We start from the raw sequence: 56,547 nt of genomic DNA, 5'->3' as shown, positions 1-56,547 counted from the left end.
GTACCGGCCGACCTGCGGCTGCTCACGGCCAAGGACCTCATGGTCGGCCAGGCCGCACTGTCCGGCGAGTCCCTCCCGGTCGCCAAGGCCGACACTCGCTCCCGCGACTACGGCCAGCACGCCACCACCGACCCCGTCGAGGCCGACAACCTGTGCCTGATGGGCACGTCGGTCACCTCCGGCACCGCCACCGGCGTCGTCGTCGCCACCGGCGCGGACACGTACTTCGGCTCGATGGCCGGCTCGCTCGCCGGCGAGCGTCCGCAGACCAGCTTCGACACGGGAGTGAAGAAGGTCAGCTTCCTGCTGATCCGCTTCATGCTCGTCATGGTCCCCGTCGTCCTCGCCATCAACGGCTTCACCAAGGGCGACTGGGCCGAGGCCTTCACCTTCGCGGTCGCCGTCGCGGTCGGGCTCACGCCCGAGATGCTGCCGATGGTCGTCACCACCAACCTCGCGCGCGGCGCCGTCGCCATGGCCCGGCGCAAGGTCGTCGTCAAGCGCCTCAACGCCATCCAGAACCTCGGTGCCATGGACGTGCTCTGCACGGACAAGACCGGCACGCTCACCGAGGACCGCATCGTCCTCGACCGCTACCTGGACGTCCACGGCCGGGAGGACACGGAGGTCCTGGAGTACGCCTACCTCAACAGCCACTTCCAGACCGGGCTGCGCAACCTGATGGACCAGGCGGTCATCGACCGCGTGCTCGAAGCCGAGGAGGTTGTCGTCGACGCACGGTTCACGATGGTCGACGAGATCCCCTTCGACTTCGCCCGCCGGCGGATGTCCGTGGTCCTCAGCCGCAACGACCTCACCGGGCCCGCCGCCGAGCACGTGATCATCACCAAGGGCGCCGTCGAGGAAGTCCTCGCGCTGTGCACCCACATGACCGACGACGGCAAGCAGATCGCACTCACCGACGAGCTGCGCCGCACGGTCACCCGCACCGCCGAGGACCACAACCGGCAGGGCCTGCGCGTGCTGGCCGTCGCCACCCGCACGCTCCCCGCCGAGTGCGAGACGTACACCGTCGCGGACGAGGCCGGGCTGACGCTCATCGGCTTCCTCGCCTTCCTCGACCCGCCGAAGCAGGACGCCGCCGAGGCGCTGCGCGCGCTGGCCGACAACGGCGTGGCCGTCAAGGTCGTCACCGGCGACAACGAGCTCGTCGCCGCCCGCGTCTGCGCGGACGTCGGCATCGACGTCGGCGAGGTCGTGACCGGATCGGTGATCGACACCCTGGACGACGCCGCCCTGCGCCGACTGGTCCGCGGTACCACGGTGTTCGCCAAGACGAACCCCGTGCAGAAGGCCCGCATCGTGCGCGCCCTGCAGGCCGAGGGCCACACGGTCGGCTTCCTCGGCGACGGCATCAACGACGCGGCGGCGCTGCGCGAGTCCGACGTCGGCATCTCCGTCGACACGGCCGTCGACATCGCCAAGGAGTCCGCGGACATCATCCTGCTGGAGAAGGACCTCACCGTCCTGGAGCAGGGCGTGCTGCAGGGGCGCCAGACCTTCGGCAACACCATCAAGTACATCAAGATGACGGCCTCCTCGAACTTCGGGAACGTCTTCTCGGTGCTGGTGGCCTCCGCCTTCATCCCGTTCCAGCCGATGCTGGCCATGCAGCTGCTCGTGCAGAACCTCGCGTACGACATCTCGCAGCTGGCCACCCCCTGGGACCGGATGGACAAGGAGTACCTGCGCAAGCCCCGCACGTGGGACGCCAAGGGCATCGGCCGCTTCATGCTCGTCATGGGACCGACCAGTTCCGTCTTCGACATCACCACCTTCCTGCTGATGTGGCACGTGTTCGGGGCCGACAGCGAGGCGCACCAGTCGCTCTTCCAGTCCGGCTGGTTCGTGGAAGGCCTGCTGACGCAGACGCTGGTCGTGCATATGCTCCGGACCCGGAAGGTCCCGTTCCTGCAGTCGCGTGCCACCGCGCCCGTGCTGCTGATGACCGCGCTGGTGATGGCCGTCGGCGTGCTGCTGCCGTTCTCGCCGATCGCGACGGCACTCGGCATGCAGGCCCTGCCGATGAGCTACTTCCCCTGGCTGGCCGGGACCCTGCTGGCGTACTGCCTGCTGACACAGGGCGTTAAGACGTGGTACATCCGCCGGTTCAACAGCTGGCTGTGATGAGCCGATAGAGATCAGGGCGAGAACGAGGAAAGAAGAGGGTGGATCATGGTCGTGGTGAACGAATGGCACATGGCGGCCAACATCGGAGCCGGTCTCGGCTTCGGCGCCGTCATCGGCCTGGAGCGCCAGTGGCGGGCCCGCATGGCGGGTCTGCGCACCAACGCGCTCGTCGCGGCCGGGTCCGCCCTGTTCGTCCTGCTCTCGCAGTACGGCTTCGTGGCGGCGACGAGCACGGCGGGATACGACGGCTCGCGCGTCGCCGCACAGATCGTCTCCGGCATCGGTTTCCTCGGCGCGGGCGTCATCATGCGTGACGGGCTGAGCGTGCGAGGCCTGAACACGGCGGCCACGCTGTGGTGTTCGGCCGCGGTCGGCGCCCTCGCCGGGACCGGGCTGTACGTGGTAGCGGGGCTGGGCACGCTGGGCGTGGTCGGCGCCAACACCCTGCTGCGGCCGCTCGCGCGCGGCCTGGACCGCGGGACGCGGGGCGGGGCCGGGGCCGAGGTGGCCACCGACTACCACTTCGAGGTGGTCTGCACCGAGCCGGAGGAGGCACATGTGCGCTCCCTCGTCGTGCAGGCCGTCGCCCGGCCCGGCTTCCTGCTGCGCTCGGTGCGCAGCCAGGACGCGGAGGCGGCGGGCAAGGTGATCGTCTCGGCGGAGCTCACCACCGAGCGCCGCGACGACAGCCTCCTGGAGGAGGCCGTCAGCCGGCTGTCGCTGGAGCCGGCGGTCTCGGCCGTCAGCTGGACGGTGCTGCACGAGCCGGACGACGACACCGACGACTCGGACGACGACGGCTATGCGGCGGGCCGGCGGGCCCGGCGCCGGGTGCGCAACCTGTTCACCGGGCGGTGGTCCTAGGCGGTGCCCGCCGGGGGGACGTGCGCTACCCGTCCCCGCACAGATCGTCGAGATGGGCGCGCAGCACCCCGGCGCAGGTCTGCGCGTCGAGAACGTCCGGGTGCAGGACGGCACCGAGGCCGAGGCCGTCCAGGAGGGCGGTCAGGCGCTCGGTCTCGAATGCCAGGTCGCGGCCGGGCCGCAGGGTGCCGGTTTCGTCGAGCCGGGTCAGGACCCGGCGGGCGAGCCGTCGTGTGTCGGTGGCGGTGCGGTGTGCGAGGGCGGCGAAGGCGGGGTCGGTGCGGGCCGCCGCGTTGAAGTCGAGGAAGACGGTGACTTCGGCGCGGCGGCGCTCGTCGAGGGGGAGCAGTTCGGCCAGGAACCCGGCGGCGAGGCGGAGTTGCTCGTCGCGCGGGTGGTCGCCGAGGTTCCCGATGCGCTCGGTGTGTCCGCGGAGCCGCTCGTCGAGGCGGTCGAGCATCGCCTGCATGGCGAAGTCCATCAACTCCTGCTGGTTGGCGAAGTAGTGCCGCACAGAACCGATGTTGAGGCCGGCCTCGTCGGCGACGGCGCGCAGTGATGCCCGTTGCAGGCCGTCCCGTACGACGACGCGGAAGAGGGCGTCGACGACGTCGCGGCGGCGGGCGTCGGGGTCCACGAGCTTGGGCATGCCTTCTTTTTTATCACGGGCGTGATAATTTATTTGGCATCACGACCGTGATAAATAAATGTCCCGGGAGGCCCCGTGCAGAGGTACCTCGACTTCATGCTGATCAGGTTCGGTCTGGTGGCGGGCGGCATCGTGGTGCTGGCCCTGGTGGTCTTCGCCGTGGCGCTGACCCTGAAGCGCAGGGGCCGGCTCGACCAGGTGCGCCGGCACGCGGACCCGGCGGTGCGGGCCGCGATGCGTTCGGCGGCACGGCGCTTGGGTGACCGGCGATGACTTCCGCTGCTATGGAATCGACCACTCTTGTCCGCGAGTTGATCCTGGACCACATCATCAAGGGCATGATCGTGCTGGTGGCCACGGTCGTCCTCACGCTGGGGATCGCCGTGGTCTGGCGGACAGTAGGCCGTTCGCGACGGCGATGACGGCGATGACGGGGGTGGACGGATGGGGCGGGGGCGCTTTCCCGCAGCGTACTGGTGGGTGTGGACCGGCAGTCTGATCAATCACGCCGGTGCCTTCGTGGTCCCGTTCTTCGCCTACTACCTCACCGGCCGGCAGGGGTTCGGCCCGGCACAGGTCGGCCTGGTCGCCACGCTCTACGGGGCCGGAGGCGTCGCCTCGACCGTGGCGGCCGGGGCGGCCGCGGACCGTTTCGGCCGGCGCCCGACCCTGCTGGTGTCACAACTGGCCGCCGCGGCCACGACATTGGCGGTCGGCCTCGCCGACGGATTCGGCTCGATCGCGGTGCTCGCCTTCATCCTCGGCTTCACGTCCTACGGCGCCGCGCCGGTCCTCTCCGCCCTCGTCGCCGACGTGGTGCCGGAACCGGACCGGAAGCGCGCCTACGCCCTCCACTACTGGGCGGTGAACCTCGGCTTCGCCGCGGCCCCGGTCCTGGCGGGGCTGCTGGCCGGGCACGACTACCGGTGGCTGTTCGCCGGGGACGCGCTGACGACGGCGCTGTGCGCGGTCCTGATCGCCTGGCGCGTCCCGGAGGTGCGGACCGCCAACGCCGGTACGGCGGAGCCGACTTCCGGGGCAGGTCTGCTGCACGCCCTCCGCGACCGCGCCCTGCTCACCCTTCTGCCGGCCGTCTTCGCCATGGTCCTCGTCTACACGCAGTACCAGGTGACCCAGCCGCTCGCCATGCGCGCGGCCGGGCTGTCGCCCGCGGTGTACGGACTGGTCAGCGCCGTCAACGGGGCCGTCATCGTGGTGTTCCAGCCGCTGGTGGCACGCCTGGCCGACCGCTGCGACGACGCCCGGCTGCTGGCGGCGGGCGCGCTGCTGCTCGGCGCGGGCATGGCGTCGACCGCGTTCGATCACAGTGCTGCGGCGTTCGCCGTGTCCGTCGCGGTATGGACGCTGGGCGAGGCCATCGCGATGCCGACGAGCAACGCCGTCGTATCGCGGCTCGCCCCGCCGGGCCTTCAGGGCCGGTACCAAGGCTTGTACGCAATGACCTGGGCCCTGGCCGCAGTTGCCGCACCGCTGGCGGGCGGCTGGACCTTCTCCCGTTTCGGCGCCGCGCCGGTCTGGGCGGGGTGCCTGGTGCTGGGCGCGCTGGCGGCGGGTGGTGCGGTGGTGCTGCGGAACTCCCCGCTCCGGCAGCCCACATCCTCACCGCAGGCGGCCTGAACGGAGGATTTGGGCTGGCGGAAGCGTCCGCAACCTCACTGCCCCCGCCAGATGTTGTCGTAGGCCGCCTGCTCGATGTCCCGTCGCTGCCGGGCGGCCTCCAGTTCCAGCAGGGCGTCGTTGACCGCGGCCAGGACGGTCGCGGTGGTGTCGTCATCCGGGACGGGAATGCCCTCCGGGCCCTCTTCGCGGAGCCCTACGGCCGCGGCCAGGGCGGTGAGGACAGGCTCGTCCGCCGCCCAACGGTCCTCCGCCAGGCGGCGGTCGGGCGAATCCGTCAGCGTGGTGCGGCCGGCGGCGAACGGCTTCCAGTGCGGGCGTTGCCGCGTGAGCTGCCCGTCCGCCTCCAGCGCGGCGAGGTAGGCCACGGCCAGTCCGCGGCCTCTGCGCCACAGCCAGTCGCCCACGGACTCATACGGCGCCTCGCGGATCAGCGCCGCCGCGGCCTCGTCCAGCAGGCGGTCGCCCGTGGCCGGGGTGTGGCCGGGAACGATCCGGTCGTCGTCCAGCGCGGCGGCTTCCGCGGCCAGGAGGTCGAGCAACTCCGCACCGGCGAGCGCGAGCGACAGCCGGCCCCGCTCCACCGGGCGGCTGGGTGTCGTGTCCATGGCGATGATGGTCAGGTCCCGGGGTGTGGTCATGGGGGCTCCACCGTCGGCGGGTACGTCCGTCTACGAGCCTAGGGAGACCCTGCGGAACCCGCTTGTCGCCAAGACATGGCAGTCCCGCAGGGTGAGTGGTTGTGCATGCTCTGTCACTCCCCCACGTCCCGCCCCCGCAGATCCTCCAGCGTCTCCCGGCGGACCAGGAGCCGGGCGCGGCCGTCCGTGACCGCGACGACCGGCGGGCGGCCGACGAGGTTGTAGGACGAGGCCATCGAGACGTGATACGCACCCGACGCCGGGACCGCCAGGACGTCCCCGGGGCGGATGTCGCCCGGGAGCGGGACGTCCTCCGCAAGGACGTCGCCCGCCTCGCAGTGGCGGCCGACCACGGTCATCGTGCGGGCCGGGATCGGTGAGGCGCGGCCCACGAGGCGGACCGTGTAGCGGACGCCGTAGAGGGCGGGGCGGGGGTTGTCGCTCATGCCGCCGTCCACGGCGACGAAGGTGCGGGTCCCGGTGGTCTTGACGGCCAGGACGCGGTAGAGGGCGACGCCCGCCGGGCCCGCGATCCAGCGGCCGGGCTCGACCGTGAGGCGGGGGACCGGGAGGTCGGCGTGGGCGCAGCGGAGGGAGAGTTCGGCCGTCACCCGTTCGGCGTATGCGCGGGGGTCGATGGTGTGGTCGCCGTCGCGGTAGGCGATGGCGAAGCCGCCGCCGAGGTCGAGTTCGGGGAAGGTCACGCCGTGCACGTCGCGCAGGCGTTCCAGCAGGGTCACCAGGCGGCGCACGGCGGTGACGTACGGATTGACCGAGGCGATCTGGGAGCCCAAGTGGCAGTGCAGGCCCATGAGTTCGAGGCGGGGCTGGCCCAGGATGCGGGCCACCGCCTCCTCCGCCTCGCCGCCGGCGACGGGCAGGCCGAACTTCTGGCCCTCCATCCCGGTCTGCACGGCCACGTGCGCACCGGCCGTCACGCCCGGCACGACGCGCACCAGGACGCGCTGGCGTGCGCCCGCGGGCACGAGGGAGGCGATGCGGGCGATCTCGCAGGTGCTGTCGATGACGATGCGTCCCACGCCCAGGCGCAGGGCGGTGCGCAGGTCGTCGGGGCTCTTGGCGTTGCCGTGCAGGATGATGCGCTCGGCGGGGAAGCCCGCGTGGGCGGCGAGTTCGAGTTCGCCGGCCGAGCAGACGTCCAGGTGGAGGCCCTCCTCGGCGATCCAGCGGATCATGGCCCGGGTGAGGAAGGCCTTGCCGGCGTAGGCGACGTCGGCGCCGGGCAGGGCCGCCTTCCAGGCGCGGGCGCGGGCCCGGATCTCGCCCTCGTCGACGATGTAGGCGGGGGTGCCGAAGCGGTCGGCGAGTTCGGCGAGCGGGACGCCTCCGACCGCCGGGGCGCCGCCCGGGAGCGGTTCGGCGAAGGACGCGGGCCAGACGGGGGCGGCGGGGGGAGCGGACTGGTGCGGCAGCCGGGGCGAGGCGGCGGAGGCAAGAGGAAGGGACACGAAGGGCTTCCTTCGGGTGGTGCGGAGGCGGGGGCGGGCTCAGGCGGGGGTGACCGGCAGGAGCTCGGGGCCCTCGGGGAGGGACGTCACGGCGGGGGCCGTCAGCTGCGGGTCCACGGAGACGAGGGCCACGCCGAGCGGCTCGGCCAGGGCCCGTACCGCGGGGAGGGAGAGGCGCACGGAGTCCGCTCCGGGGCCCAGACAGTCGAGAAGCCGCCGCCCGGTGGTGAAGGCGACGGCCGTGCGGGAGCCGAGGGGGGTGCGGAAGACGCGGAGCGCGTAGCCGCCGCGGCAGCGCCGTACGGGCACGTACAGGGGATCGGTGGCGCGCCGGGCGGTCACGGGATGGGAGGGTTCCCCGTCGTCGGCGCGGGAGGCGTCGCCCGTGATGTCGCTGATGACGGCGGCGACTGCGGCCGCTTCGGAGGGGGTACGGCTGAGATGCATGACGGTCCTCGGGAGGTGTGGGAGCTGCGTCGCTCACGCTATGCCCGGACCGGTGCCGGACGAGCGCCTCCTTGACAGCCTGTTGACCCTGCCCGGTGCACCCTTGACGGCTCGTTGACGTGGGCCTGTGAATGGGCCTGTGACAGGCCTGTGCCGAACGCGGGGGCTGTCCGGAACAGCAACACGGCAACACGGCAACGCAGCAACCAGGAGGAAGAGTGACGGCAACGAAACCCGCCGACGAGACCGGCGCCGCGAGCGGATTCCGGGCCGCACGGGATTTCCTGCTCGCCCACCGCGAGGACTACAAGGCGGCGTACGAGGGGTTCGTCTGGCCGCGGCCCGAGACGTTCAACTGGGCGCTCGACTGGTTCGACTGCATCGCCGAGAACAACGACCGCACCGCGCTGTGGATCGTGGAGGAGGACGGCAGCGAGGAGCGCCACTCCTTCGACGCCCTGCGCCGCCGCTCGGACCGGGTGGCCAACTGGCTGCGCGGCCACGGGGTACGGGCCGGCGACCGCATCCTCGTCATGCTCGGCAACCAGGCCGAGTTGTGGGAGACGGCCCTGGCCGCGATGAAGCTGCGCGCCGTCGTCATCCCGGCCACCCCGCTGCTGGGTCCCGCCGACCTCGCCGACCGCATCGGGCGCGGCGGTGCGCGGCACGTGGTCGTACGGGCCGGGGACGCCGCCAAGTTCGCCGAGGTGCCTGGCGGTTACACGCGCATCGCCGTCGGGGGCGCCCCGGCCGGCGGGCAGTGGCTCGCCTACGAGGACTCGTACGCCGCCCCCGACGGTTTCACCCCCGACGGGCCCACCCGGGCCGGCGACCCCCTGCTGCTCTACTTCACCTCCGGCACCACCGCCCGCCCCAAGCTCGTCGAGCACACGCATGTGTCCTACCCCATCGGGCACTTGAGCACCATGTACTGGATCGGCCTGCGGCCCGGCGACGTCCACCTCAACATCTCCTCGCCGGGCTGGGCCAAGCACGCCTGGTCCAACCTCTTCGCCCCCTGGAACGCCGAAGCCACCGTCTTCGTCCACAACTACACCCGTTTCGACGCCGCGCGCCTGATGGCCGAGATGGACCGCTGCGGCGTCACCACCTTCTGCGCACCGCCCACCGTGTGGCGCATGCTGATCCAGGCCGACCTCGGCGCACTGCGCACCCCGCCCCGCGAGGCCGTCTCCGCGGGCGAACCGCTCAACCCCGAGGTCATCGAGGCGGTTCGGCGCTCGTGGGGGCTGACCATCCGCGACGGCTTCGGCCAGACCGAGACCACGGTCCAGGTCGCCAACCCGCCGGGCCAGCTGCTCAAGCCGGGCTCCATGGGCCGGCCCAGCCCCGGATTCCGCATCGCCCTGCTCGACCCGCAGAGCGGTGAGCCCGCCGGCGAGGGCGAGATCGCGGTCGACCTCTCGGCCCTGCCCGTCGGCGTGATGACCGGGTACGCGGGCGACCCGGAGCGCACGGCCGAGGTGATGCAGGGCGGTTACTACCGCACCGGCGACATCGGGGCACGGGATGCGGAGGGATACATCTCCTATATCGGGCGCGCCGACGACGTGTTCAAGTCCAGCGACTACAAGATCTCGCCCTTCGAGCTCGAGAGCGCCCTCCTCGAACACGAGGCCGTGGCCGAGGCCGCGGTCGTCCCCGCACCCGATCCCGTGCGGCTGTCCGTGCCGAAGGCGTACGTCGTCCTCGCCGAGGGGTGGGAGCCCGGCCCGGAGACGGCCGCGGCCCTCTTCGCCCACTCGCGGGCCGTGCTCGCCCCCTACAAGCGCATCCGCCGCCTGGAGTTCGCGGACCTGCCCAAGACCGTCTCCGGCAAGATCCGCCGCATCGAGCTGCGCGAGCGCACCGCGCAGGGCGACGGTACGGCCGAGTACCGGGAGGAGGACCACCGGTGAGCACCCCCACACCTTCCTACGCGGCGGGCCCCACCGACACGCCGCTGCTGGAGGAGACCATCGGCGCCAACCTGGCCCGCACGGTCGCGGCCTTCGGCGACCGCGAAGCACTCGTCGACGTCCCGGGCGGACGCCGCTGGACGTACGCGGAGTTCGGGCGGGCGGTCGAGGAAGTCGCCCTCGGGCTGCTCGCCAAAGGTGTGGCCAAGGGCGACCGGGTCGGCATCTGGGCCGTCAACTGCCCCGAGTGGGTACTGGTCCAGTACGCCACCGCCCGCATCGGCGCCGTCATGGTCAACGTCAACCCCGCCTACCGGGTGCACGAACTGGACTACGTGCTGCGCCAGGCGGGCATCTCGCTGCTCGTCTCCTCCGTCGAGCACCGCACCAGCGACTACCGGCGCATGGTCGAGCAGGTGCGCTCCGGCTGCCCGGCGCTGCGCGACGTCGTCTACATCGACGACCCGACCTGGACCGGGCTCGTCGAACTCGGCCGGCGCACCGACCCGGCCCGGCTCGCCGCGCGCGAGGCGGGCCTGCGCTGCGAGGACCCGGTCAACATCCAGTACACCTCGGGCACCACGGGCTTCGCGAAGGGGGCCACGCTCTCCCACCGCAACATCCTCAACAACGGCTATTTCGTGGGCGAGGCCCTCGGCTACACCGCCGAGGACCGCATCGCGCTGCCCGTGCCCTTCTACCACTGCTTCGGCATGGTCATGGGCAACCTCGCGGCCACCTCGCACGGTGCCTGCATCGTCGTGCCGTCCCCGTTGTTCGACGCCACGGCTGCGCTCCACGCGGTGGAACGCGAGCGCTGCACGGCGCTGTACGGGGTCCCGACGATGTTCATCGCCGAGCTCGCGCTGCCCGACTTCGCCACGTACGACCTGTCGTCGCTGCGCACCGGGATCATGGCCGGCTCGCCGTGCCCGGCCGAGGTGATGAAGCGGGTGGTGGCGGAGATGCACATGGCCGAAGTCGCCATCTGCTACGGCATGACGGAGACCTCGCCGGTCTCCACGCAGACGGGCCGGGACGACGACCTGGAGCGGCGCACCGGGACGGTGGGGCGGGTGCAGCCGCACGTCGAGGTGAAGGTCGTCGACGCCGCGACGGGCGAGGTCGTGCCGCGCGGGGAGCCGGGGGAGCTGTGCACCCGGGGGTACTCGGTGATGCTCGGCTACTGGAACGACCCGGAGCGGACGGCCGAGGCGATCGACGGTGAACGCTGGATGCACACGGGCGACTTGGCGGTGATGGACGAGGACGGCTTCGTCCGGATCGTCGGCCGCATCAAGGACATGATCATCAGGGGCGGGGAGAACGTCTACCCGCGCGAGATCGAGGAGTTCCTGCACACCCATCCGAAGATCGCCGACGTGCAGGTCGTCGGAGTGCCGGACGAGAAGTACGGCGAGGAGATCATGGCCTGCGTGATCCTGCGGAACCCGGCGGACACGCTCAGCCGCGAGGAGCTCGCGCGCTTCTGCCGGGGGAGGCTGGCGCACTACAAGGTGCCGCGGTATGTACGGATCCTGGAGGCGTTCCCGATGACGGTGAGCGGCAAGGTGCGAAAGGTGGAACTGCGCGCCGTGGGCGCCCCGTAGGGGGCGCCCCGTAAGGGGCGCGGGGAACTGCGCGACCGGCCCCCACCGGCCTGCAGCCGACGCACTACCGTGGGGTCCGGGGCGAAGCCCCGGGGACGTCGGCTGCGGGTGCGTCGTGGCTGGTCGCGCAGTTCCCCGCGCCCCTTACGGGGCACGGCTCAGCCCCGCTTCACCAGTTCGTCCGCCCAGTCGTTCAACGGCTGCGGCGTCCCGGCAAGGTCCAGGACGAACAGCGGCAGGCACAGGTCGTCGGCGCGGCATCGCGCATCCGGCGCGTACCCGGCCAGGGAGAAGCAGACGGCGGCCGCGGAGTCCAGCAGGCCGTGCAGCCACAGGCATTCGACGTCGCGCAGCGTGGTGGGGAGGGTCGTCGGGTCGACCCGGGCGACGAGGCCGGTGGCGCGCAGGTCGACTCCCGCGACGGCGGGTGCCGGGCAGTTGCCCGGGCGGCGCACATCGGTGAAGCCGAGCCAGCGCAGATAGCGTTCGGCGGCCATGACGGCATCGCGCTCGGTGCGGATGGCGACGGGCCGGAAGGCGGGGCGCGTCCCGGCCCGCGGCGGCGCATCCGGTGCGGCGGCCTCGTCGTCCGGCACCGGCAGCCGCATCACGGCGCCGCACGAGCAGCCGAACTCCGGCCGCGGCCACTGGCCCTCGCGGTCGCAGGCGGTGCAGCGCACCGACACCCAGGAGTCCCGCCAGGTGCGGTGCCCGAGTAACTCGGGTGCCGCGTCCGGCAGAACCGGCAGGGTGAGGGGAGCGCCGCAGGCACAGGGGAAGGTGGGCGGGGTGAAGGAGTGCTCCCGGTGGCACGTGGGGCATTGCACCGGCACGCTCTTGGCCATCTTCGGCTCCAGCGGGGTATGGAGAGCGGGGTATGGGAACCCCATCGTCCACGATGCCGGGCGCTCGGGGGAGCGATTCCGTAAGCCGTGGCCCCGCTGGAGCGTCGTCTTTCGGGTGCGGGTGCGTTGTGGCTGGTCGCGCAGTTCCTCCCCCAGCTACCTCCCCCAGCTACCGCTGGGGGGGGGACCCCCAGAGGTGCCCCCAGCGCCCCTTATGGGGCGGCGCCCTCGGATTCCTGCACCGAGTCGATCTCCTGACCGTGCGGCGCATCCGCCTCGCGTTCGATCATGATCTCGACCAGCACCGGCCGCGAGGTCGCCACGGCCTCCTTGCGGGCCCATTCGATCGCCGGGCGGATGCCGGCCGGGTCGGTGACGCGGCGGCCGGAACAGCCGTAGGCCTCCATGATCTTGACGGTGTCCGTGCCCGTCTCGTCGTAGTGGATGTCGACCTGGTAGTTCATCCCGTAGCCGGCCGACGCCTGCCGGATCAGGCCCAGGTAGGTGTTGTTGAGCATGATCAGGACGAGCGGCACGTCGTACTGCGCCGCCACGGCCAGCTCCTCCACCGTGTACTGGAAGCCGTAGTCGCCGACGATGCCCACGACTTCGGTGCCGCCGCGGCCCATGCCCTCCAGCGCCTTCCTGACGCCGATGGCGGCGGGGAGCTCCCAGCCGAGCGGCCCGGCCTGGCCGCACACCTGGTAGCGGCGGGGCAGATGGGCCTTCTGGTGCTGGCCGCCCCAGATCTGGTAGAGGCCGATGGCGGTGACGAAGTAGGTGTCCTCGCCGAAGACTTCGTTGATCTCCCGGTACACGCGGGGCGCCTTGACGGGCACGTCGTCGAAGTCGTCGCGGCGGATGAGGGTGCGTTTGAGCTCGCGGCAGCGCGCCGTCCAGGCGTCGGTGCGGGGCCGGGCGCCGCGGGCCCGGGCCGCGGCGAGCAGGGCGGCGAGGAAGAGCCGGGCGTCGGAGACGATGCCGAGATCCGGTGCGATGACCCGGCCGAGCTGGGTGGGTTCGATGTCGACGTGGACGAACGTGCGGTCGCCCCGGTAGACGGCGGTGTCCGCCCCGGTGTGCCGGTCGCCGAAGCGGGCGCCCACGGCCAGGACGAAGTCGGCCTCCAGGAACGAGGCGTTGGCGTAGCGCTGCGAGGTCTGGATGCCGGTGGTGCCCAGGTGCAGCTCGTGGTCGTCCTCGATGACGCCCTTGCCCATCAGGGTCACCTGGAAGGGGACGCGGAGGTGTTCGACCAGTGCGCGCAGTTCCGCCGACGCGTCGGCCAGGATCACCCCGCCGCCCGCCAGGACCAGCGGCCGCTCGGCGGCGAGCAGCAGGTCCAACGCGGCCTCGACGCGCGGCGGATGGGGTGGGACGGGCGCGACGGGCAGCCGGGTGTCGAGGGCGGGGTCGTACACGATCTCGCGGCGGGCGATGTCGACCGGGATGTCGACGAGCACCGGCCCCGGCCGCCCCTGGCGGGCGGTCCGGAACGCCTCGCGGAAGATCCAGGGGATCTGCGCCGCCTCCTCGACCTGCACTGCCCACTTGGTGACGGGCCGGGCGATGCCGACGATGTCGACGGCCTGGAAGGCCTCTTGGTGCAGTTTCGTGGAGACGGCCTGGCCGGTGATGCACACCATCGGGATCGAGTCGGCGAAGGCGGTGTAGAGGCCGGTGACGAGATTGGTGCCGCCGGGGCCGGAGGTGGCGATGGCGACGCCGGGCCGGCCGGTGGTCCGGGCCCAGCCGTCGGCCATGTGCGCGGCGCCCTCCTCGTGGCGGACGATGAGGTGGTCGATGCCGCCGAGTTGCTGCATCGCCTGGTAGAGGGGGAGGACGGCGGCGCCGGGGCAGCCGAAGGCGATGTCGACGCCCTCGTCCTCGAGGATGTGCACGACGGCCTGCATGGCGGGCATGGTGCGTACGTTCACGGGCACGTGCACTCCTCGGTGGGGATGCCGGAGAGCCGTTCCACCCCGCGCAGCAGCGCGGAGTGGTCCAGGGCGCCGTCCCCCTGTGCGCGGAGCGCGGCGACCAGCCCCGCGACCACGCCGCCGACGGGGAGGGCGGCACCGGCCTCGCGGGCGGCGGCGGTGACGATGCCCATGTCCTTGTGGTGCAGGTCGATCCGGAAGCCCGGGGCGTACGTACGGTCCAGGAAGTTGTGCCGCTTGCGCGCGAGGACCGTCGAGCCGGCGAGGCCGCCCGCGAGGACGTCGAGGGCGGCGTCGAGGTCCACGCCGGACTTCCGGAGGAAGACGACGGCCTCGGCGCAGGCCTGGAGGTTGACGGCGACGATCAGCTGGTTGGCGGCCTTGACGGTCTGGCCGGATCCGGGAGCGCTGCCGCAGTGGACGACGGTGGTGCCGAGCGCGGCGAACAGCGGCTTTGCGGCCCGGAAGTCGTCCGCCGGGCCGCCGGCCATGACGGAGAGCGTGCCCTCCAGGGCTCCGGCCTCCCCTCCGGAGACGGGGGCGTCGAGGAAGCGGACACCCTTCGCGGCACTGGCAGTTGCGAGATGAGCAGCCGTGGCGGGGGAGACGGTGGACATGTCGATGTAGAGGGTGCCGGGGGCGGCGTGGGCCAGCACCTCCCCGGCCACGGCCGTGACGTCCGGGTCGGCGGGGAGCATGGTCACGACGACGTCCGCGTCGCGGACCGCGTCGGCGACGGAGGCGGCCGGGGTGCCGCCCGCGGCGGCGAGGCGGTCGAGCTTGTGCTGTTCGAGGGTGTACCCCGTGACCGGGTGACCGGCCTTGAGGAGGTTCTCGGCCATGGGGGAGCCCATGATGCCGAGGCCTATCCAGGCGATGCGCATTGGTGTGTGTCCTCTCCGAGTGGGGTTCGGTAGCGCCTCGTAGGGGTGCGCCCCTGACGGGGCGCCCCTACGGGGCGCACCCGTGCAGCCAGTCGAAGGCGTCGGCGCTCGGGCCGACCGGGGTGTACTCCAGGCCGATCCGGCCCCCGTACCCGGCGCCCCGCGCCCGCCGTATCAAGTCCCGCAGCGGGAGCGCCCCCGTGCCCGGGGCGCCCCTCCCCGGTACGTCCGCGATCTGTACGTGGCCCGCGCTTTCCGCGTGGCGGTCGACGACCGCCGCCACGTCCGCCCCGCCCATCGCCACGTGGTAGAGGTCCAGCAGGATCTTCGCGTTGCCCAGGCCCGTCACGGCGTTCACCGCCGCGGCCACCTCGGCCGCCCGGTCCGCGGTGACCACCGGGTAGTCGGGCGACTCGGCCGTGTTCAGCGCCTCGATCAGCAGCACGGCGCCTGCCCGGTCGGCGGCGCGGGCGGCGAACACCAGGTTGTCCAGGGCGAGTTCGTCCTGCTCGGAGGGGGCGGCGGATGCAACACGGTTCCCGTACAGCGCGTTGAGCGCCTTGCACCCCACCGATTCCGCGAAGGCCGCGGCCACTTCGACGTTCGCGCGGAACCGCTCCGACTCCGCGCCCGGAAGCGACAGTGCACCCCGGTCCGGGCCGGGCAGCCGGCCCGCGTAGAAGTTCAGCCCGACGAGCTGCGTGCCGGCGTGCTGCAGCGCGTCGCGCAGTGCGGCGAGTCCGGACGGCTGCGGCACCGGTTCCTCCGGCCAGGGCCACCACAGCTCCACCGCGTCGAAGCCCGCTGCTGCTGCGGCCGCGGGCCGTTCCAGCAGCGGGAGTTCGGTGAAGAGGATCGACAGATTCACATCGAAGCCGTGCACAGCGTCTACATTCCTTCCGTATAGCGGAAGTTGACTTCTGTCATACGAAAGACTGCTCACTGCCGTCCGGCGCTGTCAAGGTCCGCCGCCAGGCAGTAGGTTGACGGCGTGCGATTGCGAGCGGAGTTCACGACCGAGCCCTTCGACCTCGACGAGCCCCCGCCCCACGCGGTGGCGGCCCGCGAGGCGGTGCAGGGTGCCGCGCTCGATGCGGTGGATGTCGGGCCGTTCGGCAACACGGTCGAGGGCGCGGCCGACGCCGTGCTCGCCGCCCTCGGCGAGGTGCTGCGCACCTCGCTCGCCTCCGGGGCCACCCGGGTCTCGGTGCAGGTCAACGTCCTCGGCGACACGGGGGGACGGGAAGCGTGAGCGACGAACACCCCTTCCGTACCGCCGTCGAGCCGCTCGTGGCCGCCCTCGGCGGGCAACTGCTGGAGCCCGAGGCGGCCGGCGCCGACGACGTGGTGCTGTCCTGGGAGGGCAGCCCGGTCGTGGCCGTACGCCTCCCGCACCTCGCGGACTCGCTCGACCGCATCCTGTCCGACCTGGAGCGCCGCCACGGGATGCCGCTGGCCCAACTCGACCGCAGGGAGAAGCAGTCGGTCGTCCGCAACCTGGAGGCGCGCGGCGCCTTCACCCTGCGGCACGGCGTCGAGACGGTGGCCGCCGCGCTCGGGGTGAGCCGCTTCACCGTCTACAACTATCTGAACCGCGCCCCGTAGGGCCGCAGATATTCAACAAACTGTTGACGGCAATCTCCCGCAGGCGTTAGCTGAGCCCAGCGAACGGAGGTCACCGTGACACCGAGTTCGGCACCACCCGCCCTCGGCCGCTTCAACGCGGCCGACGACGCCACCGCCCTCGCCGCACTGCGCACCGTCTGCGCAAGTGACGCATGGGGCAAAGAAGTTCTTGCGGGACGCCCTTATCCCGACGCCGAGGCCCTCTACGCGGCGAGCGACGCCGCCGTGGCGCGTCTCGGCCCGGCCGATCTGGACGAGGCGCTCGCCGGGCATCCGCCCATCGGCCGGCCGGAGCCCGGCGACCCCGGTTCCGCCCGCGAACAGCGCGGCATGGCGGGCGCTCCGGCCGCACTCCGCGCCGAGATGCTCGCGTCGAACCTCGCCTACCAGGAGAAGTTCGGGCATGTCTTCCTGATCTGCGCCACCGGCCGCAGCGCCGAGGAGATGCTGGACGCCGTCCGCAACAGAATCGACAACTCCCCGCAACGCGAGCGCGAGATCGTGCGGGAGGAGCTCGCGAAGATCAACCGCTTGCGGCTCGCCCGCCTGGCCGGCACGGAAGGAGCGACCGTCTCCACGCACATCCTGGACACCGCCGCCGGCCGCCCGGCCGCGGGCGTCGCCGTCGCCCTCTCCGTACGGGACGGCAGCGGCACCGCCTGGCAGCCCCTCGGCACGTCGGCGACCGACTCCGACGGGCGCTGCAAGGACCTCCCCGCCCTCCCGGCGGAGGCGCCCCATGCCCGCCTGGTCTTCGCGACGGAACCCTGCGGCGCCGGCTTCTTCCCCGAAGTGGCCGTCGCCTTCGCCGTCGCGCCCGGCGAGCACTACCACGTACCGCTGCTGCTCAGCCCGTTCGGCTTTTCCGTCTACCGAGGGAGCTAGCCATGCCTGCGATGCTCGGCCAGAACCAGTACGGCAAGGCGGAGAGCCGCGTCGTGCGGATCACCCGCAACGGCGCCGTCCACCACATCAAGGACCTCAACGTCTCCGTCGCGCTCTCCGGCGACCTGACCGCGACCCACCTCACCGGCTCCAACGCCGACGTCCTGACCACCGACGCCACCAAGAACACCGTCTTCGCCTTCGCCAAGGAACACGGCATCGCCTCGGCCGAGCAGTTCGGCATGCGCCTCGCCCGGCACTTCGTGACCAGTCAGGAGGCGATCACCACCGCACGGATCCGCATCGAGGAGTACGTGTGGGAGCGGATCCCGCCCTCGGACACCCGCGAGGCGCGGCACTCCTTCGTCCGCGCGAACCGCGAGACCCGCACCGCGCAGATCACCTACGACGGCGAGCGATGGCAGATCATCTCCGGGCTCACCGGCCTCACCGTCCTCAACTCCACCGACTCCGAGTTCCACGGCTATGTGAAGGACCGCTACACCACGCTCCAGGAGACCCGCGACCGGATCCTCGCCACCGAGGTGAACGCCCGCTGGCGGCACGGCGCGACGGACGATGCGGGGGTCGCCGGCGCGGACTGGGACGACGTGTACGCGCGGGCGCGGGACTGCCTGCTGCAGGCCTTTGCCGAGACGTATTCGTACTCGCTGCAGCAGACGCTGTACGCGATGGGTACGCGGGTCGTCGACCGGTGTCCCGGGATCGACGAGATACGGCTCTCCCTCCCCAACAAGCACCACTTCCTCGTGGACCTGGAGCCGTTCGGGCTCAAGAACGACAACGAGGTGTACTTCGTGGCGGATCGCCCCTATGGGCTCATCGAGGCCACCGTGTTGCGCGAGGGCGCGGAGGCCGGCCTCGCCGTTCTTTGACGGCGGCTGCCCGCGCAGTTCCCCGGCAGAAAGGATTCAACCGTGCGCATCGTCATCGAGAACTGCGCCGTCGCCACCGTGGACGCCCACGACACCGAGTACGCCTCCGGGCACGTCGTCGTCGCGGGCAACCGGATCGAAGCCGTGGGACCCGGGCCCGCGCCCGGGCAACCGGACGGCGCCGTCCGGCGCATCGACGGCACCGGGCATCTGCTCACGCCCGGCCTGGTCAACACCCACCACCACTTCTACCAGTGGCTCACGCGCGGCCTCGCCCAGGACGCCATCCTCTTCGACTGGCTCGTCGCCCTCTATCCCGTCTGGGCGCGCATCGACGAGGAGATGCTCTACGCGGCCGCGCGCGGCTCCCTGGCCATGATGGTCCGCGGCGGCGTCACCCTCGCCATGGACCACCACTACGTCTTCCCCCGCGGCGCCGGCGACCTGCTGGGCGCCGAGATCCGCGCGGCCCGCGAACTGGGCGTGCGCTTCAGCCCCACCCGCGGCTCGATGGACCGGGGGCAGTCGCAGGGCGGGCTGCCCCCCGACTTCGCCGTCGAGACCACCGAGGCCGCACTGGCCGCCACCGAGGCGGCCGTCGACGCCCACCACGACCCGTCACCCGACTCCATGCTGCGCATCGGCGTCGCGCCCTGCTCGCCGTTCTCCGTCTCGACCGAGCTGCTGCGCGAATCGGCCGCCCTCGCCCGCCGCAAGGGCGTACGGCTGCACACCCATGGCTCGGAGTCGGTGGAGGAGGAGCAGTTCTGCAAGGAACTGTTCGGCATGGGGCCCACCGAGTATCTGGAATCGACCGGTTGGCTGGGCGAGGACGTGTGGATGGCGCACTGCGTCCACATGAACGCCGCCGACATCGCGGCTTTCGCCCGCACCGGCACCGGCGTGGCCCACTGCCCGTCCTCCAACGCCCGCCTCGCCGCCGGGACCGCCCCCGTCCCCGCCCTGCTCGCCGCCGGAGTCCCGGTCGGGCTCGGTGTGGACGGCACGGCCTCCAACGAGTCCGGGGAACTGCACACCGAACTGCGCAACAGCCTTCTCGTCAACCGACTGGCGGGCGGATCCGATGCCTTGACGGTGCGTCAGGCACTGCGGATGGGGACGTACGGCGGTGCCCAGGTGCTGGGCCGGGCCACGGAGACCGGGTCGCTGGAGGCGGGCAAGCTCGCGGACCTGGTGCTGTGGAAGCTGGACGGGCTCGGCCACTCCACCATCGCCGACCCCGTCGCCGCCCTCGTGCTCGGAGCCCCCGCGCCCGTCACCCTCTCCCTCGTCGACGGGCGCCCGGTCGTCGAGCACGGGCGGCTGGTCACCGCCGACGAGGACGACATCGCCCGCGAGGCCCGCGACCAGGCCCGGCGCCTCGCGCGGATCGCCGCCGGCTGAGCCGGGCGGCCATCGGGCGCCCCCACCCCCACCGACAGGAGGAACCGCCGTGGCCGCTCCGCCCAGTGGCGTCCACCCCGTGGACCGGCTGCCGGGGCCCGGCAGACTGCTCGCCGGTGGCCTGCAGCACGTCGCCGCCAGCTATGCGGGCGTGGTGGCACCGCCGTTGGTCATCGGTGCGTACGTCGGGCTCCGCCCGGCTCAGCTCACGTTCCTGGTGGGCGCGAGCCTCTTCACGGCCGGGCTGGCCACGCTGCTCCAGACGATCGGCTTCTGGAAGGTCGGCGCGCGGCTGCCGTTCGTGAACGGCGTCTCGTTCGCCGGTGTCGCACCGATGCTCGCGGTCGCCGACGGCCGGGCGGACCGGAGCACCGCCCTGCCCGTCATCTACGGGGCCGTCATGGTGGCGGGCGTGCTGGGCTTCGTACTGGCCCCGTACTTCTGCAGACTCGTCCGCTTCTTCCCTCCCGTCGTCAGCGGGTCCGTCATCACGCTGATCGGCATGTCGCTCCTTCCGGTCGCCTTCGGCTGGATCCAGAACGGTCACACCGATCGGCCGGCCTCCATGACCGATCTCGCCCTGGCGGCAACGACATTGGTGATCGTGCTGGCGCTGCGGCGGCTGTTGCGGGGATTCCTGCAGCAGATCGCGATTCTGCTGGGCCTGGTGGCCGGCACCCTGCTCGCCGTCCCCGTCGGCGCCGTCGACGCGACGCCCGTGCGGGAAGCGGCGGTGGTGGGCTTCCCCGCCCCCTTCCATTTCGGGCACCCGCAGTTCACGCTGCCGGCGATCGTCTCGATGTGCGTGCTGATGCTGGTGTCCATGACGGAGAGCACGGCCGACATGCTCGCCCTCGGCGAGATCGTCGAACGCCCGGCGGACGAGCAGGTCATCGCGGCCGGCCTGCGGGCGGACACCCTCGGCACGGCGCTGAGCCCCTTCTTCAACGGCTTTGCCAACAGCGCCTTCGCGCAGAACATCGGCCTGGTCGCCATCACCCGGGTGCGCAGCCGGTTCACCGTCGCCGCGTGCGGGGTCGTCTTCGTCCTCCTCGGCCTGAGCCCCGTCGCCGCCTCGTTGATCGCGGTGGTGCCGCGGCCGGTGCTGGGCGGTGCGGCCGTCGTGCTGTTCGGCTCGGTGGCGGTGAGCGGAGTGGAGGTACTGGCGCGGTCCGGGCTCGACAAGGGCGAGAACCTGCTGGTGGCGGCGGTGTCGCTGGGGGTCGGGATGATTCCCGTGGTGTCCCGGGACTTCTACGGCGCCGCGGCGGTGCCCGCCACCCTGAGGACGATCCTGGATTCGGGGGTGAGCGCGGCGTGCGTGACGGCGGTGGTGCTGAACGCGGTGCTGAACCGGCGCCCCGCGAGGGGCGCCCCCTAAGGGTGCAGGAACGCCGGAAAGCGCTGCTCGGTGTCGTAGTAGCGGTGGAAGACGGGCGTGGCGGCCCCCGAGAGCGGCGGCACGATCCACGACCAGTCGGCCCCGACCTGCCGCCCGGCGCGTTCCTCGCGGGCGACGTGGTCGAGGAACCGGCGGGCCTCGGTGTGGTGGTCGCTCATGGCGACTCCCGCCCGTTCGAAGGAGTGGAGCACGGCGACGTTGAGCTCCACCAGCGCCCGGTCCTTCCACAGCGAGCGGTCCCGGGAGACGTCCAGTCCCATCAGCCGCGCGATCTGCGGCAGCAGGTCGTAGCGGGCGGTGTCGGCCAGGTTGCGGGCGCCGATCTCGGTGCCCATGTACCAGCCGTTGAAAGGGGCCAGCGGATAGCCCACGCCACCGATCTCCAGCCGCATGTCGGAGACGGCCGGCACCGCGTACCAGCGCAGGCCCAGCTGCACGAACCAGTCGAACTCCGGGTGCGTCAGCGGCACTTGGAGCACCGCCGAGTCCGGCAGCTCGAACCAGCGCGGCTTCTCGCCGCAGCCCTCCACGACCAGCGGCAGCACATCGAACGGGGTGCCCGGCCCGCCGGGCCAGCCCAGGCCCTGCGCGAGAGCGGTGAGCTCCACGCTCACCGGGTCGCCCAGGACGGAGCCGTCGGGGCGCGAGTAGCCCGCGTAGCGCACGAGCTGGGCGTTGTGGATGCGCGGCCCGGGCCGCCCGGGCGCGTCGGGGGCGAACACCGTGACGTACGGGCGTATCCGCCCGCCGTTGGTCGACTGCTGCAGGTGCCGGACCGCCTCCTCGGCGATCTCCTCGGCAGTGTTCACGTCCCGCCGGTCCCGCACCGTCAGCGAGCGCCAGTACAGCCGGCCGATGCAGCGGACGCTGTTGCGCCAGGCGACCTTGGCCCCGAACTCCAGCTCCTCCGGCGTGTGCCGGTAGGTCCCGGTGCGGGAGATCTCCTCGGCCACCTCCGCCAGCCGCGGCTCGGGCGGGCCCGCGGCGGGGTTCTCGTGGTGGTGGAGGCGCACGAACGCCTCCGCCGCGGCGCGGACCGCCTCCCGCCTCATGGCGTACGGCTTTCCGGCGAGTCGGGAGTTCCGGCCTGCGCCGTGTCCGGCGCGTCCGCCGCACACGAGCCCTCGGGCGGCCGGGAGCGCCGCGCGGAGGCCAGCCACAGGGCGGTCGTCGCCGCCCCGAACACGGCGCCCAGGAGCGCGACCCCGGTCCAGCCCCACCGGGCCCAGGCCAGCGAGGCGAGCGCCGAACCCGCCGCGCCCGCGAGGAAGTACGTCGTCATGTAGGCCGAGGTGAGCCGGGACCTGGCCTCGGGTGCCAGGCGGTAGATCTCGCTCTGGTTGGTGATGTGCATCCCCTGGGCGGCCAGGTCGAACACGACGATGCCCAGCACGAGGACCGGCAGCAGCGTGCCGCCGAGCCCGAGGGGGAGCCACACCAGGAACAGCAGCAGTGCGGTGGCGCCCGTGACGGCGCCCGCCAGCCCGCGGTCCGCGAGTCGCCCGGCCCGGGCCGCGGCCAGCGCCCCGGCCAGTCCGGCCAGTCCGAACAGGCCGATGGCGCCGGTCGAGTAGGAGTAGGGAGGCGCGGACAGCAGGAAGGACAGGGAGGTCCACAGCACACTGAACGCCGCGAACGACAGAGCCCCGTACGCCGCCCGCAGCCGCAGCACGGGCTCCCGGGCGAAGAGGGTGAACACCGAGGCGACCAGGCGCCGGTAATCCGGAGCACCCGCCTCCCGGTACGCCGGCAGCACTGCCCGGGCCGCCACGGCCAGCAGCAGCATCATGCCCGCCGCCCACCAGTACACCGCGTGCCACCCGGCCCACTGCGCCACCGCACCCGCCACGGTCCGTGCGAAGAGGATGCCGCACAGCAGCCCGGCCATCACCGTGCCCACCACGCGGCCGCGCCGGTCGGGAGCGGCGAGGGAAGCCGCGTAGGGCACCATCACCTGCGTGACGACGGAGCACAGCCCCACCAGCCCCGCCCCCGCCAGCAGGACGGCCTCCGAACCGGCGCTCGCCATCAGGACGAGGCTGGCGGAACAGGCCGTGCACAGGCCGACGATGAGCCGGCGCCGTTCGAGCAGGTCGCCGAGCGGGAGGACGAGGAGCAGGGCCGCGGCGTACGCGCTCTGCGCCACGGTGACCAGCAGCCCGGCCTGTCCCGCGGGCAGGTCGAACTCGCGGCCGATGGCGCCGAGCAGCGGCTGCACGTAGTAGTTGTTGGCGACGGACAGGCCGGTGCCCACGGTGAGCAGCACGATCGCGCCGCGCCCGAGGCGGGCGTCCTGTGCGGTGGCTGCGGTCATGGGTGCCGTCCTTGCCGGGACCGGTCTTCGCCGGTCAACTGCCCTTCTACGCCCAGCCCTTGCCAGCGGCGGTGGACGAGGACCTCGTCGTGGGGGAGCGCGCAGCCCACGAGGAAGCCGCCCAGTGCCGCCACGCGCGTGGGTTCCCCCGCGGTCCTGCCGTGGGCCCGCAGCAGGCGCCGGACCTCCGGGCCGTCCGCGGCGGTCGCCTCCCGCACGTGCGGCACCGCCGACGGGCCGTGCGGTGCGCGATGCAGCACCTCCAGGAGGACGGCGGCGTGGTCGAAGGCGAACCGTTCCTCCGTCGCGGCGCCGGGAAAGCCGTCCGGAGGCGCGGGCAGGGGCTGCCACCACGCCTCCGCCGCGTCGTCGCCGCCGCGCGCGCCGGGCAGGGCGGGCAGCAGCACCGCGTACACCAGGCTCACGTAGCGGCCCCGGGGGTCCCGGTCCGGTGCCGTGTGCCAGGAGACGGGGGCGAGTTCGGCGGGGGCGACCTGCACGCCCGTCTCTTCCCGCAGCTCCCGGCAGGCCGCGGCCGGCGCGTCCTCCCCGGCACGGACCTTGCCGCCGGGCAGTGCCCACCGGCCCCGGAACGGCTCGGTCCCCCGGCGGACGAGCAGGACGTGCCAGCCGTTGCCGGCGCTGTTGCCGTCATGGGCCAGCACGGCCAGGTCGACGGTCAGGACGACGGCGCCCATCGGTTAACCGCGGCTCTCGGCGGCCTTGGCGAACGCGCCGAGCCGGTCGGCGAGTTCGGCCGTGGACGACAGGTACTCGACGCCGGGGAGCCGGGTGGCGTGGTCCCCGACGGCCCACACGGTCCGCTCCGCGTCGAGGGCGACGATCATCTCCTGGAGCGAGCCGTGCGAACCGGGGACGGCGATCATGGCACTGGCCACGTTGGCCAGCACGATGTTGCGGCCGTTCGCGGTCAGCCCGGTGTCCAGGACGAGATCCGCCCCCGCGTACGGGGCGGTCGTCCGGTTCGCCGAGCCCGGCAGCAGGCTCAGCACCCGGCCGCCGTGCTCCTTGGCACCGCGCGCGGCGGCCTCCATCGCGCCCCCGAGACCGCCGGTCACCAGGAGGCAGCCGGGCTGCCGTGCCACGAGACCGCCCACCTCGTGGGCCAACCGGTAGGTTTCCGGAGGGCAGTTGCGCCCTTTGCCGACGACGGCGACGAGGGTGTCCGGCCATTTCTCCACGGTGCTGTCAGTCCTCCTTCTGCTTGCGGATACCGAGGGCGAAGAGCGCGTCGACGAAACCTATGAGCCGCTTCTCCCGGCTGATCTTCTGCGAGGTGCCGGGGCGCTCGCCCTCGGCCTCGTAACGGTGCATGCGCTCCTCCGACAGGGCGACCAGTCTCCGGCCGATCTCCTGGAACTCTTCCGAGGTGATCCGTCCCCCGTCAAGGGCCGACGTGCACCGTTCGTAGGCGGCCAGGGGGCCGACCGTGTGAACGGAGCAGGTCTGCAGCGCCTGCCGCATCTGGTTGGCCAGCTGCTGCACGTCGTCCGTCTGCAGCCCGGCCTGCGGTCCTCGGTCCATGCCTGTCACCTACCTTCCCAGGAAGGAGGGTTTCTCCGCGACCGCGCTCTGCCAGAGCGGCTGCCAGTACTGCTCCTCGCGCAGTACGCCGCGCCGCTCGAACACCGTCACGACCTCCTGGCTGGGCGCGTTGGTCCGCAGCGCGATGCAGCAGTGGGCGCTGCGCAGCACCAGGCCGATGCCCTTCGGCTGCAGCCGCGCCTCCAGGAAGTCCACCGCGTCCACCACCAGGCGCTCGTTGAGCTGCGGCTGGCGGGCGAGGTAGTTGAGGCCCTTCTTGAGCTTGGAGTAGCCGGCCACCTTGCGGTCGGGGACGTAGCCGAGGTGGGCGATCCCGAAGGCGGGGGCCAGGTGGTGTTCGCACATGGATACGTAATGCACGTCGTTGACAAGGACCAGGTCCTGCATCCCGGGGTTGTCGAAGACCTTGAAGTCCTCTTCGATGTCGATGTCGCCCGGGTTGATCGTCTGGGCGTACAACTCGGCCACCCGGCGCGGGGTCTGGGCCATCACTTCGCTCTTGTCGCCCTGGCCGAGACCGCGCAACAGATCGGCGATGGCGTTCTCGATCACGTCCACATCCACCGGCTTGGGGGGAAGCGGTGAATGCGGCTGCTGGAATTCCGTCATGATGCCGCCCTTCGGGCACGACCGGTCACCCCGCTGCCAACGGGCACGGGGTGCACCGGAGTTCGCCGGTTAGGTGATGCATGAAACGGTCGTCCGTCAGGCTAGGAACGGTGACGATCTCCCGTCAACAGGCGTGCAAGAGGCAGTTAAAAGTCGTACAAAGAGGTGCGTGACCTGCTGCTGGGGTGCGCGGCCGGTGCAAAAGCACGAGCGCACCACCCCGTGCACCCTGCAAACAGGTTGGTTCCGCCAGTGGTTGCGGGCCGCCCGGCCCGTTTAGCATCGGCTTCCGTGGGATGGCGACGGACCGGCGGCGAGGTGCCGGTGCTCCTGGCGGCACTGCTGTGGGGCACGGTCGGCCCCGCCCAGCTCCTCTCCGGCACCACGGCCTCGCCGGTGTCCGTCGGCGCCTGCCGGATGCTGCTGGGCGGCCTGCTGCTCGCCCTGTTCACCGTCCGCGGAGCGGGACTGCGCACGCTGTGGGCGCCCGGTGTCCGCCGGTTGATGCTGCTGAGCATCCTGGTCACCGCCGCGTTCCAGGCGTGCTTCCTGGAGGCGGTGGACCGCTGCGGCGCAGCGCTCGCGACCGCGGTCGCCTTCGGGACGGTACCGGCCGTCTCCGGGTGGTGCGCGCACCGGACGACCGGCGAGCGTCCCGGCCGCTCGTGGTGGTGGGGCACGGCCTGTGCGGTGGGCGGGATCGCCCTGCTGCTGGTGCCGGGCCGGACCGTGCGCGCCGACGTCCCGGGGGTGCTGCTCGGCATCGTGGCCGGTGCCTCCTTCGGCGTGTACATCGCCCTCACCGGTCGGCTCGCCCGCCGCGGGGCGGATACCGCGGCGGCGGCGCCGATGAGCGTGCTGTGCGCGGGAGTTCTCGTCTCGCCGTGGATCGCGGCGGCCCCCGGGGGCCTCGCGAGCCCGCGCACCCTGGTCCTCGTCTGCTGGCTCGGCATCGGCACGACCGCGCTGGGCTACTGGCTGTTCACCAGCGGCGTCGGCCGGATCGACGCGGCCACCGCAGGCACCCTCAGCCTCGCCGAGCCGCTGGTGGCCACCGTGCTCGGGGTGGCACTGCTGGGTGAACGGCCGCCCGCCCCGGCCGTGTGCGGAGCGGCGCTGCTGCTCACGGGACTGGTCGTCGTCTCCGTGACCCCGGGTCGCCGGTCCGCGCGCGGACCCCTGGCTCAACGGTCCTGATAGCCCGCCATCGCCTCGTGGACCCGTGGCGAGAAGAACAGCGGGCCGATGGCGTCCGACCAGGCCATCCCCTCCGGAGTGAGCCGGAGCACCCCGCCCCCGTCCGCGTCCAGCCACTGCCGCTCCCCGAGCGTGGCGAACTCGGCCGCGAAGTCGTCCAGGGGCGGCGTGCCGAACCGCTGCCGGTAGCCGTCCACCGGCAGGCCGCCGGACTCCAGGAGCGTCTGCAGGACGAACATCCGGCGCCGTTCGCCGTCGTCCATTCTGAACGCCCACTGCGCCCGCGCGAACTCCTCGGCGGGCGTGGCCAGATAGCCGTCGATGATGCGCCGTACCTCGGGCACGGCCACCGCGTAGTCCGTGGTGTAGTGCAGGTCGGTGGTGAACGAGCGGGCGCCCACGCCGAGTCCGACCATGCCGGCCTGCTGGTTGTACTCGCCGATGCTCGTGTCCTCCGCGCGTTCGGCGGCGGGAGTGCCGGTGCGCCGGAAGACCCGCATGGAGGTCTGCTCGTAACCGTTGGCCAGCAGGTGGTCACGGCCGTAGCGGTACAGACGCAGCCGCTGGTCGTCCCACAGTCTGCCGTCCTTGTCGTGCCGGGCGCTCAGACCGGTCAACGGGCGTACGTACAGCGGATACAGATAGATCTCCTCCGGCCGCCAGGCCAGCGCGGCATCGAGGGAGATCCGGAACGACTGCTCGGTCTGACCGTCTATGCCGTAGATGAGGTCGATGTTCAGGACCGGGAAGCCGGCCTCCCGCAGCCGGGACAGCGCCGCCTCCACCTCGGCCCGCTTCTGCGGCCGGACGGCGGCGCGCGCCTCTGCGTCGATGAAGCTCTGCACCCCGATGCTCAGCCGCGTCGCCCCCCGCTCGGCGAGAACGGCCAGCCGGTCCGCGGTCGCGGTGGCCGGCGACGTCTCGACCGACCAGGGCACGGCCGCGAGGTCCGCTCCCGTCACGTCCTCGCAGATGTCGCAGAGGCGGGTGAGTTCGGCCGCGGTGAGGTACGTGGGCGTGCCGCCGCCGAAGGCCGACAGCACGAAGCGCACGGGACGCCCGGCCGCCTCCAGGGCGCCACGGGTCGCCTGGGCCTGTCGCTCCAACGCGTCCAGGAACGCGCCGGTGACGTCTTCCGGGGCACCGGTGCGGGTGAAGAGATTGCAGAATCCGCAGCGCATCTCACAGAAGGGGATGTGAACGTAGAGCGAAAGCGCGTCGAGCCGCTCACTTGTCCACACGTCGCTCAGCAACGGGCCGTTCTCCAGCAGCCGGTAGGCCTTCTGGTGCGGATAGGCGTACACATACTGCCGGTACGGCGTCTCGGGAACAGGGAGCGCAGGTCCGTAAGTCAGGTGTACAGGAACTGAGTTGGCCATGGAGGCACGGTACACAGACGCATAGGTGCGTCGGACAACTTTTCCGGGTAACTCTCAGGACCATGAGGCGACTTCTGATTGCCGCCGGAGGAGGCGGGGACGCCATCACCACGGCCATGGTCCACGCGGCCCTGTACGGCGAGGACACTCCGGCCCTGGTCCTGACGTACGCCTGGGAGCGTCTGGTCGTCGACCCGGTTCCCGGCCCGCGCAGCCCCGCGGACTTCACCGGCACCGAGCGCGTCGGCGAACTGCTGCACCTCGTCACCCCGCGGTCCGCGCCCGTGCCGCCCGCCGGTTCGCTCCTGCCGCGGCTCGCCGCCGCGCTGAAGCCCGCACTCGGCATCCTCGACCCGTACACGGGCAGCACGGGCATGGCCCGGCAGATCGCCGAGGCCGCCGCGTACTGCGGGGCCGACCGCGTCGACATCGTCGACGTCGGCGGGGACGTGGTGGCCGACGGCAGCGAACCCACGCTGCGCAGCCCGCTGGGCGACGCGCTGGCGGTGGCGGCCTGCCGGCGCGCCGGACTGCCGACCGCTGTCCACGTCGCGGGCCCCGGCCTGGACTCCGAGGTGCCGGAGGCGGACCTGCTGCCCCGGTTGGGGGAGCCGGCGTTCACGCTGACCGCCGGGCATGCCCGGTGTGTGGACGCCGTCTTCGACTGGCACCCCTCCGAGGCGAGCGCCCTGCTGGTGGCCGCGGCCCGCGGCGTCCGGGGGGTGTGCGGCACCCGCGATGCGGCGGTCCCGGTGGTGCTCGGGCCCGCGAGTGCCCGGGTGTACCGGCTGCCGCTGGAACGCGTCCTGGAGATCAACCGGCTGGCGCGGGCGCTGGAGGGGGTGGAGGGATTGGCCGAGGCGGAGTCCGCTTGCCGCTCGGTGTGCGGGTTTTCGGAGGTGGCGCGCGAGCGTTTCCGTGCGGCGCGCGGGTTCGGCGGCGCCGTCGGCTCGGCGGACGCTGTGGTGGATGCCGGTGCTCTGTACGAGCGGTTCGCCGCTTGGGAGCGGCGGACTGCGGCCTTGGGGATCGAGTACGTGACGACTCGGCGGTTCGCCGAGGAATTGGCGCTGTCGCCGGGGGAGTTGGCACTGTTGCGGGGGCGGCTGAAGGGGCGGGCTGCGCCGCCGCTGTGGCGGTTGAACGTGGGCCGCTGACTGCCGCCTGTGGCTGATCGCGCAGTTCCCCGCGTCCCTTACGGGGCGCGGCATCGTCGCAATACCGGGCAAATCTGAGCAAAATGATCCCCGTGAACCACCCAACCGAAGGCCACCACAAGCCCCGATTCACCTTCCCCAGTGCCCTCACCGTGCTCGCCGCCGTCACGGTCGCCGTCTGGGTGCTCGCCTTCGTCGTCCCCTCCGGGACCTACCGGCGCAACCCCGCCGGCCACCCGCTCCAGGGCAGTTACCATCGCGAGGCCGCCCCCGGCGACTTCGTCCACCGCCTCGGCGACCTCTTCCTCGCCCCCGTCAACGGGCTCTACGGAGTACGGGACCCGGTGACCGGCCAGGTCTCGCCCGACGCCACCGGCACGCTCTACGGCAGCGCCGGCGTCTTCCTCTTCGTCCTCGCGATCGGCGCGTTCATCACCGTCGTCTTCACCACCGGGGCCCTGGACCGCGGCATCGAGCGACTCGCCCACCGGCTGCGCAACCGCGGGGCGCTGCTGATCGCCGGGATCATGACCGTCTTCTCCGTCCTCGGCACCGTCGAGGGCTTCGCCGAGGAGACGCTCGGCTTCTACGGGCTGATCGTGCCCCTGATGCTCGCGCTCGGCTACGACCGCATGGTCGCGACCGGCACGATCATCCTCGGGGCGGGCATCGGCGTGCTCGCCTCCACCGTCAACCCCTTCGCCACCGGCGTCGCCTCCTCGGCCGCCGGGATCTCGCTCGGCGACGGGATCGCGCTGCGCTTCGCGATGTGGCTCGTCCTGACCGGCGTCACCATCGGCTACGTCATCCGCTATGCGCACCGGGTGCGGGCCGACCCGGGCCGTTCGCTGGTCGGCTTCCGGCCCGGCGACCGGGAGTTGGCCGCCGAGGCCGTGGAGCCGCCGGAGCTGACGGGGCTCCAGAAGGCCGTGCTCGTGACGGTCGCCCTGGTCTTCGCGTTCATGATCTTCTCGGTGATCCCGTGGTCCACGGCGCTCACCGGAAGGTCCGACGCCGCCCCCTACGGGTGGGAACTCGACTGGTCCTTCGCGCAGTTGGCGGCGCTGTTCATCGTCGCGGCCCTGCTGGTGGGGCTCGTCGCCCGCCTCGGCGAGCAGCGGCTGAGCGCCGCGGTCGTCCAGGGCGCGGCCGACTTCATCGCGCCGGCCCTGGTGATCGTCCTCGCGCGCGGTGTCACCGTCATCATGACGAACGCCAGGATCATCGACACGGTGCTGCACTCCATGGAGGGCGTCGTCTCCGGCACCCCCGCGGTGGCCTTCGGCATCCTGATCTACCTGGTGAACCTGCCGATGGCCTTCCTCATCCCCTCCACATCCGGCCACGCCACGCTGGCGATGCCGATTCTCGCTCCGCTCGCGGAGTTCGCCGGCGTGGCGCGGTCGGTGGTGGTGACCGCCTGGCAGTCGGCCAGCGGCTGGATGAACCTGTGGGTGCCGACCACGGCCGTGGTGGTGGGCGGGGTGGCTCTCGCCAAGGTGGGGTACGACCGGTATCTGCGGTTCGTCTGGCCGCTGTTGGTGATCCTGGCGGTGCTGATCTGCGGGTTCGTGGCGCTGGGTGCGGTGATGAGCTGACGGCGCCGCCCTTTCCGCCCTTTCCCGGTGAAAGGCCGGAAAGGGGGGAAAGGGCGGAAGGCCGAGGTGGACCTACACCGTGCGCAAGTCCCCGCTCAGCCACGCGGCGCGCAGCGCCTTCTTGTCCACCTTGCCCACCTTGGTCGTCGGCAGCCGATCCATCAGCACGGTCTCCCGTGGCGTGTACAGCTCGCCCAACTCGGCGGTCACCGCAGCGCCGACCGCCTCCGGGTCGACGTCCGCGCCCTCGGCCGTGGCCAGGAAGATCTGCACGGCCTCCCCGTACTCCTCGTCCGGCATCCCCACCGCCGCCGCATTGCGCACACCGGGCAGCGTGAGGAGGAAGTCCTCCAGCACCCTCGAGTACACGTTGTCGCTGGTGCTGCCGGTGACGATGATGTCCTTGGCCCGGTCGACGAGGTAGAGGTACCCCTCGGCGTCGAGGTACCCCAGGTCCCCGGTGCGCAGCCAGCCGTCGTGCAGGGCCGCCGCGGTGCGCTCCGGGTCCTCGAAGTAGCCCAGCATCACCGTCTCGCCGCGGACGCACACCTCGCCGACCTGCCCGACGGGCAGTGCCGCTGTGCTCCCTTCACCACGGATCTCGATCTCGGCATCCCTGATGGCGCGACCGCAGCTGCGCCAGAGCTCGGGGCGCCGGGCTGCCTCCGAGACGAGTTCCTCTGCACCGAAGGCACTGATTCCGAGCGCCTCCGACTGCCCGTAGCCCTGGCTGAGCACGGGCCCGAACACCTCGACCGTCTGCTGCAGCCGGCTGGGCGACGTGGCCGCGCCGCCGACGACGATCCCCCGCAGCGCGGGCAGGGCGCCCGGCTTGCACTCCGGGTGGTCGAGCACCGCGTAGAGCATCGGCGGTACGAACATCGTCGCGGTGATGCGCTCCTCGCGCAGCACCGTCAACGCCGCGCCCGCTTCGAATTCGGGCAGCACGACGAGGGTGGACCCCGTCACCAGAGCCTGGAGCGAGGTGAGGTGACCGCTGCCGTGCGTGAGCAGTGTGGAGACGAGCACCCTGTCCGTGCCCTCGTCCATGGCCGGGAAGAGCGTGGAGCCGGAGTCCTGCTCGGCGTCGTCCACCAGGTCCAGCAGCATGTTGTAGAGCTGGTGGCTGTGCGCGGCCAGCTTGGGCCGGCCCAGGGTGCCGCCGGTGTAGAGGACGGTGACGGCCTCGTCCGCTCCCGGGGCGGGCACGCCCTCCGGGCGCACGTCCGGGCACTCGGCGGCCAGGGCCAGCAGGTCCGGGCACTGCTGCTCACAGGGCCCGAGGCCGAGCAGTGCGGGGGCGTGGACGCTGCGGCCGGCCGCGTCGGCGGCCCGCTGCGCGAAGGTCGGGTCGGTGACCACGACGCGCGCCCGGGACTGCTCGACCAGCGCGGCGAGTTCGCCGGGCCCCGGCTCGGGCGGCAGGAACACGACGCGACAGCCGATGAGATGGACGGCGAGTTGCACGAGCACGGAGTCCACGCGGTTGGCCAGAAACAGCCCCACCCCGTCGCCGGGCGCGAGCCCCTGCCGGCGCAGCGCATGCCCCAGCCTGAACAGCTGCCGCCGAGCCTCCCGTCTGGTCAGCCGCTGCGCCCCCTGGACGAGCGCCTCGGCGTCCTCGTCCCGGTTCCAATGCTCCAGAATGCGCTCGATGTATATCCGCGGCCCGGATGTTTCCTGTGCGTTAACGATCACTGGCATATACAAACATGCCGGTGAGAGGCTCTGGCAGCACGGGGTCATCTGCGAGGCGGCCCTTGAGACATGAACGGCGCCCCGGCAGCCCCTCACTCCAGCAGCTCGTACGCCGGCAGCGTCAGGAACTCCGCATAGTCCTCGTCCAACGCCACCTTCAGCAGCAGGTCGTGCGCCTCCTGCCAGCGGCCCTCGTCGGCCGCTGCCAGTTCCGCCGCGGCGAGGCGGCGGACCAGCTCCGCGGTCACCTTCTCGCCCGTGTCCAGGACGACCCCCGCATGGACCCACTGCCAGATCTGGGAGCGCGAGATCTCCGCCGTGGCCGCGTCCTCCATGAGATGGAAGACGGCGACCGCGCCGTGACCGCGCAGCCAGGACTCGATGTAACGGATGCCGACCTGGACGGCGTTGCGCAGGCCCTCGGACGTCGGCCTGGCCTTCAGCGAGTCCACGGCGATGAGCTGATCAGCCGTCACGTGCACGTCCTCGCGCAGCCGGTCCTTCTGGTGCGGGCGGGCGCCGAGGACGGCGTCGAAGGAGGCCCGGGCCACCGGGACGAGGTCGGGGTGGGCGACCCAGGAGCCGTCGAAGCCGTCGGCCGCCTCCCGGTCCTTGTCGGCCCGCACCTTCTCCAGGGCCACCTCGTTGACCTCGGGGTCCTTGCGCGAGGGGATGAACGCCGCCATGCCGCCGATGGCGTGCGCGCCGCGCTTGTGGCAGGTGCGGACGAGGAGTTCGGTGTACGCGCGCATGAAGGGCGCGGTCATGGTGACGGCGTTGCGGTCCGGCAGGACGAACCGCTCCCCGCCGTCGCGGAAGTTCTTCACGATCGAGAAGAGGTAGTCCCAGCGGCCCGCGTTGAGCCCCGAGGCGTGGTCGCGCAGCTCGTGGAGGATCTCCTCCATCTCGTAGGCCGCGGTGATCGTCTCGATGAGGACGGTCGCGCGGACCGTGCCGTGCGGCAGGCCCGTCCAGTCCTGGGCGAAGACGAACACGTCGTTCCACAGGCGGGCTTCGAGGTGCGACTCGGTCTTGGGGAGGTAGAAGTACGGGCCCTTGCCCAGCTCCAGCAGGCGCCGGGCGTTGTGGAAGAAGTAGAGGCCGAAGTCGACGAGAGCGCCGGGCACGGGCCGCCCGTCGACGGTCAGGTGGCGCTCGTCCAGGTGCCAGCCGCGCGGGCGCATCACGACCGTGGCCAGCTCCTCGGCGGGCCGGAGGGCGTAGGACTTGCCCTCGGGAGTGGTGAAGTCGATGCGGCGCGCGTAGGCGTCGATCAGGTTGAGCTGGCCCCCGAGCACGTTCTGCCAGGTGGGGGCGGAGGCGTCCTCGAAGTCGGCGAGCCACACGCGGGCACCGGAGTTGAGGGCGTTGACGGTCATCCTGCGGTCGTCGGCCGGCCCGGTGATCTCCACGCGCCGGTCCTCCAGGGCGGCCGGTGCGGGGGCCACGCGCCAGGAGGGGTCCTCGCGGATGCGGGCGGTGCCGGGGAGGAAGTCCAGCCTGCCGGTGCGGGCGATCTCCGCGCGGCGCACGGCCCGTTGGGCGAGCAGCTCGTCGCGGCGGCCGGTGAAGCGGCGGTGCAGGGCGGCGACGAAGGCGAGCGCACCGTCGGTCAGCACCTCCTCCTGGCGTTCCACGGGCGGGCCCTGGACTACGGCCGGTTCGGCGGGTGTTGCTGCGGACATGGCGGTCAGCTCCTTCAACTGGAGGGAGACAGCGGACAGTAGTTTCCTCATGGTGGAAGTTCAATGCCGCCTGCCGTGAGCCGCGCCAGGTCCTCGGGGGTGTCGAGGTCGTCCGCCGCGGCGACGTCCCCGCACTCGACCAGCGTGATCCCGGCGGCGTGCGCGCGCAGATACGTGCGCGCGCCCTGGTCGCCGCGGGCCGCCGCCGCGACGCCCGCCCAGTGCTCCCGCGCGAACAGCACCGGGTGCCCCCGCTCGCCCCCGTAGGCCGCGGCGGCGAGGCCGGCGCCGGCGCGGTGCGCGGCCAGCACCCGCGCCACCGCCTCCGGGCCGATGCGGGGCTGGTCCACCAGCATCACCAGGACGGCGCCGGCGCCCGGCACGGCGGCGAGCGACTCCAGGCCCGCCCGCAGCGACGAGCCCATGCCCGCCGCCCAGTCCGGGTTCTCCACGAGGACCGTCCCCGGCGCGAGCGGCCGGATCCGCTCGCGGACCTCCGCGGCCCCCGCGCCCAGCACGGCGTGCACCGGCGAGCAGCCGCCCGCGCGCAGCACCTCCAGGGCGTGCCCGGCCAGCAGACCACCTCGGTACCTCAGTAGGGCTTTGGGCCGGCCGCCGAGGCGCCGTCCGCCGCCGGCCGCCAGCAGCAGACCGGCGACCGAAGGCCCGTGTGCACGAGGGTCCTTGGAGTTGTTCATGCTCCCTGCATACCCCATGACCGGGCGCGTGTGCGCCGGACGTCAGTTCGTCACCCGCACGGGAACATGCGGCCTGAATTTCGCTGTGCGTGTGGCGCGTCGCACAGAAAGTGGCGTTAACTGATCCGCGCGGGCGGGCCGTGGGAGGGGGAGAGTCGTGACGGAAGGCGCCGTAGTGGTGGAAGAGGAGCGAGCGGGCCATTCCGGTCGGAATCCGGACCCGAGAGCGGTCGTGCTGTGCGCCGCCGTCTCGCGGCTGCGCAAGGCCCTTGCCGGGCACCCCGCCGCCTTACCCGACCGGGAGGCCGCCGACGACGAACTCGCCGCGCTGGACGCGATGGCGCGGGCCGGGGAGCCGGATGTTTCGCGGTTGCGGAGTGCGTTGCTGTTGGTCGCCGGTGCCGTGGGGTCGGTGAGCGCGCTGTCCGGCGCGCTCGGCGAAGTCCGCGCGGCGGTGGACAGTTTCGACGAGACGTCTGTGGTGCCTCGACCACGCGAGGAGCCTCGCGCCCCGTAAGGGGCGCGGGGAACTGCGCGCTCAGCCACGACGTGCCCGCAGCCGGGGTCCCCGGGGCTACGCCCCGGACCTCTGGGGTAGTGCGTCGACTGCAGGCCGGTGGGGGCTGCTCGCGCAGTTCCCCGCGCCCCTGACGGGGCGCACCTGCTCGCGCCCACGCGGCGGAGCCGCATATCGACACAGCCCCGCGCCCCTTACGGGGCGTCCGGCACCGCCAGTTCGGCGGCGAGCTCCGCCGCCACCCGCTTCAGCAGCGGCACGATCATCTCCGTCGCCTCGTCCGTCACCCGGCCCGCCGGCCCCGACACGGAGACCGCCGCCGCCGTAGGGGAGTCCGGCACCGGTACCGCAAGGCAACGGACCCCCAGCTCCTGCTCGTTGTCGTCCACCGCGAAACCCGTCTCGCGCACCCGCGCCAGCGCCGTCAGGAACGCCTCGGGCGTGGTGATCGTCTTCTCGGTCGCAGCCGGCATCCCCGTACGCCCCAGCAGGGCGCGCACCTCGTCGTCCGAGCACTGGGCGAGCAGCGCCTTGCCGACCCCCGTGGAGTGCGGCAGCACCCGGCGGCCGACCTCGGTGAACATCCGCACCGAGTGCCGCGAGGGCACCTGGGCGACGTAGACGACCTCGTCCCCGTCCAGCAGCGCCATGTTGGCCGTCTCGCCCGTCCCCTCGACCAGCCGCGCGAGGTGCGGGCGGGCCCAGGTGCCGAGCAGCCGGGAGGAGCTCTCGCCGAGGCGGATCAGCCGGGGGCCCAGCGCGTAGCGGCGGTTGGGCTGCTGGCGCACGTAGCCGCAGGCGACGAGGGTGCGCATCAGCCGGTGGATGGTGGGCAGCGGAAGGCCGCTGCTCGTGGAGAGTTCGCTCAGCCCGACCTCGCCACCCGCGTCGGCCATCCGCTCCAGCAGGTCGAAGGCGCGCTCCAGCGACTGGACGCCACCGGTCGGCGAGGCGGTTCGGGGCTCGGCGGGCGAGGGCACGGTGCGGTCCTTCCGGGACGGTGAGTGGCAGCAGCCTACCGGTGTACGGAAGGGGTCTTGACGGGGTCGGGCCACCGCAGAAGACTGCGGGCCACCCGGGCGTCAACAGAGTGTTGAAGCACGGACCCGGCCGGCGGATCGAGGAGGGGGCGCCATGCCCGCGGTGGAGCTGTTGCTGCGCTCGACGAGAGTGGTCACCCCGGACGGCACCCGCCCCGCCTCCGTCGCCGTCGCGGACGGGCGGATCGCCGCCGTCCTGCCGTACGCGGCCGAACTCCCGCCCGCAGAAGCCTTGGAGGACCTCGGCGACGACGTCCTGCTGCCCGGCCTCGTCGACACCCACGTGCACGTCAACGACCCCGGCCGCACCGAGTGGGAGGGCTTTCGCAGCGCCACCCGCGCCGCGGCCGCCGGGGGCGTCACCACACTCGTCGACATGCCCCTCAACAGCCTTCCGCCCACCACGACCGTCGCTCATCTGCGCGTCAAGCAGGCCGTGGCGGAGCAGGCGGTGCACGTCGACGTCGGCTTCTGGGGCGGAGCCGTGCCCGGCAACACCGGTGACCTGCAACCCCTGCACGCCGCCGGGGTGTTCGGCTTCAAGTGCTTCCTCTCGCCCTCCGGCGTCGAGGAGTTCCCGCCGCTGGACCGCCGCGGACTGGAGGCCGCCGCGGCCCGGATCGCCGATTTCGGCGGCCTGCTGATCGTGCACGCCGAGGACCCGGACCGGCTCTCCGCAGCACCGCAGCGCGGCGGCACGCGCTACGCCGACTTCCTCGCCTCCCGCCCGCGGGCCGCCGAGAACGCCGCCGTGGCCGCCGTCGTCGACGCGGCCCGGCGCTTCGGCACGCGTGTGCACGTCCTGCACCTGTCCTCCTCGGACGCGCTGCCCCTCGTCGCCGCAGCCAAGGCCGAGGGCGTGCCCGTCAGCGCCGAGACCTGCCCGCACTTCCTCACCCTGACCGCGGAGGAAGTACCCGACGGCGCCACGGAGTTCAAGTGCTGCCCGCCCATCCGGGAGGCGGCCAACCAGGACGCGCTGTGGGCGGGGCTCGCCGCCGGGACCGTCGACTGCGTCGTCTCCGACCACTCGCCCTGCACCACCGGCCTCAAGGTCCCCGACTTCGGCGCCGCATGGGGCGGCATCTCCTCCCTCCAGCTCGGGCTGCCCGCCGTCTGGACCGCGGCCCGGCGGCGCGGTCACACGCTCGACGACGTGGCCCGCTGGATGTCCGCCGCCCCGGCCGCCCTCGCCGGCCTGGCCCGTAAAGGCGCCGTCGAGCCGGGCCGCGACGCCGACTTCGCCGTTCTCGCCCCCGACGAGACCTTCACCGTCGACCCGGCCGCGCTCCACCACCGCAACCAGGTCACCGCCTACGCGGGCCGCACCCTGCACGGCGTCGTGCGGTCCACCTGGCTGCGCGGCCGGAAGATCGCCGACCACGGCACCCCCATCACCGGGCCCACCGGCCGACTCCTGGAGAGGCAGCACCCCCGCATATGAGAGACACGAGTGACATAGCCGAACCCGTGGATATTCCCCCGCAGTTCACCGGGCCCGCACGCCCCTACCCCGGCGGGGACCCCTACGCCGACTACCGCACCGCGCCCTTCGCCTTCGACGTCCTTCCCGACCTCGCCGACCGGAGGCTGGGCGGCGCCGTGACCGCCGCCAACGACGAGTTCTTCGCCGACCGCGAGAACCTGCTCGTCCCCGGCCCCGCCCGCTTCGACCCCGAACTCTTCGGCCACAAGGGCAAGATCATGGACGGCTGGGAGACCCGCCGCCGCCGCGGCACCGCCGCCGCCCCGCACCCCGCCCCCGGCGACCACGACTGGGCGCTCGTCCGCCTGGGGGTGCCCGGCGTCGTCCACGGCATCGTCGTCGACACCGCCCACTTCCGCGGCAACCACCCCGAGTCCGTCGCCGTCGAGGCCACCGCCCTGCCCGGCACCCCCTCCCCGGAGGAGCTGCTGGCCCCGGACGCGCCGTGGACGACCCTCGTCCCGCGCACCCCCGTGGGCGGCCACGCCGCCAACGGCTTCGCCGTCGCCGTCCGCGAACGCTTCACCCACCTGCGCCTCGCCCAGTACCCCGACGGCGGCATCGCCCGGCTGCGGGTGCACGGCGAGCCGGTGCCCGACCTCGCCTGGCTGGGCGCGCTCGGCACCTTCGACCTCGCCGCGCTCGAGAACGGCGGCCATGTCGAGGACTCCTCCGACCGCTTCTTCTCCTCCGCCCTCAACTCCATCCATCCCGGCCGCTCCCTGCGGATGGACGGCGGATGGGAGACCCGCCGCCGACGCGACCGCGGCCACGACTGGGTGCGCTACCGGCTCACCGGGCAGGCGGTCCTGCGTGCCGTCGAGATCGACACGGGCTGCTACAAGGGCAACGCCCCCGGCTGGGCCGACGTCCATGTCCTCGACGCCACCACCGGCGCCGACCCGGCCGACCGCACCACCGGCTGGACCCCGCTGCTGCCCCGCACCCGCCTCCAGCCCGACACCGTCCACCGCTTCCTGCTCGACGGAGCCCCGACGGCCACGCACGTCCGCGTCGACATCCATCCCGACGGGGGCCTCGCCCGGCTGCGCGTGCACGGCTCCCTGACGGCGGAGGCCCTCAGCCGGAAGCCAGGGGACGGCTCATGAACAGGGCCGTCTCGCCCTCGGAGGCGGTGCCGGTGTAGAGCGTGGTGTCCAGGCCGGCGAATGTGAACCCCATCTTCCGGTAGGCCCGGACCGCCGGGGCGTTGACGCTGGTGACCTCCAACCAGGCCGTGCGGGCGCCCAGTTCGCGGCCCCGGGCGAGGACCCGGTCCAGCAGGCCGCGGCCGATGCCCCGGCCGCGGTGGGCGGGGGAGACCCGCAGGTCGGCGATGTGGAGGCGACGGTTCCAGGCCTGGTACGCCACGGTGACCGCGCCGCACAGCTCGGCGCCCTCGTAGGCGGCCACGACCTCCGCACCGTCCGCGCGCTCCTCGTCCTCGTCCGGGTACTCCTTGAGCAGCGGCGGATCCACCGGTGCCTCGCGCAGGACGAACCCGTCGGCGCGGGCGGTCACTTCGAGGACGGCAGTGGTGACAAAGGAGTTGTCGATGGCGTCGACGGCGGCCAGGGCCTCGGTGTCGTCGGCGGGAATTGCACGGTATATCGGCATGCACACCTGTCTATCACCACGGCCACCCCGCGGTGGACACCCCGTCCAGGCTGTCCCAGAACATCAACTCGTACTCCTGGAGCAGCCGTCCGTGCCGACGCGCCAGCCGCTCCGAGAACGTGCCGTCCGCCAGCCCGGCCCGTACCGCGGCGAGGGCGAGCGCCTCGCCCTCGGGGTCGGGCCCGGCGAAGAAGTCGAAGAAGCCGCAGGCCGCGTCGTCGAAGCCGTAGTGGGTACGCAGCCCCCGGCTCAGCGTGGCGCAATAGCCGGCCCACGCGGCGAAGTTGGCGGTCAGTGCGACCACGACGTCGGCCGGCTCGGCGCCCAGGGCCAGCGAGGCCACGTACGCCGGGTAGGCCTGGCAGCCGGCCTGCGGCTCGTAGGCCCGTACCGCGGCGTCGTCCAGACCGCAGGCGGCCGTCAGCGCACCGAGCCGGTCCAGGGCCACGGTCTCGCCCCCGGCGAGGTGCGTGAAGAAGCCCGCGACGGCCGGGCGGTCCGCGGACCGGGCCGCGAGGTGCGCGAAGCTGCGCCGGTCACCCCTGATGACGTGGTGCTGCTCCAGCGCGAAGGCGGAGACGGCCTCCCGGGGCGCGGTGCCCGCGGCGATCCGCGGGACGAGCCGGTTCGCCGCGGTGTCCGGTGCCAGCTCCTGCACCGCCTGCGCCAGGACTTCCTCAGCTGTACGGGCCATGGCGCCAGGTTAGGACGCAGGCGGTCACTTCGCCCCGGCAAGCCAGAAGATGAGGAAGAAGAAGGCGACGATGAAGTGGACGGCGACGAGGTAGATGAACACCCGGACCGTCATCCCCATGGGTGCCCGGTCCTCTTCCACGTAGCGCTTGGCGTTGTCGCTCACGGCATTCCCCTCCGGTTCGGTGCGGCGTCGCCCAGGCACAGCCCGGGCGCGCCGCTCTGCATCAGCGTGTGCATGAACAGCAGGTCCGCCCCGCCCTGCGAGACGGCGGCGATGCGGTGCGGGGTGAGGGAGTCGAAGTGGGCGGCGTCGCCGGGGCCGAGCTCGTGCACGGCCTCGCCGAGCGTCAGCCGCATCCGGCCCGCGGTGACATAGAGCCACTCCTCGCCCGGGTGCACCCGGACCAGTTGCTCCTGGCCGGCCTGCCCCTGCGGCACGTGCAGTCGCAGGGCCTGCATCGCCCGCCCGGAACCCCCCGCCCGCCAGTACGTCCAGCCGCCCGCCTGCTGCGCCTCCATACGGTCGGCCCGTACGATCGGATCCGACTCGGGCGGCACCTCGCCCAGCAGATCGGAGACGGTCGTGCCGTAGGTCCGGGCGAGCGCGAGGAGCATCGGCAGCGACGGTGTCCGGTGGCCGGTCTCCAGCCGGGACAGGTGCGCGGGCGAGAGCCCGGCCCGGGCGGCCGCAACCTCCAGCGTCAGCCCGCTGCGGGTGCGCAGGGCGCGCAGTTGCGGGGCGACGAGGGGGAGCGGATCCGGCGGCTGGTTCATGGCTCCGGTATATCCCCGCTTTACCTGTAGGACAAAAAGTTTTGCCTCGGAGGCAAAGGTTCCTTCGTGAACGCGTCACATTCGGTGAACATCAGGAAAACATCAAGATCACGCCATTGACATGGCACGGTCATCGCTCGGCATGCTGTCCGGCATGAGAACCCCCCATCGCCTCGCACGCATCGGCGCGCTCGCGGCCCTGTCCTCCGTCCTGCTGCTCGGCGGCACGCCCGCCATGGCCGCCCCGCACACCGTCGCCGCCACCGCGGCCGTGAGCGCGGACTCCGTCGGCAGCGTCTGCTACTCGCAGCTGCCGTCGCAGGCCCACGACACCCTGAACCTCATCGACCAGGGCGGCCCCTTCCCGTACCCGCGGGACGGGATCGTCTTCTCCAACCGCGAGGGCGCGCTGCCGGCGCAGTCCAGCGGCTACTACCACGAGTACACGGTCATCACCCCGGGCGCCCCGACCCGCGGCACCCGGCGCATCATCACCGGCCAGGGCGACCACGAGGACTACTACACAGCGGACCACTACGCGAGCTTCGCCCAGGTCGACTGGACCTGCTGAGCAACTCGTCCCGCAGGAGGGCCCGTCACCGCACCGCGGTGGCGGGCCCCCGCCTTTCCCGGCAGGGGGCGCGCAACGGCACACCGTGCGACGCCTTCCACGGCGGGCGGGGGCGGGAACGCTCCCCTTTTCGCGCCTTCACGCGACCCATGCCGTCCGTCCGGGGCCGATTGTCGGCGCCTCCCGTTAACGTTTCGGTAGAGCGGCGTTCCGGGGAGGGGGCGTGATGTACAGGGCATCGACGATCGTGCGTGAAGTGCCGCAGCGGAAGCGGTGGTTGACCGCCTGGCATCCGTCCCGGGCCGTGAGCCCCGCCTGTTGACGTCCACGCCATGCACACCGAGAAGGGCGGCGAACTGCCGTGTACCGCTGGGAGATCACCCGAGCCGCACTCGCGCAGCGAGTCCTCGCCGTCGTCCGCGGCGACAGCTACGACCAGGCCGCGGTGACGGCGGGCACCCTGATCTCCGCCGGGGTCACCAGCCTGGAGATATCCCTCACCACGCCCTTCGCGCTGGAAGCGGTCACCACGCTGGTCCGGGAGGTCGGCGACGAGGGCCTGATCGGCGCCGGCGCCGTGCTGGACGCGGCCTCGGCCCGGATGGCCATCGACGCGGGCGCCTCCTTCCTCTCCTCGCCCATCCTCGACCACGAGGTCATCGCCACCGGCCACCGCTACGGCATCCCGGTCTTCCCCGGCGTCGCGACGCCGACGGAGATCGTCCGGGCGCTGGAGATGGGGGCGGACGCGGTCAAGCTCTTCCCGTCGCCCTCGCCGCACCCGGACTGGGTCAAGGACCTCAGGGCCGAACTGCCGCAGGCGGCACTGGTGGTGAGCGGCGGGGGAGTGACGGTCGACAGCGCGCCGGACTGGATCGCGGCGGGAGCGGTGGCCTGCGCCCTCGGCGCGGACCTGGCCGAGGGCGACCGGGACTCGGTGGCGAAGCGCGCGGGCGAACTCCTGGGAAGGCTGGCGGAGGCGGATCCGTACGGCGAACCGTAGCGGTGGCTGCGCCCCGTGGAGCCCCGGGCGGAGCCCGGTATGTCCGTACAACAGGACGTCCGGACTACCGGTCAACACGCAGCCCCGGCTACGCTCCCTCCGTGGCGCAGCAACCCCTTCACTTCACCCTCGACCGCACCAGCCCCGTCCCCCTCTACTTCCAGCTGTCCCAACAGCTGGAAGCCGCCATCGAGCAGGGCGTACTCGCCCCCGGCAGCCTCCTCGGCAACGAGATCGAGCTGGCCGGGCGCCTCGGCCTGTCCCGGCCCACGGTCCGCCAGGCCATCCAGTCGCTGGTGGACAAGGGCCTGCTCGTACGCCGCCGCGGCGTGGGCACCCAGGTCGTGCACAGCCAGGTCAGGCGCCCGCTGGAGCTGAGCAGCCTCTACGACGACCTGGAGGCCGCGGGCCAGAGGCCCGCCACCCGCGTGCTCCACCACGGCACCGAGCCCGCAACGGCCCAGGTCGCCGCGGCCCTCGGCGTGCCCGAGGGCACGGAGGTCCGCTACGTCGAGCGGCTGCGCCTCGCCCACGGCGAGCCCGTGGCCCACCTGCGCAACCACCTCCCCGCCGGCCTGCTCGACGCCGGCGCGGACGCACTCGCGGAGACCGGCCTCTACCGCCTCATGCGCAGCGCCGGCATCACCCTGCACAGCGCCCGCCAGACGATCGGCGCCCGCGCCGCCACCGCCGAGGAGGCCCGGCTGCTCGGCGAGCCCGAGGGCGCGCCGCTGCTGACGATGGAGCGGACCACCTTCGACGACACGGGCCGCGCGGTGGAGTTCGGCTCCCATCTCTACCGGGCCTCGCGCTACTCCTTCGACTTCCAGTTGCTGGCGCGCCCCTAGGGTGTGTCCGAGCGGAGATCCTTGTCCCGTCGTAAGAATGTTCTGACAAAGTCTTGACGCGATGTGGCGTCCGCCACTAGAACTCCACCCACATGACACAGCCCGGTACACACCGCCGACGCCCCGGCCGACAGCGGTGACGGATGGTGACGGATACTTGGGCGGTTGGGCCCGCACGATCGGGGTCCGGCCGCACCGTGACAGACAGTGAGAAGGGCAAGTCCTCGTGGCAAGGGTTCGGACAGGCGTACGCGCGCTGAGCGCCGTGCTGGCAGCGGTGCTCGGCGCCACTCTGGCGGGGTGCAGCAGTACGGGCGGCAAGCGCGCGGAGGAGCGGGCCAAGGCGGCCGCCCAGGGGCACGCTGCAGTCGACACGCCCCGGTGGACCTTCGCGATGGTCACCCACTCGGGTGATGGCGACACCTTCTGGGACATCGTCCAGAACGGTGCGAAACAGGCGGCGGTCAAGGACAACATCAAGTTCCTCTACGCCCATGACGTGGAGGGCAACAAACAGGCCCAGGACGTCCAGGCCATGATCGACCAGAAGGTCGACGGCCTGATCGTCACCCTCGCCAAGCCCGACGCCATGAAGGACGTCGTGGCCAAGGCGAAGGCGGCGGGCATCCCGGTGATCACCGTGAACTCGGGCTCCGAGGAGTCCAAGGCCTTCGGTGCCCTCACCCACATCGGCCAGGACGAGACCATCGCCGGCGAGGCCGTCGGCGACGAGCTCAACAAGCGCGGGAAGAAGAAGGCCGTCTGCGTCCTGCACGAGCAGGGCAATGTCGGCCACGAGCAGCGCTGCGCCGGCGTGAAGAAGACCTTCAAGGGCGATCTGCAGAACCTCTACGTCGAGGGCACCAACATGCCCAACGTGCAGTCGTCCATCGAGGCCAAGCTGCAGTCCGACAAGGACATCGACGCCGTGGTCACCCTCGGCGCCCCCTTCGCGCCCACCGCGGTCAAGGCCGCCCAGCAGGCCGGCAGCAAGGCCGAGGTCGACACCTTCGACCTCAACGCCAAGGTCGCCGACTCCCTCCAGGACGGTTCCCTCGGCTTCGCCGTGGACCAGCAGCCGTACCTCCAGGGGTACGAGGCGGTCGACCTGCTGTGGCTGTACAAGTACAACGCCGACGTCCTCGGCGGCGGCCGCCCGGTGCTGACCGGCCCGCAGATCATCACCAAGGACGACGCGAAGGCCCTGGCGGACTACACGAAGCGGGGCACCCGATGAGCGCAGCAGTCCCGGCGGAGGCCGACGAACGCCTGGTGCGCCAGAGCTGGCTGCGCCACATGATGGGCCGCCCCGAACTGGGCGCGGTCGTCGGCGCCGCGGCCGTCTTCCTCTTCTTCTCGTTCGTCGCCGAAAGCTTCCTGCAGGCGTCGAGCCTCTCCACGGTCCTCTACGCCTCGTCGACGATCGGCATCATGGCCGTGCCCGTCGCGCTGCTGATGATCGGCGGCGAGTTCGACCTGTCGACCGGCGTCATGGTCACGAGCTCGGCGCTGGTCTCGTCGATGTTCAGCTACCAGATGACGGCCAACGTCTGGGTCGGCGTGGGGGTCTCGCTGCTCGTGACCCTTGCGATCGGCTTCTTCAACGGCTTCATGCTGACCCGCACCAAGCTGCCCAGCTTCATCATCACGCTCGGCACCTTCCTGATGCTCACGGGCCTCAACCTCGGCTTCACCAAGCTCATCAGCGGCACCGTCTCCACCAAGAGCATCGGTGACATGGAGGGCTTCGACTCGGCGCGGGCGCTCTTCGCCTCGCACCTGACCATCGGTGGCGTGGACCTCCAGGTCACCATCCTGTGGTGGTTCGGCCTCGTCGCCCTGGCCACCTGGGTGCTGCTGCGCACCCGCGTCGGCAACTGGATCTTCGCGGTCGGCGGCGGCTCCGACGCGGCGCGCGCGGTGGGCGTCCCGGTCAACAAGACCAAGATCGGCCTGTACATGGGCGTGGCCTTCTGCGCCTGGATCTCGGGCCAGCACTTGCTGATGTCGTACGACGTCGTGCAGTCCGGCGAGGGCGTGGGCAACGAGTTCCTCTACATCATCGCGGCCGTCATCGGCGGCTGCCTGATGACCGGCGGCTACGGCTCGGCGATCGGGTCCGCGGTCGGCGCGTTCATCTTCGGCATGACGAGCAAGGGCATCGTCTACGCGCAGTGGAACCCGGACTGGTTCAAGTTCTTCCTGGGCGCCATGCTGCTGCTGGCCACCCTGCTGAACGCATGGGTCCGCAAACGGGCGGAGGCGACCAAATGACCGCGGAGCAGACGACCGCGCTGGTCAGGCTCACGGACGTGAGCAAGTACTACGGCAACATCCGGGCCCTGGAGGGCGTCTCCCTGGAGGTGCACGCGGGGGAGATCACCTGCGTCCTGGGCGACAACGGCGCGGGCAAGTCCACCCTCATCAAGATCATCGCGGGGCTGCACCAGCACGACGCGGGCACCTTCGAGATCGAGGGCGAGGAGAGCCGCCTCGGCTCCCCGCGCGAGGCGCTGGACCGCGGCATCGCCACCGTCTACCAGGACCTCGCCGTGGTTCCCCTGATGCCGGTGTGGCGGAACTTCTTCCTGGGCTCGGAGCCGACGAAGGGCCGCGGCCCGTTCAAGCGCCTCGACGTCCAGCAGATGCGCGAGACCACCCGCGCCGAGCTGCTGCGCATGGGCATCGACCTGCGCGACGTCGACCAGCCCATCGGCACCCTCTCCGGCGGCGAGCGGCAGTGCGTGGCCATCGCCCGGGCCGTCTACTTCGGTGCGAAGGTCCTGGTGCTGGACGAGCCGACGGCCGCGCTCGGCGTCAAGCAGTCCGGCGTCGTCCTCAAGTACGTCGCCGCCGCCCGCGACGCGGGCCTGGGCGTGGTCCTGATCACGCACAACCCGCACCACGCCTACCTCGTCGGAGACCGCTTCGTGCTGCTCAAGCGCGGCGCGATGGCCGGCAGCCACAGCAAGTCCGGGATCGCCCTGGAGGAGCTGACCCGTCAAATGGCGGGCGGCAGCGAGCTGGACCAGCTCAGCCACGAGCTGGAGCGCGCCCCGGGCCCCGATGTGATCGGCGGGAAGAAGGTCGACGCGGACCCGGCCGGGTGACCGGCGGACCTGCACGGCGGGGGCGGGACGGGAGACCGTCCCGCCCCCGCCGTTGTGCACCGCCCACCCCCGGTGAGGCACAATCGGCGACGACCACACCCGCGAGGCCGCGGCCTCCCGAGACCACCGCAGGGACGACGACTCGTGCGAGCACGCCCCCGAACACCCGCCGGACCGCGCAGCGCGGAGGTGGCGCGATGAGCATGTACCGCGACAGGGTGCACCGGGGTACCGCCAGAGCGACCGTCCTGCGCACCGTGGGCACCCGTGAGCGCCGCTCCCACCTCACCGCCCCCCGTGTCCCCACCGTCGGCATCGACATCGGCGGCACCAAGGTCATGGCCGGCGTGGTGGACGCCGACGGCACCATCCTCGAGAAGATCCGTACCGAGACGCCGGACAAGTCCAAGAGCCCCAAGGTCGTCGAGGACACCATCACGGAGCTCGTCCTCGACCTCTCCGACCGGCACGACGTGCACGCCGTCGGCATCGGCGCGGCCGGCTGGGTCGACGCCGACCGCAACCGCGTCCTCTTCGCCCCTCACCTGTCCTGGCGCAACGAGCCGCTGCGCGACCGCCTCGCCGGCCGGCTCGCCGTCCCTGTCATGGTCGACAACGACGCCAACACCGCCGCCTGGGCGGAGTGGCGCTTCGGCGCCGGCCGTGGCGAGGACCACCTCGTCATGATCACGCTCGGCACCGGCATCGGCGGCGCGATCCTGGAGGACGGCCAGGTCAAGCGCGGCAAGTTCGGCGTCGCCGGCGAGTTCGGCCATATGCAGGTCGTCCCCGGCGGGCACCGCTGCCCCTGCGGCAACCGCGGCTGCTGGGAGCAGTACAGCTCCGGCAACGCGCTGGTCCGCGAGGCCCGCGAGCTGGCCGCGGCGGAGTCCCCGGTGGCGCAGGGGATCATCGACCGCACCGGCGGCAACGTCAAGGAGATCACCGGCCCGCTGATCACCGAGCTGGCCCGCTCCGGCGACGCCATGTGCGTCGAGCTCCTCCAGGACATCGGCCAGTGGCTGGGCGTCGGCATCGCCAACCTCGCCGCCGCCCTCGACCCCTCCTGCTTCGTCATCGGCGGCGGCGTCAGCGCCGCCGACGACCTCCTCATCGGCCCGGCGCGGGACGCCTTCCGGCGCCATCTCACCGGCCGCGGCTACCGGCCGGAGGCCCGGATCGTCAAGGCCCAGCTCGGCCCCGAGGCCGGCATGGTCGGCGCCGCCGACCTGGCCCGCCTGGTGGCACGGCGCTTCCGGCGCGCCAACCGGCGCCGGGTCGAACGGTACGAGCGCTATGCGAAGGCAGGTCGCGGGTGATCACCATGGAACACACCGGAAACCAGGCGCCCGCCGCGCCGGAACAGCCCATAGGCGGCGGCGACGGCGGACGCCCGCCGCGCCGCTGGCTCAAGGCCGTCATCGTCTTCCTGCTCATCGCCATCCCGGCCGGTTACCTCTACATCTCCGCGCTGCAGAGCCGCGGCCCGGCAGGGGAGAAGGAGGAGCAGGCCACCGACGGGCAGCTGGAGGAGGGCTGGCCGTCGCGCCTGCAGCGCCGCATCTACGGGATGTCGGTGCCGTACTACGCGACCGGGGTCGCGCACTACGAGGACAACTCCTGGAAGTCCAGCTCGCTGTATCTCCAGTTCACGACCACGCCCGCCAAGTTCGACAAGTGGCTCAAGAGCGTCGGCACGAACGCGTCCGCCCTCAAGGACGGCGAGATCACCATCGACGCCGACGAAGCGGCCGTCGTGGGCTGGAAGTTCGGCAGCGGCCACCACTGGAAGGGCACGGTCCACAAGCAGGGGGACCGGCCCAGGCCGGAGTTGGAGATCACCGCCAATATGGACGACCCGAAGCACCCGAAGGTGTACGTCGTTTCGACGACCACCCCCTGACGGCCGGGCGCCTTACGGGCAGGGATCCTGGCGCTTCACGCCGGGCAGCAGCTCCTTCCACTGCTTCTCCGGCACGCGCGTGCTGCGGATCGAGCACAGGGTGCGGCTCAGGGCGGTGAAGTCCGTGCTCACGACGAGCGAGTCGACGCCGAGCGGAACGAGCTGTCCGGTGCTTTCCGGTGACATGACGAGGTCACCGGCGGGGCTCATGTCCTTGATGCGCATCTTCCGCGTCAGGTCGGACAGGACGAGCAGTTCGTCGTCGCCTCCGGGCCGGGAGCCGTTCGGGTCGGACACGTTCCACAGCGCGAGCAGGCCCTCGTTCTCCCAGGCGGCCACCAGGTGGCGGGCCCGGGAGGCGTACATGTACTGGACCTTGGGGACGGGCCCCGGCAGCGGGACGCCCCGCCCCGGCCTGCGCAGGTCCCACACCGTCGGCCTGCCCTCCTCGGAGAGGACCGCCAGGGCGTTCCGGGAGATGAGCTCGGTGGCGGACACGTCCTTGTCGACGTTCACGATCCTGCGCGCCGTGCCGTCGGCGGTCAGACTCCAGACGTGCGTCTCCTGCCGGCCGGGCCGGCCGCGGCTCGGGACCCGGCCCACCACGAGCCGGGGCCCGGTACCGTCGCCGTCATCGCTGATCGTGGACCACGGCGTCTCCTTCACCACATCCCCCCGGCGGGGTCTGCGGGGGTCGCGTACGTCCCAGGTCTGCGTTCCGTGGGAGGTCATCAGCGCCAGGACCCGCCGCCCCGGGAAGGACGGGGTGGTCGAGCCGTCGTCGCGGGGCCACGGCACCTCCCCGACCCGCCGCGGGTGCTCGATGTCCCGGATGTCCCACAGCCCCATCGTGCTCTCGGAGGCGCCGCGCAGGGCGAAGAGGGCCCCGTCGTCGCTCACGGCGTACACCTCCGGGTCGCTCCCCTGCACCGCCCCGCCGGACAGCCGGAACTCGTACCCCGGCCGGAGTCGGCCGCCGTCCACCTGCCACAGCTTCAGCCGGGTGCCGTCGGTGTTCCGGCTCAGAAGCATCCGGCCGTCCGTGAGGAACCGCGCCCTGACCCATGGCGGCGGCAGTTCGGCGGTCGGCTTCGGGGCGCGGCCCGGTGCGGAGACGTCCCATATCCGCACCGGCTGCTTGTTGTTGGCTTCTCCTCCGGTCACGACATGGTGCGCGGACTCGTCGAACGCGCTGCCCGCGACGTATCCGCGGTCCGCGACCCCGCCGGTGACGGCCCGCGGCGGCGGCTGCCGTACGGCGATGTCCCCGTTGTCCTCGTCCCCCGCCACAAGACCCCGGCCGTCGGGGAAGTAGGCCAGGGACCGTGTGCTGCCGCCGACCAGCACCCCCGCGCTCCAGTCGAGGTCGGTGCCGGGTGCGGAGCCGGTGCCGCTCCGGAAGGTGAACGTGTGGACCGACTTGTCCCCGACGGTCGAGGCCGCCACGAACTGCCCGTCCGGCCGCCAGACGAGCCCGGTGTACGCACCCGAAGTGCTGTACGCGGTGGGCTTGTTCAGGGCCCGGGGCCGGCTCGGGTCCTTCACGTCCCATGCCCACAGGTTGTCGGACCTGCCGGTATGGCTGCCGCCTCCTGCCAGCATCTGCCCGTCGGGCCGGAAGGCCAGCGAGAGCAGCGCGGCGTCCTTCACGGTGGCGAGCGGTGTGAGGCCGCCGGCCCGTCCGGTGTCCCACAGCCGCATGGTGTCGTCGTCGAGCGCCGTGGCCAGCACGTGCCCGTCGGGGCTGTAGGCCTCGGCCACGACGGCCTGGTCCTCGGCAATGTGCACGACGGTGGACGCCGGGCGGGCGGGGTCCCGTACGTCCCACAGGTGTATCCGCACATGGTCGCCCGACACGGCGACGGTGCGGCCGTCCGGGCTGAAGGCGAGGGCGCTGATCCGGGTGCCGTCCGTCGCCAGGCGGGCCACCTGCCGGGGGTGGAGCGGGTCGGAGGTGTCCCACAGGAAGAAGGTGTCGCGGCTCGACGCGGCCAGGTAGCGGCCGTCCGGCCGCCAGGCGACGGCCACGGGACGGCCGGTGTGCAGGACGGCGCCCGGTACGGGGTGGTAGCGGTCCGCGAAGTCCCACAGGCGCAGCGTGCCGTCCGCCGCCGAACTCGCCAGCACTCTGCCGTCCTTGTGGAAGGCCAGGTTCAGGACCTTGCCGGTGTGCCCGGACAGGGTCAGCGCCACCGGCGCCGTCGCGCTCTGGAGCAGGCTCGTGCGCGCCTCGACGGTGGGGGCCGTCCGGTAGGCCGCCAGGCTCAGGTCGAGCGCGGCCGACGGGTCCTGCGGGCGCAGCGCCTCCGCCTGGGCGGCGATGCGTTCGGAGGTCAGGTTCGCGGCCCGCTGCTGTGACCGGTCGCGTTCGAGGAAGGCGACGGTACCGGCGGCGGTGAGCAGCAGTGCCAGGCAGACGGCGAGCGCGGTGACGGCCAGGCGGCGGCGCCGGGTGCGCCGGGCCGCGCGCAACCCCGCCTCCGCGAAGGCTCGTTCCGCCGTGGTCAGCCCGATGCCCGCCCCGGGCTGGCCCGCGGTCGTGCCGGTGAGCCAGGGCCGGACGGTCTCCAGGCGGCTGCCGGTGTAGAGGTAGCCGGGGTCCCTGCCGTGTTCCTCCCAGGCCGCCGCGGCCTCGGACAGCTGCTGACGGGCGAGGAGTTCGGTCTGTGCCTCGCGGATCCACGAGCGGAGCCGGGGCCAGGCGCGCAGCAGCGCCTCGTGGGCGATCTGGGCCCCGCCCTTGTCGACGGTGACGAGGCGGGCGTCGGCGAGCCGGTCCCACACGCCCGTCACAAGCTGCTGCTCGTCGTCCGGGCGGCCGGCGAGGAGGTCGGAGAGTTCGACGCGGCGGCGGACGAACTCGCCGTTGCCGCTCAACTCGACCATGCGCAGGAGGAGTTCGCGCAGCGCCGTGCGGGCGGGCGCGTCCAGCTCCTGGTAGAGGGCCTCGGTGGTGGTGGCGACGGACTGCCGGATGCCGCCCGTCGCCTGATAGCCGGCCAGGGTGAGCACGGCGCCGGAGCGGCGCAGCCAGGTCTCGCGCAGGGCGTGCGCGAGGAAGGGCAGCGCGGTGGCCTCGGCAGGTGCGTCCGTGGGGCGTTCCTCGTCCGTGTCCTGGGCCAGGTCGGCGAGGAGCCGGTCGGTGAGGCCGTCCTCCAGGGCCAATCCGACGGCGAGGGCGGGCCGTTCGACGGCCGCCCGGAGGGCCTGTTCGTCCATGGGCCGGACGGTGCGCTGCCGGTGCTCCAGGGCCTCGGCGAGTTCCGGGTGGGCGAGGCAGCTGCCGTAGTGGTCGGCGCGCAGACCGAGGACGACACGTGGGTGGGCGGCGGGGTCGCCGCCGGGTGCGCACAGCGACCGGATGAACCGGGTGCGCTCCTCCGGGTCCGTGCAGCGGGTGAACGTCTCCTCGAACTGGTCCACCACCAGCAGCCGGCAGACCGTGGAGCCGGGGCGCGGCGCGGGGAGCCCCGCGCCGGACAGGAGTCGGCCGTGGACCTCGTCCGGCGGGTGCCCGGTGGCCCGGGCCCAGCGTTCGGCGAGGGCGCGCAAGGGGTGCGGGCCGGGGGCGGGGAGCAGCACGGCGGGCCAGGGGGTGCCGGGGCGCCCGGCGCCGTGGCGGCGGTCGAGCCCCGCGAGCAGCCCGGCGCGCAGCAGCGAGGACTTGCCGGCACCGGAGGCGCCGACGAGGACGAGCGGGCGGCCGTCCGCCCCGGGGCCGGACACCGCGTCCAGCAGTTCCTCGGTGAGCTGTTCGCGGCCGAAGAAGTGGGCGTGGTCCTCGGCCCGGAAGGGCTCCATGCCGGGGTACGGGCAGGGCACGTCGGCTGGGGGCAGGGCGGCGGCGGGGCGCTGCCGGCGGTAGGCGCGGTTCGGTGCGACGACGAGCCCGCCCAGGGTGCCTTCGCTGCGCCGCTGGGGGTGCACCGTCCCGTCCCGGAAGGCCCGGTCGAGGAAGGTGTGGACGTCGTCCAGCGTCAGCAGGGGCGGGCCGGAGGGGTCGCCGTCCTCCAGCAGCCGCAGCAGCTTCCCGCCGAAGAGCGTGTGCCGTTCGCCGTCGGGTGCGTAGGACACGGCGAAGCCGGAGGCGGAGGTGAGGAGGAAACTGCCGTCGGGGAGGGCGGAGTCGAACACCCCGCGGGGGCCGCCCGCCCCGGGGACCGCGGCGCGTCCGGAGAAGCAGCAGTCGAGGACGACCACGCTGCCGCCGGTGGCCCCGCCGAGCGCGTCCTTGACGACGCGGTAGGGCACGCAGGGCGCGATGCGGTCCTCGCCGAGTGTGCCGCGGGTGGCGAGGTAGAGCTCGTCCCCGGGTCCGAGGATGCCGTGTCCGGTGTAGGAGAAGAGGACGGTGCCGGTGGCCTCGGCGACCGCCTGCTGCACGGCTTCGATGACGTCGGCCGCCGTGGCGTCGGCGGGCACCCGGCGGATGTGGTCCTCGGGCAGTCCGCACACGTCGCGCAGGGCCCGGGCCAGGTCGTCGACGGTGGCGTCGACGGCGGGCAGGGCGGGGAGCGCGGAGCCGGGGGCGTGGGTGCCGGTGCCGACGAGGACGGCGCGGGTGCCGGGGGCGGCGAGGCCGGTCACCTCCGGGGGGTTCCGGGCCGTGCCGCCCGGCCGTCCTCCGGGCCGGGCCGCGCCTCGTCGCCGCGGTCCTCCAGCATGGCGGCCAGCCGTTCCGCCAGCTCGGCCGTCTGCCGGGCGTCGAGCCCCTTGACCTGGGTGCTGCTGAGGGTGAACCGCGTGCCGTCGGCCCGGGTCACGGTGACCGTCTGGGTGCCGCCCCGCGTCCGCACCCAGGTGACCACGGCGCCGGCCAGGGCCGCGACCACGCCGCCCGGCTCGAGCACGGCGATCACGGCATCGGCGGCGGCGCCCATGGTCCCCGGCTCCGGCACGTCCGCCCGCCTGCGGATCCTGCCGCGCAGCTCCGGCTGTCCGCCGAGCCAGCGCCGTAAGTCGTCGGTCCCCACTGGGGCGTTCACGCTCTCCACGATGATGGTGGCTTGCATGTGGGGGATGGTAGTGAAGGGGTGGGACGTGTGAGAACGCCTTGACGGGAACGGATGTCCGGGTACGTGCTACCCTCAAACGTTTCCCTGCCGGGCCTTCCTCGGTACGTTCCCCACGCGGAAGGCTCTTCATGAACCACGTGAACCACCCGGACGCCCTCGGCACCTCGCACGGCGACCCCGCCCCGACGGCGTCCCCGGCCGCCTTCGCCGACATGGCACTGCCGGCCGCGGTGCTGCGGACGCTCGCCGAGCTGGATGTGCGCGAGCCCTTCCCGATCCAGGCGGCCACGCTGCCCGACGCCCTCGCGGGACGCGACGTCCTGGCGCGCGGGCGCACGGGATCGGGCAAGACGCTCGCCTTCGGCCTGCCGCTGCTCGCACGGACAGCCGGGCGGCGTGCGGAGCCGAAGCAGCCCCTCGCCCTGGTCCTGGTGCCCACCCGGGAGCTGGCCCAGCAGGTCACCGAGGCGCTCGCCCCGTATGCCGAGGCGCTCCGGCTGCGGATGGCCACGGTCGTCGGCGGCATGTCGATCGGCCGGCAGACCGCCGCGCTGCGCGACGGCGCCGAGGTCGTCGTCGCCACGCCCGGCCGCCTGCACGACCTCGTCGAGCGCAAGGCCTGCCGCCTGGGACGCGTACGGATCACCGTCCTCGACGAGGCCGACCAGATGTGCGACATGGGCTTCCTGCCGCAGGTCACCGAGGTGCTCGACCAGGTGCACGCCGACGGCCAGCGGATGCTGTTCTCGGCCACCCTGGACCGCGACGTCGACCAGCTGGTCCACCGCCACCTCCACGACCCGGTCGCCCACTCCGTCGACCCGTCCGCGGGTGCGGTCACGACGATGGACCACCATGTGCTGGTCGTCCACGGCCCCGACCGGTACGCCGTCACCACGGAGATAGCCGCCCGCGACGGCCGCGTCCTGCTGTTCCTGGACACCAAGCACGCGGTCGACCAGCTCACCCGGCATCTGCGGGCGAGCGGAGTGCACGCGGCGGCCCTGCACAGCGGAAAGTCCCAGCCGCAGCGCACACGGACCCTCGCGCAGTTCAAGAACGGCCAGATCACCGTCCTGGTGGCGACCAACGTCGCGGCCCGTGGCCTGCACGTCGACGACCTCGACCTCGTCGTCAACGTCGACCCGCCCACCGACCCCAAGGACTACCTGCACCGCGCGGGCCGCACCGCCCGGGCCGGCCGGGCCGGCAGCGTCGTCACGCTGGTGCTGTCGGCCCAGCGCCGCGAGACGAGCCGCCTGATGGCCGAGGCCGGCATCGAGCCGACGGTCACCAAGGTCCGCTCGGGCGAGGCGGAACTGAGCCGGATCACCGGCGCCAGGGCCCCGTCCGGCATCCCGCTCGACGGCGGGCCCGCAGCGCCCCGGCCCAAGAACACCAACGCCCCCTTCCGCGGCCTGGGCACCAGCAAGGGCACCTCCCGCGGCACCGGCGGCAAGTCCCGCAAGGCGGGCGAGGCCCGCATGCTCGCCGAGGCCCGCAAGGCGGCCCGGGTGCGACGGGGCGGCTGAGGGGCGTTGCCCTGAGGGGGCGTGGACGTGCTCCCTCGGTCATGCCCCCGTCATAGGGGCGGAAAGGGCACATGAGAGGGTCGGGCGGGTGAGTGAGAGACCGGTGAACACCCTGCAATACCGCTCGGACGGGCCGGAAGGCGCCCCCGTCCTGGTCTTGGGCCCCGAGTTGGGCACCACCTGGCACATGTGGGACCGGCAGATCCCGGAACTGAGCCGGCACCGGCGCGTCCTGCGCTTCGACCTGCCCGGCCACGGCGGCTCGCCCGCCGAGCCCGCGAGCACGGTCGGCGAGCTCACCGACCGGCTCGTCGCCACGCTCGACGCCCTGGGCATCGAGCGCTTCGACTACGCCGGCTGCTCCTTCGCCGCCGCCCTCGGCACCGACCTCGCCCTCCGCCACCCGCACCGCCTCTCCGCGCTCGCCCTGCTGGGCTCCGCGGCCCGCTTCGGCGCCGCCGACGCGGAGGGGGTGCGCCGGAGCGGCCTCGAACCGATCGCCCGTGCCGTGCCCGGGCGGTGGTTCGCGCCCGCGTTCGCGAGTGCACAGCCGGCCATCGTGGACTGGGCCGTCCAGATGGTCCGCAGCACCGACCTGAACTGCTTCGCGGCGGCGTACGAGGCGCTGGCCGCGTTCGACGTGCAGGCGGACCTGGCCCGCGTCGCCGCCCCCACCCTGGTGGTCGTCGGCGCGGACGACCAGGTCACCCCGCCCGCCCAGGCCCGCGCCCTGGTCGCGGGCATCCCCGACGCCCGCCTCGCGGTGGTGCCGGGCGCATGCCATCTGACGCCGGTGGAACAGCCGGCGGCGGTGACGGACCTCCTGGTCCGCCACTTCACGACACCGGCGACGGCCACCACGGTCCGCATTCCCGGGCCCCCGGCGGGCCGCGCCGCGGACGACTGGCCGACGGGAGGCGGAGGCGCTCCGGCGGGGCCGGTGCCGGGTCCTGGCCGGCCGGCTGATGCGGCGACGGGTGCGGGACCGGGCGCGGTCGCGGGTGTGAGTCCGGGTGAGGGTGCCGGGCGTGACGACTGGCCGGTGCCGTCGGGCGGTGCCTCGGCGGTTGCGGTTTCCGAGCCGGCCCGTCCGGGTGCCCCTGTGCCCGGCTCGGGCGTCGGGCGTGACGACTGGCCGGTGCCGTCGGGCAGTACGTCTGCGGTCGCGGCTGCTGAGCCGGCCCGTCCTGCTGGCGCTGTGCCAGGCCCGGGTGCCGGGCGTGACGACTGGCCGGTGCCTTCGGGCGGTGCCTCGGCGGTTGCG

Annotated in this window: 54 protein-coding genes (1 of these 54 only partly in view); 29 read left to right on the top strand and 25 right to left on the bottom strand. The window is 72.6% G+C overall.

What is annotated here, in order from left to right:
* Positions 1-2,148 carry the 3' portion of a magnesium-translocating P-type ATPase gene (gene mgtA / locus HG542_RS01130; protein ID WP_171078058.1) on the top strand. The gene continues 600 nt to the left of window position 1, outside the view, so the window shows 2,148 of its 2,748 coding nt (coding positions 601-2,748); the start codon falls outside the window, past its left edge; the stop codon is at positions 2,146-2,148.
* 48 nt (positions 2,149-2,196) lie between these two features.
* Positions 2,197-3,015 (top strand): MgtC/SapB family protein, encoded by an 819-nt coding sequence (locus tag HG542_RS01125; RefSeq protein WP_171078057.1) that lies wholly within the window; start codon positions 2,197-2,199, stop codon positions 3,013-3,015.
* 25 nt (positions 3,016-3,040) lie between these two features.
* Here HG542_RS01125 and HG542_RS01120 read toward each other — a convergent pair whose 3' ends face one another.
* Complete coding sequence (locus HG542_RS01120; RefSeq protein ID WP_171078056.1) at positions 3,041-3,664, bottom strand: TetR/AcrR family transcriptional regulator; 624 nt, start codon at positions 3,662-3,664, stop codon at positions 3,041-3,043.
* Positions 3,665-3,739: 75 nt separating this feature from the next.
* Here HG542_RS01120 and HG542_RS01115 point away from each other — a divergent pair, with 75 nt between their 5' ends.
* Genes HG542_RS01115 through HG542_RS01105 form a run of 3 tightly spaced genes read left to right on the top strand, consistent with a single transcriptional unit; the run spans position 3,740 to position 5,302 of the window.
* Positions 3,740-3,937 carry a hypothetical protein gene (locus HG542_RS01115; protein WP_171078055.1) on the top strand — a complete coding sequence of 66 codons (198 nt, stop codon included), beginning with the start codon at positions 3,740-3,742 and terminating at the stop codon, positions 3,935-3,937.
* Positions 3,934-4,086, top strand: coding sequence for a hypothetical protein (locus HG542_RS01110; protein WP_171078054.1), 153 nt, complete (start codon positions 3,934-3,936; stop codon positions 4,084-4,086). The genes HG542_RS01115 and HG542_RS01110 overlap by 4 nt, the downstream gene beginning before the upstream one ends.
* A 58-nt stretch (positions 4,087-4,144) precedes the next feature.
* Complete coding sequence (locus HG542_RS01105; protein ID WP_171078053.1) at positions 4,145-5,302, top strand: MFS transporter; 1,158 nt, start codon at positions 4,145-4,147, stop codon at positions 5,300-5,302.
* A gap of 35 nt (positions 5,303-5,337) precedes the next feature.
* Here the strand turns inward: HG542_RS01105 and HG542_RS01100 are convergent, their stop codons facing one another.
* The 3 genes from HG542_RS01100 to HG542_RS01090 form a co-directional block, all read right to left on the bottom strand.
* A complete protein-coding gene (locus tag HG542_RS01100; RefSeq protein ID WP_171078052.1) occupies positions 5,338-5,943 on the bottom strand; it encodes a GPP34 family phosphoprotein in 606 nt (201 codons plus the stop codon).
* A gap of 113 nt (positions 5,944-6,056) precedes the next feature.
* Entirely contained in the window at positions 6,057-7,412 is a 1,356-nt protein-coding gene (gene lysA, locus HG542_RS01095) for a diaminopimelate decarboxylase (protein WP_373313182.1), read from the bottom strand.
* 39 nt (positions 7,413-7,451) lie between these two features.
* Positions 7,452-7,859 (bottom strand): SAV_915 family protein, encoded by a 408-nt coding sequence (locus HG542_RS01090; protein ID WP_306665261.1) that lies wholly within the window; start codon positions 7,857-7,859, stop codon positions 7,452-7,454.
* A 218-nt stretch (positions 7,860-8,077) separates the two neighbouring features.
* On the opposite strand from HG542_RS01090, the gene HG542_RS01085 reads away from it, so the two are divergent.
* Together HG542_RS01085 and HG542_RS01080 are read left to right on the top strand one after the other, a co-directional pair.
* Positions 8,078-9,778: an AMP-binding protein gene (locus HG542_RS01085; protein ID WP_171078051.1), complete on the top strand. Its 1,701-nt coding sequence runs from the start codon at positions 8,078-8,080 to the stop codon at positions 9,776-9,778.
* Positions 9,775-11,388 carry an AMP-binding protein gene (locus HG542_RS01080; RefSeq protein WP_171078050.1) on the top strand — a complete coding sequence of 538 codons (1,614 nt, stop codon included), beginning with the start codon at positions 9,775-9,777 and terminating at the stop codon, positions 11,386-11,388. The genes HG542_RS01085 and HG542_RS01080 overlap by 4 nt, the downstream gene beginning before the upstream one ends.
* A gap of 158 nt (positions 11,389-11,546) precedes the next feature.
* Here the strand turns inward: HG542_RS01080 and HG542_RS01075 are convergent, their stop codons facing one another.
* From HG542_RS01075 to HG542_RS01060, 4 genes are all read right to left on the bottom strand, one after another.
* Entirely contained in the window at positions 11,547-12,233 is a 687-nt protein-coding gene (locus HG542_RS01075; protein WP_171078049.1) for a hypothetical protein, read from the bottom strand.
* 212 nt (positions 12,234-12,445) lie between these two features.
* Complete coding sequence (gene gcl, locus HG542_RS01070; protein ID WP_218038989.1) at positions 12,446-14,155, bottom strand: glyoxylate carboligase; 1,710 nt, start codon at positions 14,153-14,155, stop codon at positions 12,446-12,448.
* 11 nt (positions 14,156-14,166) lie between these two features.
* A complete protein-coding gene (locus HG542_RS01065) occupies positions 14,167-15,057 on the bottom strand; it encodes a 2-hydroxy-3-oxopropionate reductase (RefSeq protein ID WP_171078048.1) in 891 nt (296 codons plus the stop codon).
* A 67-nt stretch (positions 15,058-15,124) separates the two neighbouring features.
* Entirely contained in the window at positions 15,125-15,940 is an 816-nt protein-coding gene (locus HG542_RS01060; RefSeq protein WP_171078047.1) for a TIM barrel protein, read from the bottom strand.
* Positions 15,941-16,048: 108 nt separating this feature from the next.
* Here HG542_RS01060 and HG542_RS01055 point away from each other — a divergent pair, with 108 nt between their 5' ends.
* The 6 genes from HG542_RS01055 to HG542_RS01030 all read left to right on the top strand — a co-directional run bounded on the left by HG542_RS01055 (position 16,049) and on the right by HG542_RS01030 (position 21,249).
* Entirely contained in the window at positions 16,049-16,309 is a 261-nt protein-coding gene (locus tag HG542_RS01055; protein WP_171078046.1) for a hypothetical protein, read from the top strand.
* Complete coding sequence (locus HG542_RS01050) at positions 16,306-16,662, top strand: helix-turn-helix domain-containing protein (RefSeq protein WP_171078045.1); 357 nt, start codon at positions 16,306-16,308, stop codon at positions 16,660-16,662. The genes HG542_RS01055 and HG542_RS01050 overlap by 4 nt, the downstream gene beginning before the upstream one ends.
* A 75-nt stretch (positions 16,663-16,737) precedes the next feature.
* Positions 16,738-17,568, top strand: a complete 831-nt coding sequence (gene uraD, locus HG542_RS01045; RefSeq protein ID WP_171078044.1) for a 2-oxo-4-hydroxy-4-carboxy-5-ureidoimidazoline decarboxylase — start codon at positions 16,738-16,740, stop codon at positions 17,566-17,568.
* A 2-nt stretch (positions 17,569-17,570) separates the two neighbouring features.
* Positions 17,571-18,464, top strand: coding sequence for a factor-independent urate hydroxylase (pucL, locus tag HG542_RS01040; protein WP_171078043.1), 894 nt, complete (start codon positions 17,571-17,573; stop codon positions 18,462-18,464).
* Positions 18,465-18,506: 42 nt separating this feature from the next.
* On the top strand, positions 18,507-19,868 hold the full coding sequence (locus tag HG542_RS01035) for an 8-oxoguanine deaminase (RefSeq protein WP_171078042.1): 1,362 nt from the start codon (positions 18,507-18,509) through the stop codon (positions 19,866-19,868).
* A 49-nt stretch (positions 19,869-19,917) separates the two neighbouring features.
* Positions 19,918-21,249, top strand: a complete 1,332-nt coding sequence (locus HG542_RS01030; protein WP_171078041.1) for a nucleobase:cation symporter-2 family protein — start codon at positions 19,918-19,920, stop codon at positions 21,247-21,249.
* Here the strand turns inward: HG542_RS01030 and HG542_RS01025 are convergent.
* The 6 genes from HG542_RS01025 to HG542_RS01000 are packed head-to-tail and all read right to left on the bottom strand — an operon-like array spanning position 21,246 to position 25,759.
* Entirely contained in the window at positions 21,246-22,322 is a 1,077-nt protein-coding gene (locus HG542_RS01025) for a nitric oxide synthase oxygenase (RefSeq protein ID WP_171078040.1), read from the bottom strand. The two genes, HG542_RS01030 and HG542_RS01025, sit on opposite strands and share 4 nt — an antisense overlap.
* Complete coding sequence (locus HG542_RS01020; RefSeq protein WP_171078039.1) at positions 22,319-23,584, bottom strand: MFS transporter; 1,266 nt, start codon at positions 23,582-23,584, stop codon at positions 22,319-22,321. The genes HG542_RS01025 and HG542_RS01020 overlap by 4 nt, the downstream gene beginning before the upstream one ends.
* On the bottom strand, positions 23,581-24,282 hold the full coding sequence (locus HG542_RS34665; RefSeq protein ID WP_171078038.1) for an NUDIX domain-containing protein: 702 nt from the start codon (positions 24,280-24,282) through the stop codon (positions 23,581-23,583). Before HG542_RS34665 ends, HG542_RS01020 begins: the two co-directional genes overlap by 4 nt.
* Positions 24,283-24,285: 3 nt before the next feature.
* Entirely contained in the window at positions 24,286-24,786 is a 501-nt protein-coding gene (locus HG542_RS01010) for an SLOG cluster 4 domain-containing protein (RefSeq protein WP_171078037.1), read from the bottom strand.
* A gap of 7 nt (positions 24,787-24,793) precedes the next feature.
* Positions 24,794-25,129, bottom strand: coding sequence for a hypothetical protein (locus HG542_RS01005; protein WP_171078036.1), 336 nt, complete (start codon positions 25,127-25,129; stop codon positions 24,794-24,796).
* Between the two features lie 9 nt (positions 25,130-25,138).
* Positions 25,139-25,759, bottom strand: a complete 621-nt coding sequence (locus tag HG542_RS01000) for a GTP cyclohydrolase I (RefSeq protein ID WP_171078035.1) — start codon at positions 25,757-25,759, stop codon at positions 25,139-25,141.
* A 291-nt stretch (positions 25,760-26,050) separates the two neighbouring features.
* On the opposite strand from HG542_RS01000, the gene HG542_RS00995 reads away from it, so the two are divergent.
* Positions 26,051-26,956, top strand: a complete 906-nt coding sequence (locus HG542_RS00995; RefSeq protein ID WP_171078034.1) for a DMT family transporter — start codon at positions 26,051-26,053, stop codon at positions 26,954-26,956.
* Here the strand turns inward: HG542_RS00995 and HG542_RS00990 are convergent.
* Positions 26,944-28,335, bottom strand: coding sequence for an STM4012 family radical SAM protein (locus HG542_RS00990; RefSeq protein WP_171078033.1), 1,392 nt, complete (start codon positions 28,333-28,335; stop codon positions 26,944-26,946). The two genes, HG542_RS00995 and HG542_RS00990, sit on opposite strands and share 13 nt — an antisense overlap.
* A gap of 62 nt (positions 28,336-28,397) precedes the next feature.
* Between HG542_RS00990 and HG542_RS00985 the strand changes: the two genes are divergently transcribed.
* Positions 28,398-29,492, top strand: coding sequence for a DUF1152 domain-containing protein (locus HG542_RS00985; RefSeq protein ID WP_171078032.1), 1,095 nt, complete (start codon positions 28,398-28,400; stop codon positions 29,490-29,492).
* A gap of 83 nt (positions 29,493-29,575) precedes the next feature.
* The gene (locus HG542_RS00980) at positions 29,576-31,090 is read left to right on the top strand and encodes a YfcC family protein (RefSeq protein ID WP_171078031.1); all 1,515 of its coding nucleotides are present in this window, start codon (positions 29,576-29,578) and stop codon (positions 31,088-31,090) included.
* A 72-nt stretch (positions 31,091-31,162) separates the two neighbouring features.
* Here the strand turns inward: HG542_RS00980 and HG542_RS00975 are convergent, their stop codons facing one another.
* The 3 genes from HG542_RS00975 to HG542_RS00965 all read right to left on the bottom strand — a co-directional run bounded on the left by HG542_RS00975 (position 31,163) and on the right by HG542_RS00965 (position 35,171).
* Positions 31,163-32,794: a class I adenylate-forming enzyme family protein gene (locus HG542_RS00975; RefSeq protein ID WP_171078030.1), complete on the bottom strand. Its 1,632-nt coding sequence runs from the start codon at positions 32,792-32,794 to the stop codon at positions 31,163-31,165.
* A gap of 86 nt (positions 32,795-32,880) precedes the next feature.
* Positions 32,881-34,473, bottom strand: coding sequence for a malate synthase A (aceB, locus tag HG542_RS00970; protein WP_171078029.1), 1,593 nt, complete (start codon positions 34,471-34,473; stop codon positions 32,881-32,883).
* A 47-nt stretch (positions 34,474-34,520) separates the two neighbouring features.
* Positions 34,521-35,171, bottom strand: coding sequence for a nucleotidyltransferase family protein (locus HG542_RS00965; RefSeq protein WP_229922766.1), 651 nt, complete (start codon positions 35,169-35,171; stop codon positions 34,521-34,523).
* A 157-nt stretch (positions 35,172-35,328) separates the two neighbouring features.
* Between HG542_RS00965 and HG542_RS00960 the strand changes: the two genes are divergently transcribed.
* Positions 35,329-35,688, top strand: coding sequence for a DUF5955 family protein (locus HG542_RS00960; RefSeq protein ID WP_171078027.1), 360 nt, complete (start codon positions 35,329-35,331; stop codon positions 35,686-35,688).
* Positions 35,689-35,882: 194 nt separating this feature from the next.
* Here HG542_RS00960 and HG542_RS00955 read toward each other — a convergent pair whose 3' ends face one another.
* Entirely contained in the window at positions 35,883-36,668 is a 786-nt protein-coding gene (locus HG542_RS00955) for an IclR family transcriptional regulator (protein WP_171078026.1), read from the bottom strand.
* Between the two features lie 154 nt (positions 36,669-36,822).
* Here HG542_RS00955 and allB point away from each other — a divergent pair, with 154 nt between their 5' ends.
* Both allB and alc read left to right on the top strand, forming a co-directional pair.
* Positions 36,823-38,172 (top strand): allantoinase AllB, encoded by a 1,350-nt coding sequence (gene allB, locus HG542_RS00950; RefSeq protein ID WP_171078025.1) that lies wholly within the window; start codon positions 36,823-36,825, stop codon positions 38,170-38,172.
* Complete coding sequence (gene alc / locus HG542_RS00945) at positions 38,169-39,323, top strand: allantoicase (protein ID WP_171078024.1); 1,155 nt, start codon at positions 38,169-38,171, stop codon at positions 39,321-39,323. The genes allB and alc overlap by 4 nt, the downstream gene beginning before the upstream one ends.
* Here the strand turns inward: alc and HG542_RS00940 are convergent.
* Genes HG542_RS00940 through HG542_RS00925 form a run of 4 tightly spaced genes read right to left on the bottom strand, consistent with a single transcriptional unit; the run spans position 39,295 to position 41,301 of the window.
* Positions 39,295-39,831: a GNAT family N-acetyltransferase gene (locus HG542_RS00940; RefSeq protein WP_171078023.1), complete on the bottom strand. Its 537-nt coding sequence runs from the start codon at positions 39,829-39,831 to the stop codon at positions 39,295-39,297. The genes alc and HG542_RS00940 overlap by 29 nt on opposite strands.
* A gap of 13 nt (positions 39,832-39,844) precedes the next feature.
* Positions 39,845-40,525 carry a thiaminase II/PqqC family protein gene (locus HG542_RS00935; RefSeq protein ID WP_171078022.1) on the bottom strand — a complete coding sequence of 227 codons (681 nt, stop codon included), beginning with the start codon at positions 40,523-40,525 and terminating at the stop codon, positions 39,845-39,847.
* A gap of 24 nt (positions 40,526-40,549) precedes the next feature.
* Complete coding sequence (locus tag HG542_RS00930; RefSeq protein ID WP_171078021.1) at positions 40,550-40,690, bottom strand: DUF6126 family protein; 141 nt, start codon at positions 40,688-40,690, stop codon at positions 40,550-40,552.
* Complete coding sequence (locus tag HG542_RS00925) at positions 40,687-41,301, bottom strand: helix-turn-helix domain-containing protein (protein ID WP_171078020.1); 615 nt, start codon at positions 41,299-41,301, stop codon at positions 40,687-40,689. The genes HG542_RS00930 and HG542_RS00925 overlap by 4 nt, the downstream gene beginning before the upstream one ends.
* Before the next feature lie 154 nt (positions 41,302-41,455).
* Between HG542_RS00925 and HG542_RS00920 the strand changes: the two genes are divergently transcribed.
* The 8 genes from HG542_RS00920 (at position 41,456) to HG542_RS00885 (ending at position 48,736) form a co-directional block, all read left to right on the top strand.
* Positions 41,456-41,872, top strand: a complete 417-nt coding sequence (locus HG542_RS00920) for a guanyl-specific ribonuclease (RefSeq protein WP_171078019.1) — start codon at positions 41,456-41,458, stop codon at positions 41,870-41,872.
* Positions 41,873-42,233: 361 nt separating this feature from the next.
* On the top strand, positions 42,234-42,875 hold the full coding sequence (locus HG542_RS00915) for a bifunctional 4-hydroxy-2-oxoglutarate aldolase/2-dehydro-3-deoxy-phosphogluconate aldolase (protein ID WP_171078018.1): 642 nt from the start codon (positions 42,234-42,236) through the stop codon (positions 42,873-42,875).
* 101 nt (positions 42,876-42,976) lie between these two features.
* Positions 42,977-43,723, top strand: coding sequence for a GntR family transcriptional regulator (locus HG542_RS00910; RefSeq protein ID WP_171078017.1), 747 nt, complete (start codon positions 42,977-42,979; stop codon positions 43,721-43,723).
* Between the two features lie 226 nt (positions 43,724-43,949).
* A complete protein-coding gene (locus HG542_RS00905) occupies positions 43,950-44,960 on the top strand; it encodes a sugar ABC transporter substrate-binding protein (RefSeq protein ID WP_171078016.1) in 1,011 nt (336 codons plus the stop codon).
* Positions 44,957-45,997, top strand: a complete 1,041-nt coding sequence (locus tag HG542_RS00900) for an ABC transporter permease (RefSeq protein WP_171078015.1) — start codon at positions 44,957-44,959, stop codon at positions 45,995-45,997. The genes HG542_RS00905 and HG542_RS00900 overlap by 4 nt, the downstream gene beginning before the upstream one ends.
* A complete protein-coding gene (locus HG542_RS00895) occupies positions 45,964-46,833 on the top strand; it encodes an ATP-binding cassette domain-containing protein (RefSeq protein WP_171078014.1) in 870 nt (289 codons plus the stop codon). Before HG542_RS00900 ends, HG542_RS00895 begins: the two co-directional genes overlap by 34 nt.
* 197 nt (positions 46,834-47,030) lie before the next feature.
* Positions 47,031-48,152: an ROK family glucokinase gene (locus HG542_RS00890; protein ID WP_171078013.1), complete on the top strand. Its 1,122-nt coding sequence runs from the start codon at positions 47,031-47,033 to the stop codon at positions 48,150-48,152.
* Positions 48,153-48,157: 5 nt separating this feature from the next.
* Positions 48,158-48,736 carry a hypothetical protein gene (locus tag HG542_RS00885; protein ID WP_227725013.1) on the top strand — a complete coding sequence of 193 codons (579 nt, stop codon included), beginning with the start codon at positions 48,158-48,160 and terminating at the stop codon, positions 48,734-48,736.
* A gap of 12 nt (positions 48,737-48,748) precedes the next feature.
* On the opposite strand, the gene HG542_RS35895 is transcribed toward HG542_RS00885, so the two are convergent.
* Together HG542_RS35895 and HG542_RS00875 are read right to left on the bottom strand one after the other, a co-directional pair.
* Positions 48,749-53,323, bottom strand: coding sequence for a caspase, EACC1-associated type (locus HG542_RS35895; RefSeq protein ID WP_171078012.1), 4,575 nt, complete (start codon positions 53,321-53,323; stop codon positions 48,749-48,751).
* Positions 53,320-53,748: an effector-associated constant component EACC1 gene (locus tag HG542_RS00875; protein ID WP_171078011.1), complete on the bottom strand. Its 429-nt coding sequence runs from the start codon at positions 53,746-53,748 to the stop codon at positions 53,320-53,322. The genes HG542_RS35895 and HG542_RS00875 overlap by 4 nt, the downstream gene beginning before the upstream one ends.
* A 140-nt stretch (positions 53,749-53,888) precedes the next feature.
* Between HG542_RS00875 and HG542_RS00870 the strand changes: the two genes are divergently transcribed.
* Entirely contained in the window at positions 53,889-55,283 is a 1,395-nt protein-coding gene (locus HG542_RS00870; RefSeq protein WP_171078153.1) for a DEAD/DEAH box helicase, read from the top strand.
* Between the two features lie 88 nt (positions 55,284-55,371).
* Positions 55,372-56,547: alpha/beta fold hydrolase (locus HG542_RS00865; RefSeq protein ID WP_308699098.1), on the top strand; the 1,176-nt coding region annotated here is incomplete at its 3' end.

The organism is Streptomyces morookaense, from assembly GCF_013030945.1.
In the GTDB taxonomy this organism is placed as follows: domain Bacteria; phylum Actinomycetota; class Actinomycetes; order Streptomycetales; family Streptomycetaceae; genus Streptomyces; species Streptomyces morookaensis.
This window is presented reverse-complemented; position numbering and strand designations above follow the sequence as displayed.

Excerpts from the sequence above, each read along its gene's own strand:
- HG542_RS01125 (WP_171078057.1), top strand. The coding sequence starts at position 2,197 with ATGGTCGTGGTGAACGAATGGCACATGGCGGCCAACATCGGAGCCGGT.
- HG542_RS01120 (WP_171078056.1), bottom strand. The coding sequence starts at position 3,664 with ATGCCCAAGCTCGTGGACCCCGACGCCCGCCGCCGCGACGTCGTCGAC.
- HG542_RS01110 (WP_171078054.1), top strand. The coding sequence starts at position 3,934 with ATGACTTCCGCTGCTATGGAATCGACCACTCTTGTCCGCGAGTTGATC.
- HG542_RS01100 (WP_171078052.1), bottom strand. The coding sequence starts at position 5,943 with ATGACCACACCCCGGGACCTGACCATCATCGCCATGGACACGACACCC.
- HG542_RS01090 (WP_306665261.1), bottom strand. The coding sequence starts at position 7,859 with ATGCATCTCAGCCGTACCCCCTCCGAAGCGGCCGCAGTCGCCGCCGTC.
- HG542_RS01075 (WP_171078049.1), bottom strand. The coding sequence starts at position 12,233 with ATGGCCAAGAGCGTGCCGGTGCAATGCCCCACGTGCCACCGGGAGCAC.
- gcl (WP_218038989.1), bottom strand. The coding sequence starts at position 14,155 with ATGCCCGCCATGCAGGCCGTCGTGCACATCCTCGAGGACGAGGGCGTC.
- HG542_RS01065 (WP_171078048.1), bottom strand. The coding sequence starts at position 15,057 with ATGCGCATCGCCTGGATAGGCCTCGGCATCATGGGCTCCCCCATGGCC.
- pucL (WP_171078043.1), top strand. The coding sequence starts at position 17,571 with ATGCCTGCGATGCTCGGCCAGAACCAGTACGGCAAGGCGGAGAGCCGC.
- HG542_RS01025 (WP_171078040.1), bottom strand. The coding sequence starts at position 22,322 with ATGAGGCGGGAGGCGGTCCGCGCCGCGGCGGAGGCGTTCGTGCGCCTC.
- HG542_RS01020 (WP_171078039.1), bottom strand. The coding sequence starts at position 23,584 with ATGACCGCAGCCACCGCACAGGACGCCCGCCTCGGGCGCGGCGCGATC.
- HG542_RS34665 (WP_171078038.1), bottom strand. The coding sequence starts at position 24,282 with ATGGGCGCCGTCGTCCTGACCGTCGACCTGGCCGTGCTGGCCCATGAC.
- HG542_RS01005 (WP_171078036.1), bottom strand. The coding sequence starts at position 25,129 with ATGGACCGAGGACCGCAGGCCGGGCTGCAGACGGACGACGTGCAGCAG.
- HG542_RS01000 (WP_171078035.1), bottom strand. The coding sequence starts at position 25,759 with ATGACGGAATTCCAGCAGCCGCATTCACCGCTTCCCCCCAAGCCGGTG.
- HG542_RS00990 (WP_171078033.1), bottom strand. The coding sequence starts at position 28,335 with ATGGCCAACTCAGTTCCTGTACACCTGACTTACGGACCTGCGCTCCCT.
- HG542_RS00985 (WP_171078032.1), top strand. The coding sequence starts at position 28,398 with ATGAGGCGACTTCTGATTGCCGCCGGAGGAGGCGGGGACGCCATCACC.
- HG542_RS00980 (WP_171078031.1), top strand. The coding sequence starts at position 29,576 with ATGATCCCCGTGAACCACCCAACCGAAGGCCACCACAAGCCCCGATTC.
- HG542_RS00975 (WP_171078030.1), bottom strand. The coding sequence starts at position 32,794 with ATGCCAGTGATCGTTAACGCACAGGAAACATCCGGGCCGCGGATATAC.
- aceB (WP_171078029.1), bottom strand. The coding sequence starts at position 34,473 with ATGTCCGCAGCAACACCCGCCGAACCGGCCGTAGTCCAGGGCCCGCCC.
- HG542_RS00965 (WP_229922766.1), bottom strand. The coding sequence starts at position 35,171 with ATGAACAACTCCAAGGACCCTCGTGCACACGGGCCTTCGGTCGCCGGT.
- allB (WP_171078025.1), top strand. The coding sequence starts at position 36,823 with ATGCCCGCGGTGGAGCTGTTGCTGCGCTCGACGAGAGTGGTCACCCCG.
- alc (WP_171078024.1), top strand. The coding sequence starts at position 38,169 with ATGAGAGACACGAGTGACATAGCCGAACCCGTGGATATTCCCCCGCAG.
- HG542_RS00940 (WP_171078023.1), bottom strand. The coding sequence starts at position 39,831 with ATGCCGATATACCGTGCAATTCCCGCCGACGACACCGAGGCCCTGGCC.
- HG542_RS00935 (WP_171078022.1), bottom strand. The coding sequence starts at position 40,525 with ATGGCCCGTACAGCTGAGGAAGTCCTGGCGCAGGCGGTGCAGGAGCTG.
- HG542_RS00925 (WP_171078020.1), bottom strand. The coding sequence starts at position 41,301 with ATGAACCAGCCGCCGGATCCGCTCCCCCTCGTCGCCCCGCAACTGCGC.
- HG542_RS00920 (WP_171078019.1), top strand. The coding sequence starts at position 41,456 with ATGAGAACCCCCCATCGCCTCGCACGCATCGGCGCGCTCGCGGCCCTG.
- HG542_RS00900 (WP_171078015.1), top strand. The coding sequence starts at position 44,957 with ATGAGCGCAGCAGTCCCGGCGGAGGCCGACGAACGCCTGGTGCGCCAG.
- HG542_RS00895 (WP_171078014.1), top strand. The coding sequence starts at position 45,964 with ATGGGTCCGCAAACGGGCGGAGGCGACCAAATGACCGCGGAGCAGACG.
- HG542_RS00890 (WP_171078013.1), top strand. The coding sequence starts at position 47,031 with ATGAGCATGTACCGCGACAGGGTGCACCGGGGTACCGCCAGAGCGACC.
- HG542_RS00885 (WP_227725013.1), top strand. The coding sequence starts at position 48,158 with ATGGAACACACCGGAAACCAGGCGCCCGCCGCGCCGGAACAGCCCATA.
- HG542_RS00875 (WP_171078011.1), bottom strand. The coding sequence starts at position 53,748 with ATGCAAGCCACCATCATCGTGGAGAGCGTGAACGCCCCAGTGGGGACC.